At 72.9% G+C, this 55,419-nt stretch carries 54 protein-coding genes and 2 pseudogenes (2 of these 56 running past the window's edge); 31 read left to right on the top strand and 25 right to left on the bottom strand.

Going from position 1 to position 55,419, the window contains the following annotated elements; translation table 11 throughout:
• Positions 1 to 7 carry the final stretch of an ANTAR domain-containing protein gene (locus ACZ7CF_RS29570; RefSeq protein ID WP_470371093.1) on the top strand. It extends 728 nt beyond the left edge of the window, so the window shows 7 of its 735 coding nt (coding positions 729-735); the start codon falls outside the window, past its left edge; it ends in the stop codon at positions 5 to 7.
• A gap of 153 nt (positions 8 to 160) precedes the next feature.
• Positions 161 to 1,447, top strand: coding sequence for a glycosyltransferase (locus ACZ7CF_RS29575; RefSeq protein WP_470371094.1), 1,287 nt, complete (start codon positions 161 to 163; stop codon positions 1,445 to 1,447).
• A gap of 90 nt (positions 1,448 to 1,537) precedes the next feature.
• On the opposite strand, the gene ACZ7CF_RS29580 is transcribed toward ACZ7CF_RS29575, so the two are convergent.
• The 4 genes and pseudogenes from ACZ7CF_RS29580 to tkt all read right to left on the bottom strand — a co-directional run bounded on the left by ACZ7CF_RS29580 (position 1,538) and on the right by tkt (position 6,994).
• Positions 1,538 to 2,434, bottom strand: coding sequence for an SDR family NAD(P)-dependent oxidoreductase (locus ACZ7CF_RS29580; RefSeq protein ID WP_360393138.1), 897 nt, complete (start codon positions 2,432 to 2,434; stop codon positions 1,538 to 1,540).
• Positions 2,431 to 3,627 (bottom strand): zinc-dependent alcohol dehydrogenase, encoded by a 1,197-nt coding sequence (locus ACZ7CF_RS29585; protein WP_470371285.1) that lies wholly within the window; start codon positions 3,625 to 3,627, stop codon positions 2,431 to 2,433. Before ACZ7CF_RS29585 ends, ACZ7CF_RS29580 begins: the two co-directional genes overlap by 4 nt.
• Positions 3,615 to 4,754: a transaldolase gene (tal, locus tag ACZ7CF_RS29590; RefSeq protein ID WP_470371095.1), complete on the bottom strand. Its 1,140-nt coding sequence runs from the start codon at positions 4,752 to 4,754 to the stop codon at positions 3,615 to 3,617. The genes ACZ7CF_RS29585 and tal overlap by 13 nt, the downstream gene beginning before the upstream one ends.
• A gap of 31 nt (positions 4,755 to 4,785) precedes the next feature.
• Positions 4,786 to 6,994: pseudogene (gene tkt / locus ACZ7CF_RS29595) on the bottom strand (transketolase).
• A gap of 618 nt (positions 6,995 to 7,612) precedes the next feature.
• On the opposite strand from tkt, the gene ACZ7CF_RS29600 reads away from it, so the two are divergent.
• From ACZ7CF_RS29600 to ACZ7CF_RS29620, 5 genes are all read left to right on the top strand, one after another.
• Positions 7,613 to 7,798, top strand: coding sequence for a hypothetical protein (locus ACZ7CF_RS29600; protein WP_360393129.1), 186 nt, complete (start codon positions 7,613 to 7,615; stop codon positions 7,796 to 7,798).
• Between the two features lie 132 nt (positions 7,799 to 7,930).
• A complete protein-coding gene (locus ACZ7CF_RS29605; protein ID WP_360393126.1) occupies positions 7,931 to 9,049 on the top strand; it encodes a glycosyltransferase in 1,119 nt (372 codons plus the stop codon).
• Positions 9,046 to 10,056 (top strand): hypothetical protein, encoded by a 1,011-nt coding sequence (locus ACZ7CF_RS29610; RefSeq protein WP_360393123.1) that lies wholly within the window; start codon positions 9,046 to 9,048, stop codon positions 10,054 to 10,056. Before ACZ7CF_RS29605 ends, ACZ7CF_RS29610 begins: the two co-directional genes overlap by 4 nt.
• Positions 10,053 to 11,516 (top strand): glycoside hydrolase family 130 protein, encoded by a 1,464-nt coding sequence (locus ACZ7CF_RS29615; protein ID WP_360393120.1) that lies wholly within the window; start codon positions 10,053 to 10,055, stop codon positions 11,514 to 11,516. Before ACZ7CF_RS29610 ends, ACZ7CF_RS29615 begins: the two co-directional genes overlap by 4 nt.
• A gap of 282 nt (positions 11,517 to 11,798) precedes the next feature.
• Positions 11,799 to 12,755: a hypothetical protein gene (locus ACZ7CF_RS29620; protein WP_470371096.1), complete on the top strand. Its 957-nt coding sequence runs from the start codon at positions 11,799 to 11,801 to the stop codon at positions 12,753 to 12,755.
• A gap of 1 nt (position 12,756) precedes the next feature.
• Here ACZ7CF_RS29620 and ACZ7CF_RS29625 read toward each other — a convergent pair whose 3' ends face one another.
• From ACZ7CF_RS29625 to ACZ7CF_RS29640, 4 genes are all read right to left on the bottom strand, one after another.
• Complete coding sequence (locus ACZ7CF_RS29625) at positions 12,757 to 13,548, bottom strand: transglutaminase-like domain-containing protein (RefSeq protein ID WP_470371097.1); 792 nt, start codon at positions 13,546 to 13,548, stop codon at positions 12,757 to 12,759.
• Positions 13,549 to 13,610: 62 nt separating this feature from the next.
• Complete coding sequence (locus tag ACZ7CF_RS29630) at positions 13,611 to 13,766, bottom strand: DUF6307 family protein (protein ID WP_360393111.1); 156 nt, start codon at positions 13,764 to 13,766, stop codon at positions 13,611 to 13,613.
• Positions 13,763 to 14,305, bottom strand: a complete 543-nt coding sequence (locus ACZ7CF_RS29635; protein ID WP_360393109.1) for a DUF5994 family protein — start codon at positions 14,303 to 14,305, stop codon at positions 13,763 to 13,765. Before ACZ7CF_RS29635 ends, ACZ7CF_RS29630 begins: the two co-directional genes overlap by 4 nt.
• A gap of 414 nt (positions 14,306 to 14,719) precedes the next feature.
• Positions 14,720 to 15,193 carry an STAS domain-containing protein gene (locus ACZ7CF_RS29640; protein WP_470371098.1) on the bottom strand — a complete coding sequence of 158 codons (474 nt, stop codon included), beginning with the start codon at positions 15,191 to 15,193 and terminating at the stop codon, positions 14,720 to 14,722.
• A 260-nt stretch (positions 15,194 to 15,453) separates the two neighbouring features.
• On the opposite strand from ACZ7CF_RS29640, the gene ACZ7CF_RS29645 reads away from it, so the two are divergent.
• The 3 genes from ACZ7CF_RS29645 to ACZ7CF_RS29655 all read left to right on the top strand — a co-directional run bounded on the left by ACZ7CF_RS29645 (position 15,454) and on the right by ACZ7CF_RS29655 (position 18,559).
• Positions 15,454 to 16,074 carry a hypothetical protein gene (locus tag ACZ7CF_RS29645; RefSeq protein WP_470371099.1) on the top strand — a complete coding sequence of 207 codons (621 nt, stop codon included), beginning with the start codon at positions 15,454 to 15,456 and terminating at the stop codon, positions 16,072 to 16,074.
• A 266-nt stretch (positions 16,075 to 16,340) separates the two neighbouring features.
• Positions 16,341 to 17,522: an AI-2E family transporter gene (locus ACZ7CF_RS29650; protein WP_470371100.1), complete on the top strand. Its 1,182-nt coding sequence runs from the start codon at positions 16,341 to 16,343 to the stop codon at positions 17,520 to 17,522.
• Complete coding sequence (locus tag ACZ7CF_RS29655; protein ID WP_360393098.1) at positions 17,519 to 18,559, top strand: fatty acid desaturase family protein; 1,041 nt, start codon at positions 17,519 to 17,521, stop codon at positions 18,557 to 18,559. The genes ACZ7CF_RS29650 and ACZ7CF_RS29655 overlap by 4 nt, the downstream gene beginning before the upstream one ends.
• A 445-nt stretch (positions 18,560 to 19,004) precedes the next feature.
• Here ACZ7CF_RS29655 and ACZ7CF_RS29660 read toward each other — a convergent pair.
• The 5 genes and pseudogenes from ACZ7CF_RS29660 to ACZ7CF_RS29680 form a co-directional block, all read right to left on the bottom strand.
• Positions 19,005 to 19,205 (bottom strand): annotated as a pseudogene (locus ACZ7CF_RS29660) (arsenic resistance protein); the annotation flags it as partial.
• 540 nt (positions 19,206 to 19,745) lie between these two features.
• Positions 19,746 to 20,135 (bottom strand): STAS domain-containing protein, encoded by a 390-nt coding sequence (locus ACZ7CF_RS29665; protein WP_360393095.1) that lies wholly within the window; start codon positions 20,133 to 20,135, stop codon positions 19,746 to 19,748.
• Positions 20,135 to 20,986 (bottom strand): STAS domain-containing protein, encoded by an 852-nt coding sequence (locus ACZ7CF_RS29670; protein WP_470371101.1) that lies wholly within the window; start codon positions 20,984 to 20,986, stop codon positions 20,135 to 20,137. The genes ACZ7CF_RS29665 and ACZ7CF_RS29670 overlap by 1 nt, the downstream gene beginning before the upstream one ends.
• A 101-nt stretch (positions 20,987 to 21,087) precedes the next feature.
• Positions 21,088 to 21,663 carry a GNAT family N-acetyltransferase gene (locus ACZ7CF_RS29675; protein WP_360393089.1) on the bottom strand — a complete coding sequence of 192 codons (576 nt, stop codon included), beginning with the start codon at positions 21,661 to 21,663 and terminating at the stop codon, positions 21,088 to 21,090.
• Positions 21,660 to 21,818, bottom strand: coding sequence for an RGCVC family protein (locus ACZ7CF_RS29680; RefSeq protein WP_470371102.1), 159 nt, complete (start codon positions 21,816 to 21,818; stop codon positions 21,660 to 21,662). The genes ACZ7CF_RS29675 and ACZ7CF_RS29680 overlap by 4 nt, the downstream gene beginning before the upstream one ends.
• 842 nt (positions 21,819 to 22,660) lie before the next feature.
• Between ACZ7CF_RS29680 and ACZ7CF_RS29685 the strand changes: the two genes are divergently transcribed.
• From ACZ7CF_RS29685 to ACZ7CF_RS29695, 3 genes are all read left to right on the top strand, one after another.
• Entirely contained in the window at positions 22,661 to 22,942 is a 282-nt protein-coding gene (locus ACZ7CF_RS29685; RefSeq protein WP_360393084.1) for a hypothetical protein, read from the top strand.
• The gene (locus ACZ7CF_RS29690) at positions 22,939 to 23,142 is read left to right on the top strand and encodes a cold-shock protein (protein WP_360393081.1); all 204 of its coding nucleotides are present in this window, start codon (positions 22,939 to 22,941) and stop codon (positions 23,140 to 23,142) included. The genes ACZ7CF_RS29685 and ACZ7CF_RS29690 overlap by 4 nt, the downstream gene beginning before the upstream one ends.
• Positions 23,143 to 23,261: 119 nt before the next feature.
• Positions 23,262 to 23,492 carry a hypothetical protein gene (locus tag ACZ7CF_RS29695; RefSeq protein WP_360393079.1) on the top strand — a complete coding sequence of 77 codons (231 nt, stop codon included), beginning with the start codon at positions 23,262 to 23,264 and terminating at the stop codon, positions 23,490 to 23,492.
• 80 nt (positions 23,493 to 23,572) lie between these two features.
• On the opposite strand, the gene ACZ7CF_RS29700 is transcribed toward ACZ7CF_RS29695, so the two are convergent.
• Complete coding sequence (locus ACZ7CF_RS29700; RefSeq protein WP_470371103.1) at positions 23,573 to 24,793, bottom strand: multidrug effflux MFS transporter; 1,221 nt, start codon at positions 24,791 to 24,793, stop codon at positions 23,573 to 23,575.
• A 54-nt stretch (positions 24,794 to 24,847) separates the two neighbouring features.
• On the opposite strand from ACZ7CF_RS29700, the gene ACZ7CF_RS29705 reads away from it, so the two are divergent.
• Entirely contained in the window at positions 24,848 to 25,327 is a 480-nt protein-coding gene (locus ACZ7CF_RS29705) for a MarR family winged helix-turn-helix transcriptional regulator (protein ID WP_470371104.1), read from the top strand.
• 139 nt (positions 25,328 to 25,466) lie between these two features.
• Here ACZ7CF_RS29705 and ACZ7CF_RS29710 read toward each other — a convergent pair whose 3' ends face one another.
• The 3 genes from ACZ7CF_RS29710 to ACZ7CF_RS29720 all read right to left on the bottom strand — a co-directional run bounded on the left by ACZ7CF_RS29710 (position 25,467) and on the right by ACZ7CF_RS29720 (position 27,340).
• Positions 25,467 to 25,970: an SRPBCC family protein gene (locus ACZ7CF_RS29710; protein ID WP_458431483.1), complete on the bottom strand. Its 504-nt coding sequence runs from the start codon at positions 25,968 to 25,970 to the stop codon at positions 25,467 to 25,469.
• Positions 25,971 to 26,026: 56 nt separating this feature from the next.
• Complete coding sequence (locus ACZ7CF_RS29715; RefSeq protein WP_360393067.1) at positions 26,027 to 26,377, bottom strand: hypothetical protein; 351 nt, start codon at positions 26,375 to 26,377, stop codon at positions 26,027 to 26,029.
• A gap of 99 nt (positions 26,378 to 26,476) precedes the next feature.
• Positions 26,477 to 27,340, bottom strand: a complete 864-nt coding sequence (locus ACZ7CF_RS29720) for a LysR family transcriptional regulator (protein ID WP_470371105.1) — start codon at positions 27,338 to 27,340, stop codon at positions 26,477 to 26,479.
• An 85-nt stretch (positions 27,341 to 27,425) separates the two neighbouring features.
• Here ACZ7CF_RS29720 and ACZ7CF_RS29725 point away from each other — a divergent pair, with 85 nt between their 5' ends.
• On the top strand, positions 27,426 to 28,148 hold the full coding sequence (locus ACZ7CF_RS29725; protein ID WP_470371106.1) for an SDR family oxidoreductase: 723 nt from the start codon (positions 27,426 to 27,428) through the stop codon (positions 28,146 to 28,148).
• 214 nt (positions 28,149 to 28,362) lie between these two features.
• Here ACZ7CF_RS29725 and ACZ7CF_RS29730 read toward each other — a convergent pair whose 3' ends face one another.
• On the bottom strand, positions 28,363 to 29,826 hold the full coding sequence (locus ACZ7CF_RS29730; RefSeq protein ID WP_470371107.1) for an FAD-dependent monooxygenase: 1,464 nt from the start codon (positions 29,824 to 29,826) through the stop codon (positions 28,363 to 28,365).
• A 105-nt stretch (positions 29,827 to 29,931) separates the two neighbouring features.
• On the opposite strand from ACZ7CF_RS29730, the gene ACZ7CF_RS29735 reads away from it, so the two are divergent.
• The 3 genes from ACZ7CF_RS29735 (at position 29,932) to ACZ7CF_RS29745 (ending at position 32,260) form a co-directional block, all read left to right on the top strand.
• Positions 29,932 to 30,063, top strand: a complete 132-nt coding sequence (locus ACZ7CF_RS29735) for a hypothetical protein (RefSeq protein ID WP_470371108.1) — start codon at positions 29,932 to 29,934, stop codon at positions 30,061 to 30,063.
• A gap of 154 nt (positions 30,064 to 30,217) precedes the next feature.
• The gene (locus tag ACZ7CF_RS29740) at positions 30,218 to 31,672 is read left to right on the top strand and encodes an MFS transporter (protein WP_470371286.1); all 1,455 of its coding nucleotides are present in this window, start codon (positions 30,218 to 30,220) and stop codon (positions 31,670 to 31,672) included.
• Positions 31,673 to 31,675: 3 nt separating this feature from the next.
• A complete protein-coding gene (locus ACZ7CF_RS29745; RefSeq protein ID WP_360393053.1) occupies positions 31,676 to 32,260 on the top strand; it encodes a TetR/AcrR family transcriptional regulator in 585 nt (194 codons plus the stop codon).
• Between the two features lie 8 nt (positions 32,261 to 32,268).
• Here ACZ7CF_RS29745 and ACZ7CF_RS29750 read toward each other — a convergent pair whose 3' ends face one another.
• Positions 32,269 to 32,910, bottom strand: coding sequence for a DedA family protein (locus ACZ7CF_RS29750; protein ID WP_458431478.1), 642 nt, complete (start codon positions 32,908 to 32,910; stop codon positions 32,269 to 32,271).
• 236 nt (positions 32,911 to 33,146) lie between these two features.
• On the opposite strand from ACZ7CF_RS29750, the gene ACZ7CF_RS29755 reads away from it, so the two are divergent.
• Positions 33,147 to 34,208, top strand: coding sequence for a hypothetical protein (locus ACZ7CF_RS29755; protein WP_470371109.1), 1,062 nt, complete (start codon positions 33,147 to 33,149; stop codon positions 34,206 to 34,208).
• Positions 34,209 to 34,212: 4 nt separating this feature from the next.
• Here the strand turns inward: ACZ7CF_RS29755 and ACZ7CF_RS29760 are convergent, their stop codons facing one another.
• A complete protein-coding gene (locus ACZ7CF_RS29760; RefSeq protein WP_470371110.1) occupies positions 34,213 to 35,043 on the bottom strand; it encodes a phosphotransferase family protein in 831 nt (276 codons plus the stop codon).
• Between the two features lie 128 nt (positions 35,044 to 35,171).
• Here ACZ7CF_RS29760 and ACZ7CF_RS29765 point away from each other — a divergent pair, with 128 nt between their 5' ends.
• The 3 genes from ACZ7CF_RS29765 to ACZ7CF_RS29775 all read left to right on the top strand — a co-directional run bounded on the left by ACZ7CF_RS29765 (position 35,172) and on the right by ACZ7CF_RS29775 (position 38,004).
• Positions 35,172 to 35,945, top strand: a complete 774-nt coding sequence (locus tag ACZ7CF_RS29765) for a DUF1990 family protein (RefSeq protein WP_470371111.1) — start codon at positions 35,172 to 35,174, stop codon at positions 35,943 to 35,945.
• A 36-nt stretch (positions 35,946 to 35,981) separates the two neighbouring features.
• Complete coding sequence (locus tag ACZ7CF_RS29770) at positions 35,982 to 37,022, top strand: NAD-dependent epimerase/dehydratase family protein (protein ID WP_470371112.1); 1,041 nt, start codon at positions 35,982 to 35,984, stop codon at positions 37,020 to 37,022.
• A gap of 199 nt (positions 37,023 to 37,221) precedes the next feature.
• The gene (locus ACZ7CF_RS29775; protein ID WP_360393037.1) at positions 37,222 to 38,004 is read left to right on the top strand and encodes an ANTAR domain-containing response regulator; all 783 of its coding nucleotides are present in this window, start codon (positions 37,222 to 37,224) and stop codon (positions 38,002 to 38,004) included.
• 227 nt (positions 38,005 to 38,231) lie between these two features.
• Here ACZ7CF_RS29775 and ACZ7CF_RS29780 read toward each other — a convergent pair whose 3' ends face one another.
• Positions 38,232 to 39,482 (bottom strand): FAD-dependent monooxygenase, encoded by a 1,251-nt coding sequence (locus tag ACZ7CF_RS29780; RefSeq protein WP_470371113.1) that lies wholly within the window; start codon positions 39,480 to 39,482, stop codon positions 38,232 to 38,234.
• Positions 39,483 to 39,620: 138 nt separating this feature from the next.
• Here ACZ7CF_RS29780 and ACZ7CF_RS29785 point away from each other — a divergent pair, with 138 nt between their 5' ends.
• Entirely contained in the window at positions 39,621 to 40,430 is an 810-nt protein-coding gene (locus tag ACZ7CF_RS29785) for a hypothetical protein (RefSeq protein WP_470371114.1), read from the top strand.
• A 225-nt stretch (positions 40,431 to 40,655) separates the two neighbouring features.
• On the opposite strand, the gene ACZ7CF_RS29790 is transcribed toward ACZ7CF_RS29785, so the two are convergent.
• Positions 40,656 to 41,960: a nucleotide disphospho-sugar-binding domain-containing protein gene (locus ACZ7CF_RS29790; protein ID WP_470371115.1), complete on the bottom strand. Its 1,305-nt coding sequence runs from the start codon at positions 41,958 to 41,960 to the stop codon at positions 40,656 to 40,658.
• A gap of 122 nt (positions 41,961 to 42,082) precedes the next feature.
• On the opposite strand from ACZ7CF_RS29790, the gene ACZ7CF_RS29795 reads away from it, so the two are divergent.
• The gene (locus ACZ7CF_RS29795; protein ID WP_470371116.1) at positions 42,083 to 43,825 is read left to right on the top strand and encodes a glycosyltransferase family 4 protein; all 1,743 of its coding nucleotides are present in this window, start codon (positions 42,083 to 42,085) and stop codon (positions 43,823 to 43,825) included.
• Here the strand turns inward: ACZ7CF_RS29795 and ACZ7CF_RS29800 are convergent.
• Together ACZ7CF_RS29800 and ACZ7CF_RS29805 are read right to left on the bottom strand one after the other, a co-directional pair.
• On the bottom strand, positions 43,812 to 44,192 hold the full coding sequence (locus ACZ7CF_RS29800; protein ID WP_470371117.1) for an NAD-binding protein: 381 nt from the start codon (positions 44,190 to 44,192) through the stop codon (positions 43,812 to 43,814). The genes ACZ7CF_RS29795 and ACZ7CF_RS29800 overlap by 14 nt on opposite strands.
• Positions 44,189 to 44,500: a DUF3099 domain-containing protein gene (locus ACZ7CF_RS29805; RefSeq protein ID WP_458431469.1), complete on the bottom strand. Its 312-nt coding sequence runs from the start codon at positions 44,498 to 44,500 to the stop codon at positions 44,189 to 44,191. The genes ACZ7CF_RS29800 and ACZ7CF_RS29805 overlap by 4 nt, the downstream gene beginning before the upstream one ends.
• A 491-nt stretch (positions 44,501 to 44,991) precedes the next feature.
• On the opposite strand from ACZ7CF_RS29805, the gene ACZ7CF_RS29810 reads away from it, so the two are divergent.
• The 3 genes from ACZ7CF_RS29810 (at position 44,992) to ACZ7CF_RS29820 (ending at position 47,805) form a co-directional block, all read left to right on the top strand.
• On the top strand, positions 44,992 to 46,128 hold the full coding sequence (locus tag ACZ7CF_RS29810) for a DICT sensory domain-containing protein (RefSeq protein ID WP_470371118.1): 1,137 nt from the start codon (positions 44,992 to 44,994) through the stop codon (positions 46,126 to 46,128).
• A 111-nt stretch (positions 46,129 to 46,239) separates the two neighbouring features.
• Positions 46,240 to 47,550: a TIGR01777 family oxidoreductase gene (locus ACZ7CF_RS29815; RefSeq protein ID WP_470371119.1), complete on the top strand. Its 1,311-nt coding sequence runs from the start codon at positions 46,240 to 46,242 to the stop codon at positions 47,548 to 47,550.
• A 3-nt stretch (positions 47,551 to 47,553) separates the two neighbouring features.
• Positions 47,554 to 47,805 carry a hypothetical protein gene (locus ACZ7CF_RS29820; protein ID WP_470371120.1) on the top strand — a complete coding sequence of 84 codons (252 nt, stop codon included), beginning with the start codon at positions 47,554 to 47,556 and terminating at the stop codon, positions 47,803 to 47,805.
• Here the strand turns inward: ACZ7CF_RS29820 and ACZ7CF_RS29825 are convergent.
• A complete protein-coding gene (locus ACZ7CF_RS29825) occupies positions 47,788 to 48,822 on the bottom strand; it encodes an AraC family transcriptional regulator (protein ID WP_470371121.1) in 1,035 nt (344 codons plus the stop codon). The genes ACZ7CF_RS29820 and ACZ7CF_RS29825 overlap by 18 nt on opposite strands.
• A 71-nt stretch (positions 48,823 to 48,893) precedes the next feature.
• Between ACZ7CF_RS29825 and ACZ7CF_RS29830 the strand changes: the two genes are divergently transcribed.
• The 4 genes from ACZ7CF_RS29830 to ACZ7CF_RS29845 form a co-directional block, all read left to right on the top strand.
• A complete protein-coding gene (locus tag ACZ7CF_RS29830) occupies positions 48,894 to 50,351 on the top strand; it encodes a flavin-containing monooxygenase (protein WP_470371122.1) in 1,458 nt (485 codons plus the stop codon).
• A 4-nt stretch (positions 50,352 to 50,355) separates the two neighbouring features.
• Positions 50,356 to 52,008, top strand: a complete 1,653-nt coding sequence (locus ACZ7CF_RS29835; RefSeq protein WP_470371123.1) for an FAD-dependent oxidoreductase — start codon at positions 50,356 to 50,358, stop codon at positions 52,006 to 52,008.
• Entirely contained in the window at positions 51,998 to 52,609 is a 612-nt protein-coding gene (locus ACZ7CF_RS29840; RefSeq protein ID WP_470371124.1) for an acetoacetate decarboxylase family protein, read from the top strand. Before ACZ7CF_RS29835 ends, ACZ7CF_RS29840 begins: the two co-directional genes overlap by 11 nt.
• Before the next feature lie 268 nt (positions 52,610 to 52,877).
• A protein-coding gene (locus tag ACZ7CF_RS29845; protein WP_470371125.1) for a SpoIIE family protein phosphatase crosses the window boundary here: on the top strand, positions 52,878 to 55,419 show its 5' portion. 1,667 nt of this gene lie beyond the right edge of the window; only the first 2,542 of its 4,209 coding nucleotides appear in the window; the start codon lies at positions 52,878 to 52,880; its stop codon lies beyond the right edge, outside the window.

Raw genomic sequence — 55,419 nt, forward strand, 5'->3', positions numbered from 1 at the left:
CGTGTGATTCCGACTCACGTCGCCCGCACGTCGACCGCGGGCTGCGCTCACCGCGTCACCGCGTGTGGGACCCACCGGGTCCGGGTAGTCTGATCTCGCTGGTAACAAGGAACAACCGCCCGGACCCGCGGTCTCATCACCTCGTCGTGAGGAGAACGCCGTGGGCGTCAGCACCGAGTCGATCGCGTTCACGCGCAAGAGGATCGCGCTCGTGTCCCAGCAAGCCAGTCCGCTGACCGATCCGGGTGCGACCGGTTCCGGGAGCCAGAGCCGCCACGTGGCGGGGCTCGCCGCCGCCCTGGCCGCGCTCGGCCACAGGGTCGTCGTCTACACGCGGCGCGACCACCCGCACCTTCCGCAGCACGTGCGGACCCCGCAGGGCTACGAGGTCGTGCACGTGCCGGCCGGGCCGGCCGCGGCGCTGGACGCGGAGGAGGTCCTCGGCCACGCGGGCGACTTCGTCGAGTTCCTCGAACGCGCCTGGACCTCGCAGCGCCCCGACGTCGTCCACGCCCACGGCTGGCAGTCCGGCATCGCGGCCGTGCTGAGCGCGCGGAGGAGCCTGGTGCCCGTCGTGCAGACGTACCACTCGCTGGGCCCGGCGCAACCGCAGGACCGCTGTGCGACGGACCGCGACTCCACCAAACGCCGCACCGTGGAGCGGCTCGTCGGTCACGAGGCCACCCGCGTCGTCGCGACCTCGTCCGCGGAGGCCCGGGCCGTGCTGGGGATGGGCGTGGACCGGTCGAAGCTCGTCGTGGTGCCCACCGGCGTCGATCTCGACCTGTTCGCGGCAGGACAGGGGACCACCGACCGGAATCCTCCGCGCAGGATCGTCTCGGTGGGCAGGCTCTTGCCGCACAAGGGGTTCGACGACCTGATCCGCATCCTGTCCACTGTGGACAACACAGAGCTGGTGATCGCCGGCGGGGGCGCGCAGGGCGACGTCCGCGGTGACGCGGAGAGCAGGAGGCTGCTCGCGCTGGCCCGTTCGACGGGTGTCGGCGACCGCGTCGTGTTCGCGGGCCACGTGCCCTACGCGCAGCTGCCCGTGCTGCTGCGGTCCGCTGACGTCGTGGTGTGCACGCCGAGGCACCAGTCGTCCAGTGGCGTGGCGCTGGAGGCGATGGCCTGTGGCACTCCTGTTCTCGCCACCCCGGTCGGCGGTCTGGTCGACCTCGTGGTGGACGGGCTGACCGGGGTGCTGGTCCCGCGCGACCGACCGGAGGCGACCGCCAAGGCGTTGAGGGCCCTGCTCGCCGACGGCACGTACCGCGATCTGCTCAGCGTCGCAGGACACGACAGGGCACAGGCGCGGTACTCGTGGCAGCGGGTCGCCTCCGACCTGGTGCGCACCTACTCCACGGCGGTGAACGCCCGCAGTGCCGGTACCTCGGTGGTCGGGTCGCGGTCCTCCCGCGCGCGGACGGGGTCGACACCGAGGTGAGCGCGGCGGCTCCCCCGCCGCCGCCCCGGACACCGATACGCCGGACGCCACCGCCCCCGACCACCACCGCACGTCACGGGGGCACCGCCGTCACCACCGGCGCCGCCTGGCCGGCCAACGCCCGTACGCCCTCTCCCGTGCCGCGACCGGCTCGAACACGTTGCCGGAGGTGGGTGAGACCGTCTCCCTCGTCAGTGCCGCGAGGCGGAACAGCGGCCCGACGAGCCGGTCGTAGAGCTCCGGCAGGCAGCGGAACGCCGAGACGATCAACGGGTTCGCCGGGCCGACCGGCACGGAGACGTGCCGGCGCGGCCGGTCGGCCAGGCGCACGATCGCGGCGGCGACGCGATCCGGGCTCAGCACCGGGACCGGTGGGCGTGCCGCACGTCCGCCGTAGTTGGCGGCCTGGTCGTACACCGGGGTGTTGACGCTGCCGGGGCTGACGATGCACACGTGCACGCCTCGTTCGTCGCGGGTTTCCTGTTGGAGGGTGCGCAGCAGCGCGCGCTGGCCCCACTTGGCCGCGGTGTAGGCGCCCATCCGCGGAACGGTGATCGAGCCGAGCAGTGAGTTCACCCCGATGAACACCCCCGTGCGCTGACGCCGCAGGACCGGCAGGACCGCTTGGGCGAGGTGGAGCGTGCCGTGGACCGCGGTGTCGACGACCGAGGTGAACACGGCCGCGGGCATCGACTCGACGGGTCCGTAGGCCATCACCGTGGCGGTGTGCACGACGACGTCGATGCGGCCGTGCAGCTCCAGCGCCTTCGTGACGATCCGGTCGGCGGCGGCGGGATCTCCGACGTCGTCGACGACGACGTCCACCGCGGCCACGCCCACCGCGCGGCAGGCCTTCTCCGCGGCGTCGAGCGCCTCTCCGCTGCGGGAGACCAGCACGACGTCGTCCCCGCGGAAGGCGAACGCCGTCGCCGCGGCGAGCCCGATCCCGCTGCTGGCCCCGACCACGAGCACGACGCGCCCCGTCACGGGTTCAGCACCACCTTCACGCAGCCGTCGCTCTTGGCGCGGAACACCTCGTACCCGTGCGCGGCGTCGGCGAGCGGGAGGCGGTGCGTGGTCAGGTCCAGGGTGCCGAGCGGATCGGCCGGGTCGAGCACGAACGGCAGGATGTCGTCGGTCCAGCGGCGCACGGGGGCCTGTCCCATGCGCAGCTGGATACCGCGGTCGAACATCTCCATCATCGGCATCGCGTCGAGCTCTCCACCGTACACACCGGACACCGACACCGTGCCGCCGCGCCGCACGCCCTTCAGAGCGGTGTGCAGGGCGTCGAGCCGGTCGACGGCCAGCTTGTCGACCACCTTCTGCGCCAGCGCGTCGGGGAGCAGTCCCGCGACCTTCTGCGCCAGGGCGACGGCACCCCCGCCGTGCGCCTCCATGCCGACGGCGTCGATGGTGGCGTCCGGACCGCGGCCGTCCACCATCTCGACCAGCGCGGCGGCGAGCTCGTCGGAGCCGCCGAACTCGTCGAAGTCGACGGGTTCCGCGCCGTGCCGTTCGGCCAGCGCGAGACGTTCGGGCACCCGGTCCACGCCGATCACACGGCCGGCGCCGAGCAGCCGCGCGATCCGGACGGCGAACTGCCCGACCGGGCCGAGGCCGAGCACGGCGACGGTGCCGCCCGGTGGCACGTCGGCGTACCGCACCGCCTGCCACGCCGTCGGCAGGATGTCGGACAGGAACAGGAACTGGTCGTCGGGTGTGCCGTCCGGGACGACGATCGGCCCGAACTGGGCCTGCGGCACCCGCAGGTACTCGGCCTGGCCGCCGGGCACCGAACCGTAGAGCGAGGTGTAGCCGAACAGGCTCGCGCCCTTGCCCTCGCCGCGCACCTGCGTCGTCTCGCACTGCGCGAACAGGTCGCGCCGGCACATCCAGCAGTGCCCGCACGAGATGTTGAACGGCACCACGACGCGGTCGCCCACCTTGAGGTGGCCGGCCGCCTCGGCGCCCACCTCCTCGACGACGCCCATCGCCTCGTGGCCGAGCACGTCACCCGGTTTCAGGTAGGGCCCCAGCACCCCGTGCAGGTGCAGGTCCGATCCGCAGATGGCGGTCGAGGTGACCCGGACGACCGCGTCGGTCGGTTCCTCGATGCGCGGGTCCGGCACGTCGACGACCTCGACGTTCTCATTGCCTTGCCATGTCAGCGCTTTGATGACATCTCCTCGGTCAGGTCACGGCCGAGCTGACCGCGGACGGTGTCCGCGAGCTCGTCCCAGCTGTCGGTGAACTTGCGGACCCCCTGGCGTTCCAGCTCGTCGGTGACCTCGCGGTAGTCGATCCCGAGCCGGCCGATCTCGCTGAGCACGTCGCGGGCGGGGCCGTAGAGCTCCCCCGGCACGAGAGGTGGTACCGAGCCGTGGTCGGCGAAGGCTTCCAGGGTGGGCCCGGGCATGGTGTTGACGGTGCCCGGGATGGCCAGTTCGGACACGTACATCGTGTCCGGGTAGGCGGGGTCCTTCACCCCCGTGGAGGCCCACAGGGGCCGTTGTGGCCGGGCTCCCGCCTCGGCCAGGTGGCGCCAGCGCTGCGTGGTCAGGCTCGACACGTGGATCTCGTGGGCGAGGCGGGCGTTGGCGATCGCCGCCTTTCCCTTGGCCGCGAGCGCGCGGTCGGTGCCGATGGCGTCGAGGCGCGCGTCGATCTCGGTGTCCACGCGGGAGACGAAGAACGAGGCCACCGAGTGGATGCCGGCCAGGTCGTGCCCGTTGAGCCGGGCCGCCTCCAGACCGGTGACGTGGGCGTCGACCACCTCGCGGTAGCGGTCCAGGGAGAAGATGAGCGTGACGTTGACGCTGATGCCCTCACTGATGACCGCGGTGATCGCGTCCAGTCCGGCGGTGGTGGCCGGGATCTTGATGAGCAGGTTCGGCTCGTCCACCACCGACCAGAGCAGACGGGCGCGGTCGACGGTGGCCTGCGGGTCGTGGGCGAGGCCGGGGTCGACCTCCAGCGACACCCTGCCGTCGACACCGCCCGTGCGGTCGTACACCGGGCGCAGGACCTGACAGGCCGCCCGGACGTCGTCGGTCGTGATGGCGAAGACCGTGTCCTCGACGCTCGCCTCTGCCTCCGCGAGGCGCCTGAGCTGCGGTGTGTAGCGCTCGCCGCGTGCCAGCGCGGAGGCGAAGATCGTCGGGTTGGTGGTGATGCCGACGACCCCGCGGTCCGCGACCAGCGCCTTCAGGCGGCCGTCGGAGAGGAGCTCGCGGGACAGGTCGTCGAGCCAGATGGACACGCCTGCGGCGGCGAGTTCGGTGAGCGGGTCGTGGCCCGTGGCCATGATGCCTCCGTGGTCGGGAAATCCTGGTGGTTCAGGCGGGGCGGTCGCCGGTGCCGCCGGTGGTGGGCGCGGTGCTGCGCTGCACACCTCCCGGGCGGACCGACGTGACCGCGTCGTGCAGGCAGTCGTGCGCGGCCTCCGCGACCGCAGTGGCGGTGACGCCGAACTCCTCGTAGAGGCGGCGGTGGTCGGCGGAGGCGCCGAAGTGTTCGAGCGACACCATCCGGCCGGCGTCGCCGACGACGTCGCGCCAGCCCTGGGCGACCGCGGCCTCGACGCTCACGCGGGCCCGCACGCCCGGCGGGAGCACTTCGTCCCGGTAGGACGGTTCCTGCGCGGCGAACCACTCGAGGCAGGGCATCGAGACCACGCGGGCCTCGACGCCGTCCTCTGCGAGCAACGCGCGGGCGTCGAGGGCGATCTGCACCTCGGACCCGGTCGCGACCAGGACCACGTCCGGCTCTCCTGGTCCGGCGAGGACGTATCCGCCCCGCGCGGCGCCCTCCGCCGGGGCCAGGCCGCCGGGACCGCGGTCGAGCACGGCGACGTCCTGCCGCGTCAGGACCAGACCGGCGGGACGGTCCCGGTTCTCCAGAATCCGCCGCCAGCACACCGCTGTCTCGTTGGCGTCGGCCGGGCGCACGACGTCCAGACCGGGGATCGCGCGCAACGCGGCGAGGTGCTCGACCGGCTGGTGCGTGGGTCCGTCCTCCCCCAGCCCGATCGAGTCGTGGGTCCACACGTGGGTGACGGGCAGCTGCATGAGGGCGGCCAGCCGGATCGCGGGCCGCTGGTAGTCGCTGAAGACCAGGAACGTACCGCCGTACGGGCGGGTCAGGCTCTGCAACGCGATGCCGTTGAGCGCGGCGGCCATGGCGTGTTCGCGGATGCCGAAGTGCAGGGTGCGCCCGTAGGGACCGCCTTGCCACTTCGTGGTCTGCTTGCCCATCGGGACGAACGACGGTTCGCCGTCCATCGTGGTGTTGTTGCTCCCGGCCAGATCGGCCGATCCACCCCACAGCTCCGGCAGCACGGGAGCCAGTGCCGAGAGGACCTTGCCCGACGCCGTGCGGGTCGCCATCCCCTTCGGGTCGGCGGGGAAGACCGGCAGGGCGTCGGTCCAGCCGTCCGGAAGCCGCTGATCGCGCAACCGGTCCAGCAGCGCCGCGCGGTCCGGGTTCGCGGTGCGCCAGCGCGCGTAGCCGGCTTCCCAGCGCTCGTGGGCGGCCGCACCGCGGTCCAGCACCGCACGGGCGTGCGCGAGCACCTCGTCCTCCACCGCGAAGCTGCGCTCCGGGTCGAAGCCGAGCAGGGTCTTGACGGCGGCGACCTCCTCGGCGCCGAGCGCGGACCCGTGCGCCTTGCCGGTGTTCTGCAGGGTGGGCGCGGGCCAGCCGATGACGGTGCGCAGCACGATCAGGGACGGACGGCCGGTGTCCGCCTTCGCCGCCTCGACCGCGGCGAGCACCGCGTCCACGTCCTCGACGTAGCGGCCGGTGCTGGTCCAGTCGACGGACTGGACGTGCCAGCCGCAGGCGGCGAAGCGGGCGGCCACGTCCTCGCTGAAGGAGACGTCGGTGTCGTCCTCGATGGAGATGTGGTTCGCGTCGTAGAACGCGACGAGGTTGCCGAGCTCCTGATGCCCCGCGAGCGAGGAGGCCTCGGCGGTGACCCCCTCCATCAGGTCGCCGTCGGAGGCCAGGACGTACACGTGGTGGTCGAACGGGCTCTGCCCCGGCGCGGCGTCCGGGTCGAGCAGTCCGCGTTCGCGGCGAGCAGCGAGCGCCATGCCCACCGCGCAGGCGAACCCCTGGCCCAGTGGTCCGGTGGTGATCTCCACACCGCGGGTGTGGCGGTACTCCGGGTGGCCGGGCGTGGCGGAGTTCCAGGTGCGCAACGAGGCCAGGTCGGTCAGTTCCAGCCCGTAGCCGCTCAGGTAGAGCTGCGCGTACAGCGTCAGGCTCGTGTGGCCGCAGGACAGGACGAACCGGTCGCGGCCGAGCCACTGGTCGTCGGCGGGATCGTGGCCGCATCACCTGCTGGAACAGCAGGTAGGCCAACGGTGCGAGGCTCATCGCGGTGCCGGGGTGGCCGTTCCCCGCCTGTTGGACGGCATCGGCGGCCAGCACGCGGACGGTGTCCACGGCACGGACGTCCGCGTCGGTCCAGCCCGCGGCCTGCGCGACCGGCAGCGGCAGGGACGGGTCGCGGTGAAGTGGTGCGGTGGCCGTGCGTGTCATCTGTCGAGGCCTTCCCGGAGCTCGGTGCGTCCACGTGCTGGATCAACGAAGTCGCGGGTCCGGGCGGCTGTTGAAGCTTCCCCACGCGAATAGCCGCAATCGGGCCGCCGAAACTCGCCGTGCACCTCGGTGTCGCCGATGTGGTGGAACCGGCGGACCGGGTGACTGCGGGACCTGAGCCGGTCGCTCGTCCACGGGGACGCGCGCAGCACTGTCGCGACCGCCTCGGGCACACCGGTGGCTCCGCGCAGGTTCCGCTTGACCGCCTCGGCACACCTCGGCGGTTCGGGGACGGCGCCGGACCGCGAAGCCGCCTGCCCCGCCCGGTGCGCCGGGCGGGTGTTGCGGGTGACGTGCCAGGGCGGCAGAGCACCGGAGCTGGTCCTGGTGCTGCCGGGTCTCGGCGGCAGGTGGCGGTGCACGGGGCACCGGGCGAGGGCCACGTCCCGGTGCCCTGTGCCGCCGCCGACGTCGTTCCGGCGCGACCGGCACGTCCCGGTCAGGGGCGTAGAGTGAGTGGTCCGAGGGGACCTCGCGCATCGGCGTCCGAGCCAGGTGCCCCCTCCGGAGTGTCAGCGACCCCGCCCGGCTGGTCCGGACGGAGGCGGGAGCACCGGGATGATCTCGGGCCCGACCAGCACCAGTCCCAGCACCGAACTGACCGCGCCACGCGGGCTGCGGGTGACGAGGAAGCCGGACGCCCTGTCCGGCGGCCGGTTCCCCGGCGGCTGGCGACCTCTCGCCACCGACCCCGCCACCACCGTTCCGGCGCTGAACCCGCCGACCTGGTGCACGCGGCCGTGACCCGGCTCGTCTGACCTCCGCACCGCCTCACTCCTGAACAGACACCGCCCCGCCCCGGCCTCACGCCGGGGCGCGAAGCCGTCTGCCCCGATCCGAAAGGCCCACCGCTCCATGGTTCGCACCTATGGCTTCTTGAGCACCTATCCACCAACACAATGCGGGCTCGCGACGTTCACCGCCTCCCTCCAGCGCCACCTCGCCGCCGTCACCCCCGGCAGCGGGAGCCGCGTCGTCCGCGTCCTCAGCGACGTCGAACCGCACACAGCGGAACCGTCGGCGGGGCACCCCATGCGTCCCGGTGGGGTGGAGGCCGCGGCCGCGGTCCTCAACCGGTGCGACGTCGCGCTGGTCCAGCACGAGTACGGGATCTACGCCGGCAGTGACGGCGAGGAGGCGCTGGACGTGCTCGCCCGGCTGCGGGTCCCGGTGGCCGTCGTGCTGCACACGGTGCTCACCACGCCCACGCCGGGACAGCGCCGGGTGCTGGAGGCGGTCGTCGACCGCGCCGACGCCGTCATCACCATGTCGGAGGCGGCCAAGAGCCGCCTCCTGGCGGGTTACGCGGTCGAACGGCCGGGCGAGGTCGTGGTGATCCCGCACGGCGCCGTGCCCGCCGACAGGCCGGCCTCCGCAGCACCGGGCCGTGGCCCGCTGGTCCTCACCTGGGGCCTGCTCGGACGCGGCAAGGGCGTCGAGTGGGGCATCGCGGCGCTCGCCGCGCTGCGCGACCTGCGGCCGCGGTACCTCGTGGCGGGTCAGACCCATCCCAAGGTGCTGGCACACGAGGGCGAGGCGTACCGGACGCACCTGCGTGAGCAGGCCGCCGCCGCCGGGGTGACCGACCTGGTCGAGTTCGACCCGGCCTACCTCAGCGCCGAGGCGCTGGCGGACCTGGTGGGCAGGGCCGATGTCGTGCTGCTGCCGTACGACTCGTCCGAACAGGTCACCTCCGGAGTGCTCGTCGAAGCCCTCGCCGCGCGCAAACCGGTGGTCGCGACGGTGTTCCCGCACGCGGTCGAACTGCTCGCGGACGGCGCCGGACTGCTGGTACCGCACCGCGATCCCGCCGCCATCGCCGCGGCGCTGAGGCGCGTGCTGACCGAACCGGGTGTCGCCGCGGGCATGCGCGACCGGTCCGCGGAACTGGGTGCCGTGCTGAGCTGGCCCGCCGTGGCGAACCGCTACCGCAGCCTCTGCGACACCCTCGTGGCGGACAGGCTGTTCGCCGACCGCGTCGCCGTGACGCGATGAGCGGCCTCGATTTCGCCCACCTGATCCGGCTGAGCGACGACACCGGTCTGCACGAGCACGCCGACGGCCCGCTGCCGCGCCGCGAGCACGGCTACTGCCTCGACGACGTCGCGCGGGGCTTGGTCGTGCTGAGCCGCGAACCAGCCCTGTCGGCTGAGCTGGCCGCTCTGGCCGAACACTTCCTGGCCTTCACCGCCTACGCGCAGGCCGAGGACGGGCGCTTCCACAACCGGCTCAGCCCCGATCGCCGGTGGATCGACGAACCGGGACTGGGCGACTGGTGGGGACGCGCGCTGTGGGGGCTCGGCACCGCCGCAGCGCGCAGCACGGTGCCCGCGATCCGGCGGACCGCGCTGGAGTGCTTCGACCGCAGCGCCCACCACAGGCCACCGTCGGTGCGCACGATGGCGTTCGCCGCACTCGGTGCCGCCGAGGTGCTGAGCTCCGAACCCCTCCACGCGCCCGCCGCCGCCCTGCTCGGCGACATCACCTCCTACATCGGTGGTCCCCGTCCGGACCCGAACTGGCCGTGGCCGGAGAACCGGCTGTTCTACGCCAACGCCGTGCTGCCGGAGGCGTTGATCGCCGCGGGTGACCTCCTGGGCAGCGACGAGGTCCGCGACGACGGGCTGCGGCTGCTGGACTGGTTGCTGGCCGTGGAGTCCAAGGACCGCCACCTCTCGCCGGTCCCGACCGGCGGGTGGTTCCTCGGCGAGCCGCGACCGGCGTTCGACCAGCAGCCCATCGAGGCGGCCGCCCTGGCCGACGCCTGCGCCCGCGCCTACCGGGTCACCGGGGACTCCGCGTGGCTCACCGGTGTCCGCCGCGCGATCGCGTGGTTCAGCGGGGACAACGACCTGGGCTCGCTGATGCAGGACGAGCACACCGGGGGCGGCTACGACGGCCTGACACCGCACGGCCCGAACACCAACCAGGGCGCCGAGTCGACCCTGGCGCTGATCTCCACCCGGCAACACCTCCGCACGCTCCAGCGGAGCGCCGGGTGAACGCCCGCGTCACGCGCAGCCCGGTGCGGCTGCGCCCGGACCCCCGCCGGGTGATCACCAAGCTGTTCGTGCCGGGAGAAGAGGTTCCCGAACACGAGTCCCGGTCGGCGGCCGTCATCCGGCGGGTGATGGCGCTGGACGAGACGACCGCGTGCGCCGCGCTCGAACGCACGGTCCGGCTGTTCGCCGGACGGCACCGCGACGTCCGCGCGACCTTCGCGGACAACTTCGCGAGCGTCAGCCACCGGCTGGCCCCGGACGTCGAGCTGTCCGAGTCCCGCCGTCTGCTGATCGGCGCGTACTTCACCCACGAGTACGCCGTCGAGGGTGCCGCGCTGTGCAACCCGTCCATGGTCCCCCACCCCGACCAGAGCGGGATGGCGCAGGGACAGCTGAGGTTCGTGCTGAGCGTGCGCGGGATCGGTGAGGGGCACCTGTCCTCGATCGGTTTCCGGACCGGCACGGCCGGTCCGGATGGCGTTCTCACCGTGGACCCGCAGCCGGGCACCACCAGCACCGGTCTGCGCAGGGACTCGGTCTACGACAAGGGCCTCTTCCAGGGCAAGCTCGCCGAACGCGGTCATGACGACGAGGTCTCCGCCGTGCTGAACCGCTGGCTGCCGGTGCGGTTCACCGGAGCGGAGCTCGACGAGCTGCTGACCGGTCTGCACCCGAAGCTGGTCGAGCGGCAGGCCGCTCACCGCACCGTCGAGCTGGTCAGGTGGATAGCCGCGTGCAACTACACCACCGAGTTCCCGCAGGAGTCGTCGGTGGGTGGACGGGTGCTCTGGCCGGCCGGCCCGTCGGAACGCCACGGCATGGAGGACGCCAGGTTCGTGCGCTTCACCGACGACGACGGCTCGCAGACCTACTACGCGACGTACACCGCTTACGACGGTGTCGACGTGGCGCCGCAACTGTTGCAGACCGACGACTTCCGCACGTTCCAGGTCACGCAGCTGACCGGTCCCGCCGCGCGCAACAAGGGGATGGCGCTGTTCCCCCGCCGCATCGGCGGCAGGTTCGCCGCGTTGTCCCGCGGAGATGGCGAGAGCACGGCCGTGACCACCTCCGCGGACCTCAGGACGTGGCAGCGACCCCAGGCCGTGGCGGCACCGGCCAGGGACTGGGAGCTCGTCCAGGTCGGCAACTGCGGCTCGCCGATCGAGACGCCCGAGGGCTGGTTGGTCCTCACCCACGGAGTGGGTCCGATGCGGCTCTACTCCATGGGCGCGATGCTGCTCGACCTCGACGACCCCTCGAAGGTGCTCGGCGCACTGCCGGAACCGTTGCTGACGCCGAGTCCCTCCGAGCGCGACGGCTACGTGCCGAACGTCGTCTACTCGTGCGGCGGCCTGCTGCACGGAGACACCCTCGTGATCCCGTACGGCGCGAGCGACGCGACCATCGCTCTGGCCACGACGTCGGTGACCGAGGTGATCGCCGCGATGGTCCCGTGACACCGTCCTGCGCGCGTGCCGCGACGGCACCCGAGCGACCGGCCTGACCGGCCCGAGCGCTCGCCGGAGAGCTGTTCCGCACGACCGGGATCGCCGCTCCGGTGCCGGTCGCGCGGAGCCGGGAGAGCCTGCCACTGCTCGTCGCGCCGGCACCGCAACAGGTGCGGCGCCGCCTGCAAGTCGCCTTCGCCGACCTGCGGAACCTGGCAGGCTGGGTGTGCTTCGACGCCGGCCTGGTCACCGCTGCGCAACCACTTCTCGCACGCGCCGGCGCCGGCCGAGGTGGCCCGCGACGACGGGCTGATCGCCAACGCGTGCCACCGGCTCGGGCGGGTGTCCCTGCGCCACGGGCAGCTCGACGAAGCGTTGCGGTACTTCGACCTCGGCCGTCTCGCGGCCGCGCGCTCCGGCGACCGGCTCTCGACCGGCGTCCTGGCCGTCAACTCGGCGTGGGCGTGTGCGCAGAAGGGCGTCGAGCACAACGCCCTCACGTTGCTCGACCGCGGCCGGGAGGAGTTCGGCGCCGCGGACCGCGCCGAGGTGGTCGGCTGGGCGCGGTTCCTCACCGAGCCCGACCTGTCGGCCATGGGCGGAGCGGTGCACACCGTGCTGGCCGGCACCACGCACACCGCCGTTCCGCTGCTCCTCACGGCGGTCGACGGCTACGGCGAGGACATGCTCCGCAGCCGGGTGCTCAGCCTGGTGCTGCCGGCCACCGGTCAGCTCGTCGGGGGAGACCTGGATGTCGGTGTCGCCACCGGCCTGCGGGCCGTCGAGTCGGCGACCGCGGTCGGCTCGGCCAGGGTGCGCGACCGCTTCCGCCCCCTCGCCGCGCAGGCGCGCAGCCACCCGTCCCACGCCGGGGCGCTCGACCTCGCCCACCGCATCGACTCGGGAACGCCACGGCGGCGTCGTGAGCGACGAGCGGCCGGTCGCGGCACCGAGGTCCGCGTACCGGCCCGGTCGTTCCGGTCGACCCGCCCGCCTCCGCGAGGACGACCGCAGGTGGCGGCGGGTTTCGGCGCGGTGCGGCGGACGTCGCGCCAGTCCACCGGCTCCGGGCGAAGGGGGTGGACGATCCGGCCGGGTGCGGCACGCGCTGCGCAGCAGGGTGCTCGCCGACCGGGCGGAAGTGGTGCTCGCCGGGCACCCGCGGATCGCGCTGGGCGAGGCGGTCGTCCTTCCGCGGCGGCGGGGTCGACGTGGCGGCTCCACGGCCGGCGGGTCGTGGCCACCTGACTCACCGCCACGCGGGCGCCAGGTCCTCCTCCACGTGGACGACCATCGACTCCAGCACAGGACTTCCGAACGTGGTGACCATCGCGACGTCGGCGGCGTCCCTGCCGCGGCCGACCACGACCCTGCCCTTGCGGGGCCCGCCGTTGCGCGGGTCGAAGGTCCACCAGCGGTCTCCCAGCCAGACCTCCATCCACGCCGCGAAGTCCATCGACGCCCCGTCCGGCCGCGCGTCGAGGTCGGGCAGGTAGCCGAGGACGTAGCGGGCGGGGATGTCGAGGGCGCGGCAGAACGAGATCGCCAGGTGCGTGAAGTCGCGGCAGAGCCCGATCTCTGCGGCGTTGACGCCGGCGGACAACGCCGTGGAGGTGCCGCAGCCGCTCTCCAGCGACTCGTGGACGTGCCGGCAGATCGCTCGCACCCTGCGGTATCCCGGCGGATGGGCGCCGAACCTCGACCAGGCCTCGTCGCCCAGCGCGTCGGACGCGCAGTAGCGGCTGGGCAACGTGTAGAGCAGCGCGTCATCGGGGAGGTCGTCGGGCCACAGCTCCGGCGCGTCCTCGTCCACGTCCTCGACGCGGTCGGGCACGTCCACCCACGCGACGTAGTTCACCGTGGACAGTCGGGGTGGCAGCACCAGGCGCGCGAGCCGGTTGCCGTACACGTCGAAGTGCTCCCGCACCGGCAGGTCGGGTTCGGTGAACAGGTCCTCACCGCTCACCCGCACGTGGTCCCGCCGGTCCGGTCCGACCAGGAACACCGCCGGGGTCGGCACCTCGGCGCGGTAGGTGAACACGCAGCCGACGCGGAGCAGGCGAGTGCTCCGCGTCGGTCGTGCCTCGCCGCTGTGGCGGAAGGTCACCGCACTCGCTCGGGGATGTGGTCGAGCGCGTGCAACACGTGCACGGCCAGAGCCCGCGCGGCCTTGCCGCCGAGCTCGGTGCGGCCGGTCAGCACGTCCTCCACCATCTTGAGCCGGCGGTCGTAGGCGGACGTGAAGGTCGATTCAGTCATTCTGCATCTCTCGTCTTCTGCTGGGGTACCCGGCCGCCCTCGGCTTCCCAGAAGTCCACAGTGGACTCCTCGGCTTCCAGGGCACCGATGCGGAACAGGTCTTCGACGGTGTCGGTGTTGTCGCGCCGGACAGCGCGCATCATCGTGTGGTGGGCGGCGGACGGGTCGGTGCCGGGCGGTACGACCAGCAGCGCGAGGCGGCTCCGGTCACCCGCGACGAGGTCGAGGGTGTGCGCCGGTCTGGACCAGAACCCGTTGAGGCGGACGCGGACGCCGTCCACCGCGATCTGGCGCGGCGCCGTGTCCCAGCCGGTCAGGTCGTAGCTCACCCGCGGGATGTCGCCCAGCCGAACTGCCAGCACCGAGAGCAGTGCCGGCAGTTCGGCGGCGAGGTCCCGGGAACGCGGCCACCACGCACCGTCGACATGCCCCGTGACGAGCGCCTTCGGCCGCAACCGCAGTCGCAGCTGGTGATGCCGAGGCTGCTCCGTGGCCGTGACGGCCGGCGGGGCGATGGACCGGTGCGGAGCCGACGTCATGCCGGGACTCCCGTCTCCGGCCGAAACGGCCGGTTCTGGTTTCGCCGAGTACGACGTGAGCTTGACCGCTCAGGTACGAGATGTTCTCGGCACAATTGACACTACACCCTTTTTTCGCACTCAACCGATTGCACGTCCACTGATTTCTGACCGCCACCACCTGCCGACAGCGCTGCCGGCAGGTGGCACGCAGGGGCAAATCCGTTGCGCGGCCGTCCGCCCGCAGAATTCCGCCGCGCCCACCGGAACGTTCTCGCCACGGTGCGCGAAATGATCCGAGGAGGTTTCGGCCGGCGATTTCCTGGCCGAGCCGGAAAATCGCCGGACGCCGGTGGCCGTTCCGTTCTCGCGAGAAATCGCCGACGAGCCGAACGTTCATCGGGCTCGCCGACGGGGGAACAGCCGCCCGGCGGATCAACGGAGGTCGCCGGGTCGGCGGGGGGCGGCCAGCCGCGACCTCGCCGGTGGCGACGCCGGGGCCGCGTGCTCGCACACCACCGCCCCGGCGACGTCGAGGTGGAGGTCGAGGACGGCTGACAGGCCGGTGATCGTCAGGGGCATGCACACCTGGCGGTTGGGCGCGACGACGCACAGCACCGCGCCGGCCTGCCGTGCCGTCTTCTCCAGGGCGACGAGGACGGTGAGTCCGGCCGCGCAGAGGAAGTCCACCCCTCCGAGGTCGAGAACGAGGTGGTGGGTGAGCCGCAACTGCCCGAAGACCTGATCGTGCAGCACCGCGCAGGTGATCCCATCCACCTCACCGCGCACGGCGACCACGACCGCTCCGGTGGGGGTCGTCCGCGCGGTGGTGGTGAGCAGTTCGGCGGGGCACCGGCTCGGCCGGGCCGCCCGCAGGCCGCCGGCACCGGTGAGATCGATGTGCACCACAGGAACTTCCTTCGTCGGCTGGCGCGACGCCGGGTCCAGGGCACGTGCCGCTGACGTTACACCGCAGTACCACCGAGGCGGAAGCTCCGCGTGCCGCGACGTCTCCCCCGCCGCACCGGAAGATCCACAGTGGATGATCGAGGACACCGGTCCCGCGGAGGTGGAGTAGCGTCGGAGGCATCAACGACTCCGAGCACGAAGAACGACCGGCCGCGGGCCCGACTCAGGTCAGGGGGAGGATCCGCGCGGGCGTCGCCGTGGTGGCGGTCCTCCTCGCGCTCCTCGCGGCGGTGCTGGCGGTGCTGCTCGGCCTCGACCAGACCGGTGTGGTGCTGCTGGGGGTCCTGAGCTGGCTGGTCGCCCTCGCGGCTCGGCTCCCGGTGCTGGGCTCAGCCGGGCGGCTGCACGCCCTCCGGCGGCGCGAGACCATCATCGCGGTGGTGTCCGGTGCCACCGACGAGGTGGTCCGGCTCGCGCTCGTCGTGATCGTCGTCAGCGGTGTCGAGTCCGCGCTCTGGGCCGGGTTCGGCTGGGCGCTGGCTCAGCTCGTCTTCCTCGCCGCCACCGAGCTGACCAGGTTCAGCGGGCCCGTCGGACGGCTGGCCGCCGAACAGCTGAAGGCACAAGGCGGGTTCGTCAGCACGCACCCCGCGCACAGCGCAGCTCGTGGCATTACGACCATGTCGTTCCACCTCGGTGCGACGCTGCTGCTGAGCACCGGTCCGTGGTGGGTGGTGGTGACGGCGTTCGCACACCTGCTGGTGAACACGGGACTCGTGCGGTGGGCCGGAAGGCGGCTCGTGCCGGTCGAGCTGTTCGGCGCCTTCGCGAGCGCAGCGCTGCTGCTGGCAGGACTGGTCGGCACCGGGGTGCTCGGCTGACCGCGGGTGGAGCGTGCGCCGATCTTCTCCACCGGCTCCTCAAGCCGCCGGACTCGGCGTTGGAGCCGGTCCTTCCTCCCACCTGACCCCCGGCGGGACGTCGATCCCCGGATGCCCGGCGCCGCCGAGGCCCGACAACGCCACAGCTCATCCGGGTTTGTGGTCCGGGCGGCGGGGAATCCCGTGCAGAGGTGCGCGGGCAGACCGCTGCCCCACCGATGACCCCGGACCCGGCGTCGGCGACCGACACCGGAGGTACAGCCGTCGTGATCACCGACCGCGGGGATTCGTCGCCCACGCGGACCGCAGTCCCCTTCACACTGCGCGTCAGCGCGGCTCTCGGCTGGCGCTTCCTCGTCGTCGTGGCCTCGCTGTACGTGATCGGTGTCATCTTCGGCCGGCTGGCATCGCTGGTGGTGCCGCTCGCGATCGCGTTGCTGCTGGCCGCGTTGCTCACACCGGCGGTCGGTTTCCTCATGTCGAAGCGGTTTCCGCGAGGTGTCGCGACGCTGGTGGTGCTCGTGGGCGGGCTCGTCGTCCTCGGCGGACTGCTCACGTTCGTCGTGACGACCTTCGTCAACGGCATACCGGCCCTGGCCGCGCAGCTCGTCCGCAGCATCGACGCCGTGTCCGGCTGGCTCGTCGACGGCCCCCTGCACCTCAGCGAGACCCAGCTGCGCGAGTTCGCCGACCGGGTCGTCAAAACCTTGCAGGACAACCAGTCCGGCATCACGTCGAGCGCCATCACCACGGCCGCCACGGTCGGGGAGACCCTCGTGGAGATGCTGCTCGTGTTGTTCGCACTCGCGTTCTTCCTCTACGACGGCCCGAGGATCTGGCAGTTCCTCATCCGCGTCGTCCCCGACGGCCCTCGCCGCAGGGTGGACGTCGCGGGCAGGCGCAGTCTCGCCGCGCTGGTCAGTTACGTCCGCGCGACCGGGGCGGTCGCCGTGGTGGACGCGCTCGGCATCGGCATCGGACTGGCCGTGCTGGGGGTACCGCTCGCGGTTCCGCTGGCGGCGCTGGTGTTCATCGGCGCGTTCGTCCCGATCTTCGGCGCGGTGGTGGCGGGTGGTGTGGCCGTCCTCGTCGCGCTCGTCGCGAACGGCCCGGTGACCGCGGCGATCGTGCTGGTCATCGTGATCGCGGTGAACCAGTTGGAAAGCCATGTCCTGCAACCGTTCCTGCTGGGACGGGCGGTGAAGCTGCACCCCCTCGCGGTGGTGCTGGCCATCGCGAGCGGGCTCCTCGTCGCGGGCATCGCCGGCGCGTTGCTCGCGGTACCGCTGCTGGCGGTGCTCAACTCCGCGATCCGTTCCCTGCTGAGCGAGGCCGACGAGCACGTGGCACCCGCCGACGTGCACACCAGCGAACCCGAAGAGTCCGGACCGGACGAACCCGGACTGGACACCGAAGCCGACACACCGAAACCCGGAGCAGGCAGATGACCTCGACGCACGACGTGCTGACGAAGACGGCCGACCGTCCTCGCGGCAGCGACTTCGCCCTTCTGACCAAAGAGATCAAAGCCGCCGGACTGCTGGAGCGCCGTCACGGCTACTACGTGCTGCGGATGGCGGTCAACGGCGTCCTGCTCGGCGCCATCGCCGCCGCCTTCGTGCTGCTGGGCGACTCCTGGTGGCAGGTGCTGCTCGCCGTGGCCCTGGCCGTGGCCTCGACCCAGCTGGCGTTCATCGGGCACGACGCCGGGCACCGGCAGATCTTCCGCAGCCACCGTTCCAACGACGTGGTCGGGCATCTGCACGGCAGCCTGACCGGCATCAGCTACCAGTGGTGGGTCGCGAAGCACAACCGCCACCACGCCAACCCCAACCACGAGGACCACGACCCCGACATCGAGATCCACGCCCTCGCCTTCAGCCGCGCCCAGGCCAAGGACAAACGCGGCCTGAACGCCTGGATCACCAAACGGCAGGCCTTCCTGTTCTTCCCGCTGCTGCTCGCCGAAGCGGTCGTGCTGCGGATCTCCGGCATCGTCGCCCTGTGCCGCAACGAGCTGCGCAACCCGTGGCGCGAGGCCGCGCTCCAGATCGTGCCGCTGGCGGCGTACCTGCTGGCGGTCTTCGCCGTCCTCTCACCGTTGAAGGGGGTCGTGTTCATCGCCGTGCACCAGGGCCTGATGGGCGTGTACCTCGGGTGCTCGTTCGCACCCAACCACAAGGGGATGCCGATCATCACCGGTGAACAACGCCTCGACCACCTGCACAAGCAGGTGCTCACCTCCCGCAACGTCACCGGTGGCCGGTGGGTCGACGCGCTGCTCGGCGGGCTCAACCACCAGGTCGAGCACCACCTCTACCCGCACATGCCCCGCCCCAACCTGCGCCACGCGCAACCCGTCGTCGAGGACTTCTGCGGACGCCACGGAATCCCGTACAGCAAGACGACCATGGTCCGGTCGTACGCCGAGGTCCTGCGGCACCTGCACGACGCGGGTGCGCCGCTGCGCGGCACAGCACGATGACCGGTCCTGGGGAGACGCCGGCGAACGCCGTGTCCGCGGACGGGACGCGTCCGCGGTCGACCAGCGCCTGCACCTGGCCATCGGCTTCCCGGCGTCCGAACGCGACTGGGTCGTCGAGCGCCTGGCGGCTCTCGGTGCCCGCCTGCGCTCCTACCGCGACGACCGGGCGGAGCCGGGGAGAGCGGTGAAGTGCCGGGAAGCGCCGACCGGCGGGTGGGCTGGTCGGCGAGCGCGGCGTCGAGTTCGGGCCGATCACGTCGGCGCGATCCCGTGTGGTGCGTCCCAGAGGTGGCGGCCAGGCTGTCGAGCGAGGAGCCACCACGCCGTCAGGCCTGCTCCCGCTTCCTCCACCGACGGCGCAGCCACAGGCTCACGCACACGAGCGGGTCGTGGTCCGCTCGTACGACAGTCCGGACGCCTTGCCCAGCGCGTACGAACCGGCCTACATGATCGCGAAGGAGACCAGCAGCGGCACCGCGATCCGGACGACGTCGAGCGGGCGGCTCGTGACGGCCCCGCCCCGCAGCGCGAACAGGACGACGATCGTGAACAGCAGCCCGTACAGGGCGATCGAGCCGACGCGCGGCAGGTACTCCGACTCGTACCACTCCCGGCCCTTCGACCGCTCCCCCAGCCTGCGGCTGATGGCGGTGTTCTCGACGCGGTACCGGCTCAAGTCCCGCGCCTCTCCCCGCTCAGCACGCCGTTCCGGACTCGTCATGGCCACGACCCCGGCCACTTGGATTGACGAAAGTCGATACAACGGGTGTGATCTGCGACGGAGGGCCTCACCGGGACCGAGGAGGACCGCCGTGGCCGACACCCCCGAGGTGCTGGTCGTCCGCGGCCACAACGCGGGCCGTTCCCAGCCGGCCGCGGCACTGCCGCAACACCTCGGCATGGGCCGGGTGTGAGGCCGAGCGCCACGTCGGCCGTTCCGGGCGCTTCGCAGCACCCTCCGCCGTCGGCCTGCTCATCGGGCGCGTCGAACACACCGGCACCGCCGCACACACCGGCCTCGGGCAGCGCCAGCTCGACCCGCCGGGTGGCCGCGAGGTCACCGGAGACCGCGCCAGCGGCAGACCGGGCCCGCCCGGAGCCGGTCAGCGACAGGAACGTCGGCGCACGGCCGTAGCTCTTCATGCCGACCGGGCAGGCCCCGGCGGGCGCTTCCGGCAAGGCGACCTCAGGCGTCCTGCGCGGCGTGACCGGAGCGCGCACCCCGGCCCGGTCGCCCGAGGAGCCGCACACCCTGTTCGAGGTCCAGGGCCGTGCGCACACCATCGAGCGCGAGGCCCAGCTCCACGAGCGTGATCGCCACGGCCGGGCGCATGCCGACCACGACGGTGTCGGCGTCGAACAGCCGGGAGATGGACGCGATCGTGGCGAACATCCGCCCGATGAACGAGTCGACGATCTCGACCGCGGAGATGTCGATGACGACACCGTGGGCGCCGGTCGAGCTGATCTTCTCGGCCAGGTCCTCCTGCAGCGCGAGCACTCCCTGGTCCCGCAGGTCGATCTGGACGGAGACCAGCAGCACGCCACCGATCTCGAGAATCGGGACGCGTTCCATCACACGGCCTCGTGGTCCGGGACGCCGACGCCCTCGTGGCGCAGGGCGTGCCGCAGGGCGTCGGCGAGCGAGGCCTTGGTGACGATGTCGCCGAACTCGATGCCCAGTGCGACGATCGTCTGCGCGATCTGGGGGCGGATGCCGGACACGATGCACTCCGCGCCCATCAGCCGGGCCGCGACCACGGTCTTGAGCAGGTGCTGCGCGACCTGCGTGTCGACGGCGAACACCCCGGTGATGTCGATGATCGCGTGCTCGGAGCCGGTCTCGACCAGCATCTCCAGCAGCTTCTCCATCACGACCTGGGTGCGCGCGGAGTCCAGCGTGCCCACCAGCGGCACGGCGAGGACGCCCTCCCAGATCTTGACAACCGGCGTGGTCAGCTCCAGCAACTGCTCCGACTGCTCGCGGATGATCTCCTCACGCGCCCGCGCGTACGACTCGAACGTCCACAACCCCAATGCGTCCAGCAGCGCGGAGAACGCGAGCGCCTGCCGGAACAAAGCCGGATCTTCGCCGTTCTCCACCAGCGCGAAGACCCCGCGCTTGAGCGAGAAGACGCTCGACGCGGTCTCCGTGGGCGTGAAGCCGCCCCGCACGCCGGAGCGGGAGTACTCCTGGAGGAACGACCGGACCTCGTCGAACGCCGGTCCGGAGACGTCCCGGCCGTCCGATCCCGCCAGCGGCAGCACGAGCTGCAACAGCTCACGGAAGTCGATGGTGAGCTCCGCCCTGGTCGAACGCCCGCGCAGCGGGGCCGCCACGGCGTCCACCCACTCCTCGACCACCCTTTCGGCGTTGGTCCGCAACAGCTCCGCCAAGTGGTTGGCTTGCCCTGCGCCTGCAGTCATACGAGCCTCCTGGGCTTCCACCTCCGCGGCCGGGGCTGACCACCCGCACGCCTGGTGGGGGCCAGGTCCGCCGGCACGAGGTGCGTTCGGTGCCGATGCGGTCAGTCGCGGTCTGGCGGGTGGGGCGAGGTCGGCGCGGCCGCGTCGAGGTCCGCCGCGCGGAGGCGGAACACCTGGAGTTCAGTGCCGAAGTACTTCGTGGTCTCGCCGACCCAGTGCATGCCGTTGTTGCGCACGGTGGCCGCCGCGCGGGTGTTGCCCGGCCGGACGACGGCGAACACCTCGTTCACGTCCTGGCTGAACGCCCAAGAGGCCAGGGCGTGGGTCGTCTCGGTGGCGTAGCCGTTGCCCCAGGTGTCGGGACGCAGCTGCCAGCCGATCTCCAGGTCCTCCTCGCCCGGCGGCAGCGGCAGCAGGACTGCCCCGCCGATCACCAGGCCGTCGCTGTCGCGCTGGATCGCCCAGCGGCCCGACGGCGCGGGCAGCCGCACGCTCTCCGCGGCCCACTGCTGCAACAGCAGCCGCATGGCCGCCCGGTCCGGGACCTGGTCCATCTCGGGACTGAGCCAGCGCGTCACCTCGGTGCGCCCGTACACGGCGAGTGCCGCGGCGGTGTCCTCGAGCTTCCACGGGCGCAGGGTCAGCCGCCCGGTGGTGAGCACGGTGGTGGTCGTCATGAGCAGATGCACCCCCGGGGCAACGCGGAGACCGCGGTGGCGGTGCAGTACCGCACCCCGAGGGGGTCGTGCTCGCGCCACAGGTGCGGGCAGACGCCGCACACGCGACCGGCTTCGGCTTCGGTGTCGATGGTCAGTGGCTCGGACGTGGTCATGCGGGAACTCCGATGAACGGTGCTGCGAGGAAGAGGACGCCGGTGGAAGAGGCGCGAGGACACCAGGGCCGCGAAACGGGTCCGAGGTCGCCCCGGCGCTCCCAACCTCCAGCCGGACGGCCGGGTCTCGTGATGCGCCCAAGGCGGCACCAGCTCGACCGCTGCTGCACGACATGCCCTCGGTGTTCCCCAGTCTACGCCAGTCCCGGAGCCCGGCTCGCCGGTGCCGCCGCACAGCGCGACGCGCCCGCGAGTCCGCGGCGAAGTTCGGTCCTGTTAGGACAGTTTGCGCCGCGACCGGGACCCCGGCGCACCCCGCGCCAGGGCCCGGCGGGTTCCTCCGAGCGCGGCGCACCGCGTTCGCGCTGAACGTGGGCGCCGGTCCGGCCGCCACCGCACGTCCCCGCGAGGTCGAGCCGGAGGAGCACCCAGCCCTCATCGTCCGAAGTGGACGGACATCGCGGGTCACCCGTCTCCTGTGCCGTGATCGGGGTCTTCCTGCCCGCCACCGGTCGTGTTCGCGGAGCAGCGCGACCCGGCCCTCGCCGTTCGCGGGGGTGAGCCGGGCAGCCGGTCTCCGCGCACTCCCCCGCCCCACGCCCGTGACATCGCGGCGACGAGAGCCGGTGCGGGGAAACCGGTCAGGAGCAGACCGGTGCGCGATGGAGTACTGTCGGCGGGGTTGGGGTTCCAGTTGCCGCATCCAGCCGCCGCGGGCCCCGATCCAATCCGGCGCTGTCGCCTTCGGCCGGAGATCGGAGCACCGGCTTGCCGCCGGACCGCCAGCTCTTCACCTCGTCCTCCCGAAGCCACCGCACCGCACCGGACGAGCAGGTGCGCTCATGACACGGACCGGTCAGATCGGCAGGCAGACCGGTGCCGCCGCGGATTTCACCGAGGCCAGGCTCGCCGCCGACGAGACGGGGGTCGTCCGGCAACGCCAAGCGGCCCGCCTCGTCGCGCAGCACTGCCACGACGCGCAGGACTGCCGCGACCTGCTCGCGATGCTGGGCCTGTCCGAACTCGCACCGCGTACCGCAGGTCCGACGCGGGACGAGCAGAAGACCACGACTTCCCCGGAGGCGCTCGGCGTGCACCGGACGACCGAAGGAGCACGTCGATGACCCAGGGAACCGTGAAGTGGTTCAACGGCAGCAAGGGGTTCGGTTTCATCGCCCCCGAGGGCGGCGGACCGGACGTGTTCGTGCACCACTCCGAGGTCCACGAGTACGCCTACCAGGGCATACCGGAACACCAGCCGGTGCAGTTCGAGATCAGGCAGGGCGACAGGGGGCCGCAGGCCACGTCGGTCCGCCTTCTCTGACAGGACAAGGCATCCGAAAGCGGGCCACCACCGGGTGGTCCGCTTTCTCCGCCGGTTCGCCGGTGGCGGACGGCCCCTCCTCGCGCGCCCGCTGAAGGCGCCGGCAGTACTGTCGCCCCATGACTGATGCACAGGGCGGTCCCACGCTCGGTCCCACGTTGTCCGAGTGGCTCAGCGCTCGCGGGGAGACCGAACGGCACCTGGCGGCGGCAGTCGGCGCCCCGGTCGACGCGAAGTGGGTGCAACGACTCGCGGACCTGCTCGCCACCGAGAGGTCCTGGCAGGAGCAGTACACCGACCTCCTCGCGCTCGGCAGTGCCGGTGGTCAGTTCCCGTCCTCGAACCGCTGAGCCGCCGACTGCCGGGAGCCACGTCCTCCATGACGCCGCCGGCGCGCGCTGCGGTCAGGCTTCGCGCGCGTCCGGCCCCGTCACGTCCGCACGGGCAGGCGGTCGACCTCGGGCGCGTCCACCTGCCGGGGCGCACGGCGCAGCAGCGCGCAGAAGCCCGCCGCGATCGTGGCCAGCACCGCGATCGTGACCGCCATGGGCCACGTCGAGTGGCCCTCCCCCGCGCTCACCAACGGTGACACGACCGCGGCAAGCCCGAACTGCGACGCCCCCAGCACCGCCGACCCCGTGCCCGCCGCCTGCGGAACGGCGTCGAGGGCCAGTGCCGTGGCCGGCCCGAGCACGAACCCGAGGGACGCGACCGCGAAGAAGATCGGCACCACCAGCCAGCCCGCGCCGATGGGCAGCAGCGCCAGCACGAGCAGCACCACCGCGGCCGAGAAGAGCCACGTGACACCGATCGTGAGGATGCGGCGGGGGTTGCCGCGACGCAGCAGGCGGGAGGCGACCGCGCTGCTCGTGATCAGACCGAGCGCGTTGAGCCCGAACAGCAGGCCGTAGCTGACCGGCCCCATGCCGATGACGACCTGGTACAGGAACGGCGAGGCCGAGATGTAGGCCATCAGGACGGCGAACGAGAAGACGAACGTGGCCGTGGCGGTGAGGTAAGCCTTGCGCCCCAACGCGTGGAAACCGCCGGACCGCGCCGAACCCCGACGTGAGCGCGGGTGGGTCTCGCGCACCACGACCGCGGAACCGGCGAGCATCGCGACGGCGAGACCGGCCAGGACGAACAGCACACCGCGCCAGCCGATGCCGTCGATGAGCAGGCTGCCCAGCAGCGGGGCGACAACGGGTGCCACGCCGCTGACGATCATCATGAGGCTGAACGCGCGCGCGGCGGTGCGGCCGGTGGCGAGGTCGGCGATGACCGCGCGGCCGATGACCATGCCCGCGGCGGCGCTCAGGCCCTGGAAGAGGCGGCCGGCCAGCAGGACCTCGATCGTCGGTGCGGTGGCGACGAGGAGGCTCGCGGCCACGAACACCGCCGAGCCTGCCAGCAACGGGCCGCGGCGGCCCCAGCGGTCCGACAGGGGGCCGAAGACGAGCTGGCCGGCGGCGAGGCCGAGCAGGAACGTCGTGAGGGTCAGCTGGACGGCGGTGTCGGTGGTGGTGAGGTCGGTGGCCATGCGCGGGAACGCGGGCAGGTAGAGGTCGATGCCGAATGGGGCCACGCTCGCCAGCAGGGCCAGCACGAGCAGGAGCGGCGTGGGGACGGCGCCGCGCGCAGGGGTGTCCACGCACTCTCCTATCGGTTGATAGCTATCAGGTGACAGCGAAGTTATCATGTGGCCGTGGACGAGGACCAGAAGGCGCGGTTGTTCGAGCTCGCCGACCTGATCGCGGCGGTCGGACGGCAGATCCACGCCGCCAAGGAGGTGCTGCACCGGGAACCGCTGACACCGGTGGAGATCGCCGCGATGCGGTTCATCGACCGCAACCCCGGCACGTCGGCGGGGGTGGCGGCGGAGGCCACCCACCAGATCTCCAGCAACTTCAGCCGGGCGTTGCGCAGCCTGGAGAAGAAGGGGCTCGTGCACCGCGAGGCGGATGCGGAGGACGCGCGGCGCGTGCGCCTCTACCCCACCGCCCGCGCGCAGGAGAACCTGCGGCGGTTGAGCGTGCTGTGGAGCGATCTGCTCGACGACGCGGTGTCCGATGAGGACGACGTGGAAGCGATGATCTCGACGCTGCGGCGGATCGAGGCGAAGCTCGGCGAGAAGGCCCGTGCCCGTGCCGGTCAGGGCGGTGGGGGCGAGCCGGGGTCAGGCTGACGGGCCGCCGAGGTGGCGGGCCGGGAAGCGGCCGGCAAGACACCGGCCGGGGACACGAGGGTGCCGCGGTGTTCCCAGGGCCACGGAAAGGCCCCACCTGGCCGTGGCCGGAACACCGCGGCGGACTCGTGCGGCCCGGTCAGAGCTGGCCGGTACCGGGCGCGGTCTGGCCGGGCGCGGTCTGGCCGGGGCGGTCGACGTCACCGCGCCACGCACCGGTCTCGGCTCCCCCGCGCTCCTCGATGAAGGTCTTGAACCGGTCGAGGTCGCCCTGCACGCGGCGGTCGAGGACGCCGAGCTTGTCGGCGACGTTCTCGACGAAGCCCTCCGGGTCGATGTCCATCTGCACCGTCACGCGCGTGTGGCGGTCGTCGAGGCGGTGCACGGTCACCACACCGGCGTGGTCGGGGCCGCTGTCGGAGCGCCACGCGACCCGCTGGTCGGGGTGCTGCTCGGTGATCGTGGCGTCGAACTCGCGCTTCACGCCGGCGATGCTGACCGTCCAGTGCGTGTGGGTGTCGTCGAGCTGGTCGATCCGGTCGACGCCCTCCATGAACCGCGGGAACTCCGCGAACTGGGTCCACTGGTTGTAGACGCTGGTCACGTCCGCCTCGACGTCGACGGACTTGGTGATCGTGCTCATGCTCGGAACTCCCTGCGGTTGAGGTGAACGCGTTGGCGGACGCGGACGACCGGCGGTCAGCGGCGCAGGCCGAAGACCCCGCACAGCACCGCCCAGGTCACGGCGAACACCGCGACCTTGCGCCGTGCTGCGGGGTCGGGCAGCGTCAGGCCGAACACCGCCGCGTCCGAGAGGTCCGCGGCGACGCGCGTGGCCACGGCCGTGCGCAGCGGTCGCCCCGTAGGTGCGAGGACCATCGCCAGGCCGATCGCGGTGTCACGGGCCCCGATGGCGGCGACGAGCGTCCGCACCGGTCCCGGCACGTCATCTCCCCGCGTGGTCAGGCCCGTGGGCTTGGCCAAGATCCGCGGGGACACGATCAACGCGGCGCTGTACGCGGCGGTCACCGCACCCAGCACACGTGTCATGACCACACCGGCACCATCACGGGACATTCCCGTCTCCTCTCGACACGACCGGGTCATCCGCCGCTATAGCGATACCCGAGAAATCGACTCAGAAACGGTTCACCCTGGGATTCGCACCGATTCGGTGACGGTGCGGACGAACGACGCGAGCGCCGGCGACCGGTTGCCGGGCTGCCAGGCGAGCACCGTCGTGACGTCCGGCGCGTCCACGACGGGCACCGCCACGTGCTCCGGCCACTGCCACGCCCGGCTGGACGCGGGGATCACGAGCAGCGTCCTGCCGAGCGCCACGAGCTGCGCGAGCTTCGACTGGGTGCGCACCTCCGGCCCCGGACCGTCCGGATAGGACCCGTCCAGCCGCGGCCAGCGCGCGATCGGCAGGTCCGGCACGTGCTGGACCTCCGCGAGCGTGAGCTCCGCGCGGGCCGCGAGCGGGTGGGCGGCGGGCAGGATCGCCACCTGCCCCTCCACCACCAGGTCCTCGGTGTCGAACCCGGCCAGGTCGTCGTAGGGGCGGTGCATGACCGCCACGTCCGCGGTGCCGTCGCGCAGCAGCCCGGCCTGCTCGCCGACCTCGCACAGCAGCACCTCGACCGGCACCGGGTCGGGCGCGCTGCCGACGGCGTCGAGCAGGCGCTGCAACAGCTCGTGGGACGCGCCGGCCTTCGTCACGAGCACCAGCGGGCGGCGTTCGGCCGCGGCCTGGCGGGTGCGGCGCACGGCGGCCGAGACCGCGGCGAGGACCAGGCGGGCCTCGTGCAGCAGCACGCGGCCGGGTTCGGTGAGGGAAACGCCGCGGCGGTCGCGGTCGAGGAGCTGGACGCCCAGGCGGTGTTCGAGCTGCCGGATCGCGCGCGAGAGCGGCGGCTGGGCGATGCCGAGGCGGTCGGCGGCGCGACCGAAGTGCAGCTCCTCCGCGATTGCGACGAAGTAGCGCAGCTCGCGGGTCTCGACGTCGTGCACCCCGTCCAGCGTACGCGCGCTGATACCCGTGGAGTATCACGAGGTACTGGATCGATCTTGGACACCGTCCGCGGCGGCGCTGAGCATGGGTGGTGTGAACAAGAAGACCGCGCTGGTCACCGGCGCGAACAAGGGAATCGGTTTCGCCATCGCACGCGGGCTCGGGACGATCGGGTTCCGGGTGGCGGTGGGTGCACGTGACAGCGCACGGCGCGAGGAAGCCGTTGCGCGCCTGCAAGATGAGGGCATCGACGCGTTCGGGGTGGCGCTGGACGTCACGTCCGGCGACAGCGTCACCGTTGCGGCGAAGGCGATCGAGCAGACCGCGGGCGGGCTCGACGTGCTCGTCAACAACGCGGGCATCGCCGGCCGCTTCGACGGTGGCGCGCAGAACCCGTCCACACTGGACCTCGATGTCATGCGGACCGTGTTGGACACCAACGTGTTCGGCGTCGTGCGCGTGACGAACGCGGTGCTGCCGCTGCTGCGCCGGGCCGAGTCGCCGCGAATCGTCAACATCTCCAGCAACATGGGCTCGCTGACGTTGCAGACCGGGCCGGTGCTGGCCGCCTACGCGCCGTCGAAGTCGATGCTCAACAGCATCACCGCGCAGTACGCGCGCGAGCTCGCCGGCACGAACGTCATCGTCAACGCCGTCTGCCCCGGTTACGTCGCGACGGACTTCACCGGGTTCAACGCACCGCGGACGCCCGAGCAGGGTGCGGCGGTCGCGATCAGGCTCGCCACGCTGCCCGACGACGGACCGCGCGGCGGGTTCTTCGACGACGGAGGCCCCGTTCCCTGGTAACGCGCTGGGGCGGGTCGAGCGCCGCGCCCACCCCCTGCCTCTACCGGCATCTGCAAGTACCACCAACTCAACATCAACAGGCTCGTAGCTACTACCAACAGCACCTCGGGCTCTCCGCGCACGCCGATCGGGTTCGGCGGATGACAACGGTGAGGACGGCGGTCAAGGCCTTGCGATCAAGTCGGAGGCGCCCAGGGGAAGGCACTGCCGGCGTTCAGGGAGAGGCTGGTGCGGTGACCGGGCCGAACCAGCGGGCCAGGTGCGCGTCGAGGTCGTGCTGGTCCTCCCCCGCCCACGCCACGTGCCCGTCGGGACGCAGCAGCACGCACGGCGCGTCCACGTCCACGGAGGGATCGGCGAGGAGGTCGACCCGGTCCGCCCAGCCACCGACGCCGAGGCGCCCGGTGCGGTCGAGCAGCAGGCCGCGGCCGCGGTGCAGCCGGTCGTAGAGCCGGCCCTGCGCCACGTCGAGGTCGCGCAGCCGCCGGCCGACCAGGTCGTGGCCTCCTCCGAGGTCGTAGCGCAGGCCGATCGCGGTGGTCTTCTCGGTCAGGTGGCGGTTGACCACGTCGAAGTCCATCAGCTCGGTGAGCAGCCGGCGCAACGCCCGCGCGCCCGGTTCGGGGGACGCCAGCAGCACCTGGGCGCGGGTGCTGTCCAGGACGTCCGCGGCGACCGGGTGCCGTTCGCAGTGGTAGGTGTCCAGCAACCCCTCCGGTGCCCGACCGCGGACCTGCGCGGCGAGCTTCCAGCCGAGGTTGACCGCGTCCTGCACGCCCAGGTTGAGGCCCTGGCCACCGGCGGGCGGGTGGACGTGCGCCGCGTCGCCGGCCAGCAGCACCCGCCCGACCCGGTAGTGCTCGGCGAGCCGGGTGGCGTCACCGAAGCGGGACAGCCAGCGCGGTGAGTGCACGCCGAAGTCGGTGCCGGCGATGGCCAGCAGCGCCTGCCGGAAGTCGTCGAGCACCGGCGGTTCGCTGCGGTCGCTGACGTGCGGGGCGGGGACGACGACGCGGTGGACGCCGTCGCCGAACGGGTTGACGTCGAAGAACCGGCAGGTCCGCCTGACCTCGGCCACCTTGGCGTCGATCTCGTCCTGCGGGGCGCTCACCGCCAGCGCGCCCATCAGCGTGTCGTTGCGCGAGGGCTCGCCGGGGAAGCCGACACCGAGCAGCTTGCGGACCGTGCTGCGCGCGCCGTCGCAGCCGACGAGGTAGCGGGCGCGCAGCCGTTCGCCGCCGGCCAGCTCGACGGTGACGCCGTCGTCGTCCTGGTCGAGTCCGGTGACCGCGCAGCCGCGCCGGACCAGGGCGCCCAGGTCGGCCGCGTGCCGTTCGAGGACGTCGACGACGACCGGTTGCGGCATGCCCAGCAGGTAGGGGTGCGCGGTGTCGAGGCCGGTGGGCGCCGGCTTGTCGATGGCGGCGAAGAACGCGGAGGCCGGTCGGCGGCGACCGCGGTCGAGCAGGCGGTCGAGCAGGCCTCGCATGGCCATCAGTTCGAGGGTGCGGGCGTGCAGGCCGACGATGCGGACGACCGAGGCGGGTTCGGTGTCGCGTTCCAGGACGAGCACGCGCACGTCGTGGAGGCGGAGCTCGGCGGCCAGCACGGCGCCGGTCGGGCCGCAGCCGGCGATGATCACGTCGGGGTGTTCGGCAGAGTGGTCGGCGGGGTGCATCAGTGGTGCCCTTCGGGAGTGGCTCGGTGGTCGAGGCGCTCCCGGCGACACCTGCGTCAGTCGCCCGGCCGTGACGGGAGGGAGAGCGCCCACGGCGTTGCGGTCATGGGTCTCACCTCCTCGGTCAGCGTCACGTTCGCCGGGAAGCTACAAGCCCGGCGCGTTCTTCGTCCACCGCTTTTGCCGCGGGTGGCGTTCGGCAAGGCCCGCCTGAAGTTCCTCGTCCTGATCCGCTGACACTCGTCAGGGCGAACGGACCGGCGACACCCACGGTATTAAACCGTCCAGCCGGTACAATAAGTCCGTGACTCCTGAGAACACCCCTGCGGCGGCGACGGTGCCGACTCTCTATCGCCGCAGGTGGGCGGCGTTGGTGGTGCTGGTCGGCTCGATGTTGCTGCTGGCCATCGACGGCACGGTGCTGTACCTGGCGGTGCCGTCGCTGACCGCCGACCTGGCCCCGAGCTCGACGCAGGTCCTGTGGATCGGCGACGTCTACGCGCTGGCGCTGGCAGGTCTGCTGGTGACGACGGGCACCCTGGCCGATCGGCTCGGGCGCAAGCGGGTGCTGCTGGCGGGCACTGCGGCGTTCGGTGCGGCGTCGGCGCTGGCGGCGTTCGCGCCGGACGCGGAGATGCTGATCGCGGCACGGCTGCTGCTGGGCGTGGCGGGCGCGACGATCATGCCGTCGACGCTGTCGATCATCCGGAACATGTTCCCCGACCAGGCCGAACGCACCAGGGCGATCGCGATCTGGTCGGCGGCCTCCGCCGGCGGGATGGCGCTGGGGCCGCTGGTCGGCGGGCTGCTGCTGGAGCACTTCTGGTGGGGCTCGGTGTTCCTGATCAACGTGCCGGTGGTGCTGGTGTTCCTGGTGGCGGGCGCGGTGCTGCTGCCGGAGTCGCGCGACCCGCGGCCCGGCCGGTTCGACCTGCTGTCCGCTGCGCTGTCGATGGCCGCGGTCGTGCCGCTGGTGTACGCGGTCAAGCACGCCATCGGCTCCGGGGTGGACCTCGCGGCGGTGCTGACCGCGGCGGCCGGGGTGACCGCGGGTGTGCTGTTCGTCCGCCGCCAGCGGCGGCTGGAGACGCCGCTGATCGACGTGGGGCTGTTCGGGAACAGGGCGTTCAGCGGAGCGGTGCTGGCCAACTTCGTCGCGATCTTCGCGCTCATGGGCGTGCTGTTCTTCTTCTCCCAGTACCTGCAGCTCGTGCGCGGCCTGCGCCCGCTCGCCGCCGGGCTGGTCGAGCTGCCCACGACGGTCGCGTCCATCCTGGCCGTGGCGGTGGTCGGGGTGCTGGTGGCACGGCTGGGCACCGGCCGTGCCGTCGCGGCGGGCCTGCTGTTCGCCGCGCTCGGCCTGGCGCTCGTCGCCGTCGCCGAGAGCTCCGACCACGTCCTGTGGCTGGCGGCGGCGCTGGTCCCGCTGGGGCTGGGCATCGGCGTGGCGATGACGCTCACCACCGACGCCGTGGTCTCCGCGGTGCCGTCCGAACGCGCCGGTGCGGCCTCGGCCATCTCCGAGACGGCCTTCGAGCTGGGCGGCGCGCTCGGCATCGCGTTGCTCGGCTCGACGGTGAGCCTGGTCTACCGGGCGGCGCTGGAGCTGCCCGCGGGCCTGACCGGCACGGCACGGGCGGCCGTGGAGGACTCGCTGGCGGCGGCCGTCAACACCGTCCGCGACAACGCGGGCGTGCTGGAGGCGGCACGGGCGGCGTTCACCACCGCCATGCAGGTCACGTCCGTGGTCGCCGCGGCGACCACGGTGATCGCCGCCCTCATCGCCTGGCGCACGATCCCCTCCGGTAGGAAGAGCGGCACCACCACGGCCCCGATCGAGGAGTAGTCCATGCCGCGTGTAGCCGGGCGCACCCCCGAGGACACCCGCCGCGCGCTGCTGGACGCCGCGGGCGTGTGCATCCGCGCCCGCGGCACCTCCGCCACCCTCGACCACATCGCGCGGGAGGCGGGCGTGTCCAAGGGCGGTCTCCTGCACCACTTCGCCACCAAGGACGACCTGGTGCGGGCCCTGGCCCAGGACCTGTTCGACCGGTTCCGCGCCGACGTCCTCGCCGCCGTGGACCCCGCCGACACCGGGCCGGGCCGCCTCACCCGCGCCTACGTCCGGGTCAGCGCCGCCTTCTCGCAGGACCCCGGCAACTTCCGCGACCTGGTGCCGCTGCTCAGCCACCTGGTCGCGATCCCGGAGATCATCGACCTCGCTCGCGACGACACCCTGCGCTGGCACGGCGACCTCGCGGCCGACGGCCTCCCGCCGCACGTCACCGCACTGGTCATGGCCGCGGCCGACGGGATCAGCGCCATCCCGACCTGGCACCACCACCCCGACCGGCAGCCGCTGGTCGACCTCGAGGCCCTCCTGCTGAGCCTCACCACGCCCGGCCCAGCCTGGGAGCACCTCGCCCCGGCGTGAGCGACGGCTCAGGCGACCTCTTCCAGCTCCCGAGGTTCCGCCGCTGCCTTGCCGCGGCGGCGCAGCACGACGACCGCGCCGACCACCACCGCGATGCCCAGCAGCACCCACATCGCGCCGTTGAAGACGGACTCGACGTACTTCGCGGAGGCACCCGCCGCCGAGCCGATGCCGATGTGCAGCGCCGACCAGCACGCCGCACCGGCGACCGAGGCAGGCAGGAACCTGCGGTACTCCAGCTTCGACGCACCCGCCGACGCCGGCACGAGCGTCCGCACGACGGGCATGAACCGGGCGACGAACACCGCCCACGCCCCGCGCCGCCGCAGCAGGTCGCTCGCCTTGTCCCAGTGCTGCCGCCCGATCCTGCGGACCAGCCGGCTGTCGCGCAGCCGGTCGCCGTAGCGGCGCCCGAGGTAGTAGCCGATGCTGTCGCCCGCCACCGCGCACACCGTGACCACCAGCCACATCACCGCGAACCGGGGCACGCTCGTCACCGTCGTCGAGGCGAGCAGCAACGCGGTCTCCCCCGGCGCGAGGAACCCCACGCCGAGCGTGCACTCGGCCAGCGTGAGCGCACCGGTCACCGCCAGCACGGCGGGCTGCGGCAGACCGGCCAGGCCTTCGAGGGCGTCGGTCAAGAAGGCCATGAACTCTCCCGCGGCAGGCGTCGGCGCGGTGGCTCGACGGTGGACTTGCGGACAGTTCACCGGAGCGGCCGCTGCGCGCACATCGGTCCGCGGTCTGAAGAGCGGTACACCTCAGGGGGTAAGGGGACCCCCCGAGTGGTGGGGGACGTCCCCGTCAGGTGGATGCCCCGGAACGATCGTTCGCCTCCGAACCGGAGCGCCGGTCAGTAGGCTGGGCGTGCTGTGAGAGGAGCGCGATGAGCTACTCCACCCCGTTCCGGCGCGACGACGGTTTCCACCGCGAGAAGCGGCAGGAGGACACGTCGGTGGTCGCCCAGGCGCGGCAGGCGGCGGAGCAGCTCCCCGCACCTCCCGCGGACGACAGGGTCGCCGCACGACCGCTGCGGCAGAAGGAGGAGCCGGCTGCCGCTGCGCCGCCCGTGCTCGAACTGCTGCTGCACCACGAGGAAGAGCGCGCGGCGGCGCGGGCCTCCGGTGACCTGCGGCTCGCGGCCACCGCGCTCGTCGGGGTCGTCCAAGACCTGGACGTGTTGCTGGACAGCGCGGAGGACCACCTGCGCCAGACCTCCCGCCGCAGGTCGCGGCAACGGGTGCGGGAGGCCATGCCGCACCTCGTGGCGATCTCCGCGATCTCCGCGCTGCCCTGGGCGGAGGTGGGCGAGTTCCTCGACCTGCCACCCGACCGGGTCGCGGCCGTGCTGGACTCGCTGGCCCGGCACGGCGGCATCAGTCCCGCCCAGCGGCAGCGGGCGCTGGAGCAGATCAGGTGGCTGCGCGGTCAGTTGCGGCAGGTGGTGGCCACCCGGGACCACTCGTTGCTCGACCGGCTGCTGGCGTTCGTGTCGAAGTTCGTCCTGCTCGGGTTCGTCGTCCTCGCCTCGGCGGCCTCGGGCGCGTTCGCCGTGGGCGAGTCGGTACTCAAGGAGGTCGTCAAGACGGGGGTCGTCGCGCTGGTCGCCGCCGCCTTGCAGATGAGCGTGGACCACGTGCTGGGAAAACGCACCAGGCAGGGCCGGCACAGCGCTGCCCGGGACGAGCACGCCGCGCTGGTCTCGGAACTGTCCGCGGCGGAGAGCCTGTGGGAGGCACCCGCGTACGACGGGGAGCACTCGGTCGTGCGCACGCGGGTGGCGGTGCGCATGTGCGCTGTGCGGGTTGCGTCGATTCCGTTGGAGTGGCGGGAGAAGTGGCGCTACTGGGACCTGCTCGACGAGCTCACCGCGGCGCTGGCCGAGGACACGCCGGACCGCCTTCGGGTCGGGCTGAGGAGGATCACCGCGCTGAGCCCACCGGCGTGACGCCCTACTGCGTCGCGGGCTGACCGTCGGCCTCCAGCCACGGCACGACCGCTTGGACGAAACCGTCGGGATTGGTCATGGGCCGTCCGTTCATGCACGCCACGAGGTGGCCGACGCCGAGCAGCGCGTCCCAGGTGCGGGCCCGGTGGTAGGTCTGCGCGGACACGGCCCTGCGCACGGTGTCCCAGCCGTGCCAGGCCATCAGCGCCGCGTCGATCGCGGGGTCGGCGGGCATGGCGGTGTCCCAGTCGAGGACGCCGAGGAGCTTGCCGTCGGCCGACCAGTGGACGTTGCCGCCGCCGAGGTCGCCGTGCACCAGGGCGTCGGGGACGGGGTCGAGGGCCAGTGCGGCGTCGAGGCGGCGCAGGACCTCGGCCTGCCAGCGGCGCGGCAGGCGGGGCACGACGTCGGTGCCGATGACGTCCGACCAGTGCCTGCCTTCGGCGCGGCCGTCGACCGCGGCCAGCAGGCCGGCGTCGAGCGGTACGGAGCGGACGGCCTCCAGCACCTCGGCGACCTGGGCGGGCGAGCCCTCGCCCTTCGGCAGCGGGGTGCCGTCGAGCCACGACACGGCGACCGCGGCCTGATCGCCGAACGGGGTGACCGGCGTCAGCGGCACCGGGACCTGGAACGGCAGGTCGGCGGCGGCCAGCGCGTGCAGCACGGCGACGCGCCGGGGCATGGTGGCCGCGGCCAGCGGACGCTTGCTGACGCGGACGGCGGCGGTGCCGGGGACCAGCAGCACGCGGTGGACGTTGCCCTCGGTCGCGAGGACGGCCCGGTCGAGGTTGACGCCGGGCAGCAGGGCGGCGGCGATCTCCAGCAGGTCGTCCACGACGGGTGTCCTCCGGGCTCGGGTGTGGATCTTCGACGGTAGCCGGTGCACCCGGTGGCGCGAAGCCGAGTCGTTCGGCGGGCAGCGGGTACCCGCAGTCGTCCGGCCGACCAGGACGAGCCGAGGAGATGCCCACGATGCGCGTGATGCGGGCGGGGAACGTGCCGGTGCGCGAGGTCGTGCTCGGGTTGCGGGAGAAGAGCCTCAACTACGACCCGGCCGAGATCCGGGCGTCCACCTGGCACTTCGACCACCACCGGTTCGTGCTCGGGCAGGACCCGGCGGGACGGCCGGAGGAGGGGTCGCTGTGGTGGCACGCCTGCCGCGAGCTGGGTGCGTACACGTTCACGCCGAAGAAGCTCCTGCGCGCGCACTACGTGCCCGAGGAACCGCTGCTCGGGCGCAACCTGCTGCTCGTGGGCCGGTTCGCGTTCGCCCGGTTCCTGATGGGCGTGCGGATCACCGAGACGGCGTTCGACGAGGACGGTGTGCGGTACAGCTGGGGCTGGAGCTACGAGACGCTGCAGGGGCACCTCGAACGGGGACGGGTCGACTACCGCGTGGTCAAGCACCTGGAGTCCGGTGTGGTCGCCCTGGAGGTGAACAGCTACAACCAGGTGAACCCGCGGGCGCACCCGCTGGTGCGGCTGGGGTGGGCGGTGTTCGGCCGGGGCGCGCAGCACCGGTTCTACACGGCGGTCGGCGCGAACCTGCGGGAGCTGGCCGAACGGGCCCGTGAGACCGGGGTGAGCCCGGCCGTGAGCGGGGAGGGCCTGGTGGAGGTGCCGGTCGAGAGCGGGCCGGAGTCGTCCTGGGCGGTCGCCGTGCTGGACGGCGCGCGGGACTCGCACCCGGACGAGGTGGTGGCGCATACCGGGAGGTCGCACGGGTACACGCCGTAGGACGGAAGTGGACGCCGAGGCGGATCGAGGTCGATCGTGAAGGTCGTGATCACCGGTGCGTCGGGGAACGTGGGCACCGGGCTGGTGCGCGCGTTGGCCGCCGACAGCACCCACCACGAGGTGATCGGCGTCTGCCGCAGGCCACCGGATGCCGTCGCACCCTACGCCGCGGTCCGCTGGGTGGCGTGCGACCTGGCCGACGACTCGGCGCCGGACGTGCTGGAGGAGGCGATGCGCGGGGCCGACGCCGTCGTGCACCTCGCGTGGATGTTCCAGCCGGTGCGCGACGGCGAACGCTTGCAGCGCACCAACTTCAAGGGCACCACCGCGGTGCTCAGGGCGGCGCGGCGGGCCGGTGTGCGGCAGGTCGTGCACGGGTCCTCGATCGCGGCCTACGCGCCCGCGTCGGCACCGGTGGACGAAAGTGCCGCCACGACGGGCATTCCCGGCTCCAGCTACGGCGCGGGGAAGTCCGAAGTGGAGAGCGAGGTCGCGCGGTTCGCGCAGGAGAACCCGGACATCGCGGTGGCGCTCGTGCGGCCGGCGCTGGTGGCGCAGGCCGGTGCGTCGGCGAGCTTCCTGGCGCTGTTCCTCGACCCGGTCGTGCCGCGGCAGCTGTTCGGGTTGCTGCGCAGGGGGAAGCTGCCGCTGCTGCCGCTGCCGTCCTCGCTGCGGGTGCAGCTGGTGGACGCCGACGACGTGGGTGACGCGATCGTGCGGATTCTGAAGACCCGTGCCCGCGGGCCGTTCAACATCGCCGCCGACACCCTCGACGTCACCGACCTGGCTTCCACCGCCGGTGCGCGCGCTGTGCCGGTGCGGCCGGGCATCGCGCGTGCACTGGTGAGCCTGCTGTGGCGGCTGCGGGTGCTGCGGATGTCGCCGGGCTGGTTCGACGTCGGCACGCGTTCGCCGCTCGTCGACACCGCACGGGCGCGCACCGAGCTCGGGTGGGTGCCGCGCAAGTCCAGTGCGGCGTGTGCGCGGGAGCAGCTCGCGGGGCTCGCGGAGGCGACGGCGCTGCCGAGTCCGGCGTTGCGCCGCGACCGGTTCAAGACGGAGTCCCCGGTTTCCTGACCTGGCACAGGGGGATGTGGTGACACGCAGGCCGGCGTGGTTCCTGGTGGCCGCCGTCGTCGCCGGCACGCTGTCGGGGGTCGTCACCCGCAGGCGGTAGCGCACGGCTCCGCGGGGTCCCACCTGGTACGAACGGCGCTACTATCCGGTTCGGTGGATCACAGCCACCTCCGGTGGCGCCGACAGGGAGTGGCCGAACATGGGAAGACCCGAGGAGCCCGGCGCAGGCGGCGAGCAGGAGTCGCTGCTCGTCGGCCGGCCCGGCACACTGGAACGGCTGGACGAGGCCACCGTCGCGCTGGAGGCGCTGCGCGACGTCTTCGCGCTCGCCGAGCCGCTCGGCGCCGTCCTCGACCGCGTGGCGCACAGCGCCGTCCAGGCCTTCCACGACGCCGACGGCGTCACGATCACCGTGGTGACCGACAGCGGCAGCCACACCGAGGCCGCGACCGACGAGCACCTCGCCGAGATCGACCAGGCCCAGTACGCCGCCGGACGCGGTCCGTGCCTGCAGGCCGCGCACGCCCGTGAGACCGTCCGCGCGGTGGTGGGTGAGCACGAGCAGGTGTGGCCGGAGTTCGAGGAGGCGGCGCACCGCCTGGGCATCAGCGCCCACCTGGCCGTGCCGATGCTGGTGACGAGCACGAACGGCGACGAGCTGCTCGGCTCGCTGAACATCTACAGCGCCACGGCGAGCGCGTTCGACCCGTTCGACGAAGGGGTGGTGCGGCTGTTCACCACCGCAGCGTGCGCGGCGATCACCAACGCCCGGCTGTGGCACGACACCCGTTCCAGGGTCACGCAGCTGGAGACGGCGCTGTTCTCCCGTGCCGAGATCGACCAGGCCAAGGGCATGCTGATGGCGTTGCACGGGTGCAGTGCGGACGAGGCGTTCGCGTTGCTGGTGAAGCGTTCCCAGGAGCAGAACACCAAGCTGCGCGAGGTCGTGCACGAGCTGCTCAGCTCCGTCCGCAAGGCCTGACCGGGTTTCCCGGTGCTGCCCGCGTTCACCGAGGCCGGGTACCGCACGCTCACGCAGAACCTGCCCGGTCACGGCGCACGGTCCACACAGGACCTCTCGGTCACCGGTGCTGCGCGTCGCGGGTGCTGCTGTGGCTGGTGCCGGCGTGGTTGCTGCGCAAGCGCATGGCCGCTCACAGCACGCGCACCACCACCGCCCACGACCACGCGCGCCGCTCGGCGACACCGTCAGTCGCGCACCGGCACCTCGCGGCGCAGGACGACGTCGGACGGCGCCATGACGTGCCTGGCGTTGAGCGACCCGAACAGGGTGGCGAGCGGCTTGACCGCGGCGACCAGCCGCAGCACCGGCGCCGGCCCGTCGAGCCCGCGCCGCAACCGCTTGGCGCTGCTCTGCTCGATGCGCACCTGCCGTTCCTGCTCGGCCTGCACCGGCGGCCGCCGCCGCACCTCCACCTCGGCGCAGGCCGCGTCGAGCTCGGCATCGGTCCCGCCGTCGAGCAGCACCGGCACGACCTGGTTCGCGGTCTCGGCGGCGTCGCAGATGGCGAAGTTGATGCCGTTGCCCCCGACCGGTGAGATGACGTGCGCCGCGTCGCCGATGAGCAGCACCCCCGGCCGGTACCAGCGGTCGACCGCCGTGATCCGGACCGGCAGCAGCGTGAACTCCCCCGGATCGGCGACGGCGTCGACCCGGTCGCCCAGCCACGGCAGGCTCTCCCGCAACGCCGCCACGACCGGCCCGGCCCCCTCCTCCCGGAACCGGGGGAACGAGCCGGCCTCGATGGTGAACCCGACCTGCCACCGGTCGAGCTGGTTGAGCACGGCGATGGTGCCCAGCCGGTGCCCGAACAGCTGCAACCCCGACAACGCCGGATCGCCGCCGCGGCGCGGGAACTCCCGCCACAGCAGGTCGAGGCTCGCCCCCAGCTCGGTGGTCCGCGCCTCGGCGAGCACCCGCACCCTGGAGTTGCGCCCGTCTGCGGCCACCACGAGCCGGGCCCGCAGCTCGTGCCGTCCGTCGGCGTCGGCGTACTGCACACCGCACACGCGTCCGGTGTCGTCGCGCAGCAGCTGGCTCACCTTGGCCTGCATGCGCACCTCGAAGCCGTCGTAGGCGCTCGCGAGCCCGACCATGTGCGGCAGGAACAACGCCTGCGGGATCAGCGCGTAGTACGGGTACTTGGCGCTGGTCTTGTCGTAGCGGGCAATCGTGTACGTCTTCTTCGCCGTGTGCCAGTCGAACGTGCGGGCCGTGGTGTGCGGGATGGTCCGCAGCAGCTCGTCGGCCAGCCCGAGCTCGTCGAGGTAGTCGAGCACCGCCGGGGCGAGCGTGTCGCCGCGGAACCGGCGGTTGAAGTCCTTCTTCGCCTCCAGCAGCACGACCCTCAGCCCGGCGCGGGCCAGCAGGTGGGCGAGCACCACACCGGCCGGCCCACCGCCGGCGACGACGCAGTCGGTTGCGCGTTGTTCGACCATCGAAAGCTCCCGTGGCTGACTACCTGCGGAATCTGGTGAGGTGGGCTCAGGCCTGCATGACGGGCGGAGGTAACGACGCATGCCGTGCCTCCGATCCAGATCGAGCCAGGCGAATCCGAGCGAGAGCGGAGTGGCCCGTTGAGCGCTACCGAACCCGAGGAACCGAACCGCACCGGGACATCTCCCCAGCAGCACGCGCGACAAGTCACCGGGAACAACTTCTCGGGCACGAACTACGGGACCGCGCTGCAGGCCGGCGTCGTCCACGGCGGCATCAACGTTCAACCCGAGTCGTGCCAGTGCGGCATCAGAGCGATCGGGGCGTGCGTTCGGTGCCGAAGACCCCTGTGCAGCCGCCATGCTCCGATCTACGCGGACCCGTTGCTGTGCACCTCGTGCGCCGTCGCGGACAGCGAAGAGCGAAAAGCGGCCGCGCCCGCGCTGGAAGCGGCTCGCAAGCTGCAGGAACAGGAACGACAGCGGCAGTACCTGGCACTTCCGCTGATGGACCCGCTGGCCCTCGCCACCTGGCTCACGACTCGTCCGGGCCTGGACGGCGAGACACTCGTGATGCGGCCTGGGCCGGTCGACGGTGCGCGCTTGCTCAGAGCGCTCCAGATCACGCGCATACCGCCGCGAACGCGCCCCAACAACGACGGCTCCTGGTGGGACCGGCGCCGGAACCCGGTGATCACCCTCGGATGGCCGGTGCGCGACGAGCACAAGAGCTTCACCGAGACCTCGGGCTGGAGCGAGAAGAGGTACCTCCAGCCCGACGGTCGCACGCTCGTCGAGCGGTGGGGGATGCGGACCTCGCTTCCGACCGACGACGAGCTCCTGCCGTCCTCCCACCTGTACGAGCACGACGACCTGTTCCAGGCGCGGATGATCCTCCACAGGTGGAAGGACCACTACCCCGGCGGCGCAACCCTGTTGCCGGAGGTCTGACCGCCGCAGGTACGCCATCGCCACCACGTCGCCCCTCACCGACACGCCCCCGAGCGCCGCCCTCGGCGCGGATCTGGTGCGTGGAGGGACCGCCTGGCTGGTGGAGCGGGACAACGCGACTCCTCGGACACGCGGAACCCGCAACCTGGGATCACACGACGCTCATCATGCAGGCCTGGCAGGGCCGGGCAACCATGGATCGCATGGACGCCGAGGCGTGTCTTGTCACCGGTGCGAGCCGTGGTCCGGCCGTGGGGCCGCCGCGCGGCTCGCGGACGAGCGATGACGCGCCAGGACCTCCAGCAGCTGTGCGGCGCCGCGGTCCGGGCCGGCCGCGCGGACCGCGTCGCGCAGGGAGGCGAACGGCTCGGGCTGGTCCAGCACCGACAGCAGCGCCTTCGTCACGTCCTCGGGGGTGGCGGCGTTGGGGTCGAGGCACACGCCCGCGCCCGCCCGTTCCGCGTCGTGGGCGATGCAGAACTGGTCGCTGGAGAACGGCAGCACCACCGCGGGAACCCCCGCCTGCAGGCATTCGGTGAACGAGTTGTTGCCGCCGTGGTGGACCATCGCGGCGACGTGCGGCAGCAACGCGCGCTGCGGGACCACGGACTCGACGACCACGCGTGGATCCGTTGCCAGGTCAGCGAGTTCGGCGACGCGGCCACCGGCGGCGACCACCACGGTCAGGTCCGGGACCTGCAGGGCGCCGCGGACCACCGTGCGCAGCACGTCGTGGCGTGCGGACAGGAACGTGCCCAGCGCGACGAGCAGGACGCGGCGGCCGCGGACGCGGGCGAGCCAGGTGTCGTCGAGCGGTTCGGGGGTGGTGCAGTGGCCGAGGAACACCTGCTGTTGCGGTGACGGCAGCGGCGGAAGCCAAGGCAGGTGCGGGTAGTTCACGACGGCGGCGTGGGAGGAGGTCGAGGCGAACGCGCGGGGCGGCACCGGCCGGGACGGTGCGTGCTCGGCCAGGAAATCGGCGAACGCGGCGGTGAGGGCGCGGTCGGTGAGCCGCACTTCTGTTGCCAGCTCGGCGAGTTCGGTCGGTGACGGGCGCACCGCGGACGGCCACAGCTGCGGCAGGCCGAAGAACTGGTCGTCGCGCGTGACGAGGTAGGTCGGGTGCCCGGTGACGTAGGACACGAACGGCAGGTCGAGCGCGTGCAACGCGAGCGTGGTCGCGTAGTCGATCTGGTCGACGACGTAGAAGTCCGGTCGCACATCCTGGTGCAGTGCGCGGATGTCCTGCAGCACTTGGGCGGGCGCGGTCAGCGGCTCCGTCCTGCGCCGCCGGGTCTGCGCGAGCAGGGCCGCGACCGCACCTCCTTTCGTGGCTTCGAGGAAGTCGGTCACACCACGGGCCGTGCGGGCGTCCTGCGCGGTCCTCTCGGCGATCCCGCTGTTCGACTCGCGGGTCGTCCTCATTGCCGCGAAACGAACATCGCGTGCCAGTTCGGCGAACTCCGCGCCACAGGCGAACGTCACCTCACGGGCACCAGCCGCGGCCAGCGCGGTGGCGAACACCGACATGGGCTGGGCGTGCGAGCGGAAAGGGGGACTCACAACGACAAAACGCGGCACCTGGCTCCTCCTCCTTGGCAGAACTCGGAAGTTGTTCGATCCGAACGCGCCTCCCGGTTCGAACACCGGGTGTGCGGACACATCCAGAGGTTCAGCGAGCGCTGGAAGCCCGGCAGAACACCGCTGCGGCGCCGGCCCCCGAGTCCCTGGTCGCGGCACTGACGAGCGACCCGGCCTCCTTCTCCCTGCTGTGCGAACAACTCCCCGCGACCGTGCGGGCACACGGCGCAGCGGCCGTGACCGTGCGGCTGCAGCACGCGTTGCGGTCCACTCAGGACAGCGAGTTCGGCACGTGGCTGCTCGACGCCGCCACGCTGCACCGCCTCACCCCACTGACCCCTGGCGAGGCACGCGCACTCCTCCGCGGCCCGGCGCTGTGGCGGTACCTGGACGCGCTGGGCGAGCCGGTCGACGCCTCTCCGCGGTCCCCCTACGAGAAGCTGATGCTCGACCTGCTGCACGACGACCTCGCGCTGCCGGTGGCACCGCCGGCGGACGGGCCGGTCATCGCCCAGTCGATGCTCATCGGCGGCACGGCCCGGCCGGGTGAGGGCGCGAGCGGTGGGCTCACCGTGTTCCTGTCGTCACTGGCGGACGCGCTGGTGCGGCGGCCGGACGTCGGCCGGGTCGTCACCGTCGTGCTGGCGCCGGAACCGACGGCGGTGACGGTGACGCGGCACGCCGGGCTCGACCACTGGACGGTGCACGTCCCGGTCGACTCGCCGGTCGCGCTCGCCCAGCCGGACATGGCCCGCCACCGGGCCGGGATCACGTGGTGGCTCAGCCGGTTGCTGCCGCGGTGCGGTCTGGCGCCGGACGTCGTGCACGTCCGCTACTCCGACGACGGGTCCCTCGCCGTGGCCGACGCCGCGCGGCTGCTCGGGGCGCGGCTCGTGTTCACCGTGACCCCGGACCCGCACCGCCACCTCGCCGAACGCCACCTCGACGGCACCGCGGACGTGGCGGCGATGCGGTTCGACCTGCACCGGGTGCGGGCCGCCGACCACCTCGTCGCACGCGCGGACCAGGTGATCACCATCGGTGGCCGGCAGGACGAGGTCCTGGCGCACTTCCCGCAGCTGGACGCGACGGCGTTGTGCGCGTTGGAGGAGGGCATCGCGCCACCACCGGCACCGGTGGGCCGCTCGCTGGTCGCCGAGCTGTTCGGGCCGTCCGCGCTCCCCCGGCTCGACGACTCGGCCGCCGGGTTGCCGGTGCTGCTCAACGTGGGGCGGCTGCACCCGATGAAGCAGCAGCCGCTGCTGGTGCGGGCGTGGCTGGAGGCGGGTCTGCACGAGCGGACCGCGCTGGTGGTCATCGGTGGTTCCCGCACCGACCGGACGCCGGACGAACAGGCCGTGCTCGACGAAGTGCTGGCGCTGGCTGAGTCCACGCCGTCGGCACGCGGCCGGATCGCGGTCCTGCCCGCGTGGTCCAACGACGACGTCCGGCGGTTGCAGCACGAGCTGGCGGCCACCGGTGGACCGCACGTCTACGCGTGTTCCAGCGTGAAGGAGGAGTTCGGCATCGCCGTGCTGGAGGCGATGGAGGCCGGGCTGCTCGCGGTGGGCCCACAGCGCGGTGGCATGCACTGCTACCTCGACCACGGGCGCAACGGGTTCCTCGTCGACACCTCGACCGCGCGCACGCTCGGTGCGGGGCTGGCCCACGTCGTCGGACTCGGCGCGGCGGCGGCACCGGTGGCGGTGGCCGGGCGGGCGACCGTGCGCGAACGGTTCGCCATCGACGCGGTCGCGGAACCGTTCGCGGACCTCTACCGCCGGCTGGCGGGCCGACCGGTCACGCCGAGCTGACCCGCACGAACACCTCGTCGGCCCCCAACCTGCTGAAGAGGTCCTGGTTGGCCGGGTCGCGGACCGCGGCGACGATGATCGCGGTCCGGTTGAGGCTGCGGACGGCCAGGGTGATCTGCAACCCGTCGAGGTCGTCGGGCACGGCGACGACCACCCGTCCCGCGAACGGCACCCCGGCGTGCCGCAACGCGCAGATGTCGCGCCCGTCGCCGCGGGTGGCCCTGGCGCCGTTGGCGAGCGCGCCGGTGAGCGCGACCGCGTCCGGGTCGACCACCACGACCTCGGTGTGCCCGTGGCGCAACGGCAAGTGGCGTAAGACGTCCAGCGCGGCGTCCCCGTAGCCGACGACGACGGTCAGCCCGATCACAGCGCACCCCGCCTCTCGTCACCCGCGCCGAGCGCCTTGCGGGACGGTGTGAGCTTCTCCGGGGTCTCCGACTTGCGCGGTGGCCGGTCGTTGGCGATCAGCACCGCCATCCAGGGCAGCGGCACGGACAGCAGGATCAGGGCGAGCGCGAGCCACCAGACCTTCGCGAACAGCACGGCCAGCACGAAACACGGGATGCGCAGGCTCATCATCACCGCGTACCGGCGCCGCCGGGCCGCGAGCTGGTCGGAGTAGGACGGCGCCGCCGAGGTGATCAGCACGGGGTGTTCGCTTCGATGCGAGTTCACAACCGATACCTCCGTTCTCCTAGTGGTTCGGCACGGGGACCGATCGGGTTCGTGTCTTGTGCGTCACTGCGGCGATCCCCGGAGGAGCTCGCGTCGGTGCGCCTGCGGCGGCCTTGTCAGTCGTACCCACCGCGCCCGGTTCCACACGACGCCGGACGGAGTGCTTTCGATGCGCGGCCGCGTGGAACACACCCCCTGGGCGGCGGGCGGGCCGACTGAGGACCACCTGCGCACCTGTGCGGCGTGCCGGTCCGGGCTCGCCGCGCGAGATGGCCGGACTGGGCCGGGAGACGCGCCGGAAGGGCTCTACCGGGTGTGGCTCCACGACGGTGCGGCCACGCTCGGCGAACCGCTGCACCTCCATCGTCGGGGTCCGGTGCCCGGCCCGCACAACGGCCGGACGTCACCCGTTCGTGCAGTTCTGCCGGGAGGGGCGCCCGAACTAGGTTCGAAGTGCCGCCGAGGTGGGCCACGACGACAGGAGCAGGTGGGTGAACGCGTCAGCACGGGACGCCAGGGCGGGACTGCTGACCAAGCGCACGCTGGTGATCGCCTCGCACGCCGTGGAACGGGCCGCGCTCGCGGGCGACGGCTCCGAACCGCTGCTGGTGATCGCGATGTTCCAGCGGCTGCCCTACTTCGAACGCGAGAGCGAGGTCTACCGCCGCATCGCCGGGCTGGCGGAGGTCACGGTCGTGGGCATGGTCGCCAACCGCAGGCCGGACCTGCCGGCGGGGGTCACGCCGGTGCTGCTGCGCAAGGACGAGGAGCTGGCCGCCGAGTGGTCGGTGGTGGTGCTGTCGGCGCGGTTCGGTGCGAGCGTCGTGGCGACCGACCTCGGCGAGGTGGCCCTCGACGGCACCTCGCTGGAGCCGGCGCGGCTCTTCCACGGCCGCTGGGGGTTCCGGCGCGAGGAGGCCTACGCCGAGGCGGTCCGGCTGCGCGACGTGCTGGGCGACCGGGTGCCGCCCGACGTGCGCCGGCGGCTGGACGACGTGCTGGCGAGCACGGTCGAGCCGCCCGCGACCGAGGTGGAGCGGCGGGCGGAGGCGGCGGTGGTGCACCTGGTCACCGGCATGGCCCGTGCGCGTGACCGCGTCGAGCGGCTGACCGCGCGGCGGGCCGACGAGGTGCGCGACGCGCGCGACCCGTGGACCGGGCTGCACACGCCGGAGTCGCTGGACTCGTGGCTCGGCACGGACTTCGCCGACACCGTCGAGCTGGGGCTGATTCGCGTCCGGGTGCCGGACCTGGAGGACGTGGAGGGCCTGCACGGGCCGAGCGCCGCGGTGCACACCGAGAACAACGTCGCCGACCTGCTGCGCCGCGAGCTGCGGCCGGTGGACCGGGCGGTGCGGATGAGCCGCACGGAGTTCCTGCTCGTGCTGCCCGCGGTCCCGGCGCCGCGGGTGTGGTCGATCGCCGACAACGCCGCGGAGGCACTGGGGCGACTGGAGGAGACGTACCCGCACGTCCCCGTCCGGGTGGAGGTGCAGACGGCGGCGACGACCCGGCGGCCGCTGCGGCTCGACGAGGTCTTCGGCACCCGCGGGCCCGCGGAGAACCGGGAGATGGTGCTGTCGGGCAGTTTCGACGACGACGAGTGGGACCACCTCCGCCCGGCCTGAGACGCCTGCCGCCCGTTGTGCGGCGTCGAACGAGGTGCGGTCCGGGCGGCGCCCCGCGGGACTGGTTCCGCTCATCGTGCAGATCCCGCAGGGCCTGCTTAGCGTTGGTGCATGTCCCTGATCTACTCCAGCGTCGTCGACGCACCGCTCGACGAGGTGTTCGCCTGGCACGAGCGCCCCGGTGCCATCCACCGGCTGACGCCGCCGTGGCACCCGATGAGCGTCGTGCGCGAGGCGAGCACGCTGGACGGCGGTCGCGCGGTCCTCGGCTTCCCGCTGGGGTTGCGCTGGGGCGCGAAGCACTCGGGGTACGCGCCGCCGCACCGGTTCGTCGACGAGCTCGACTCGGCGCCGCTGCGCTGGGCGTTGAAGTGGCGGCACAGCCACGAGTTCCGGGCCGAGGGCGACGGCACCCGGATGACCGACCGGGTGGACACGCAGGTGCCCGGCGCGCTGCTGCGGTCGACGTTCGCCTACCGGCACCGCCAGGTGGCGGCCGACCTCGCCGCCCAGCGGGCCGCCCGGCTCGCGGGCGACCGGCCGAGGACGATCGCGCTGACCGGTGCCGGCGGTCTGGTCGGCCGCGCGCTCGGGCCGTTCCTGACCACCGCCGGGCACCGGGTGGTCAGGCTGGTGCGCGGCCAGGTGAACGGTCCCGGCGAACGGCGCTGGGACCCGGACCGGCCCGCGCCCGACCTGCTGGCCGGGGTCGACGCCGTGGTGCACCTGGCCGGCGCGTCGATCGCCGGGCGGTTCACCGACTCCCACCGCGCGGCGATCCGCTCGTCCCGGATCGGGCCCACCCGCGCGCTCGCGGACCTGGCCTCGGCGGCCGGGGTTGAGGTGTTCGTCAGTGCGTCGGCGATCGGGTTCTACGGTCCCGACCGCAGTGACGAGGAGCTGACCGAGGAGAGCGAGCGCGGCGACGGGTTCCTGGCCGACGTGGTCGCCGACTGGGAGGCGGCGAGCAAGGCGGACGGGGTGCGCGTGGTGACCGTGCGCACCGGGCTGGTGCAGTCACCGGCCGGGGGCACGCTGCGGATCTTCCACCCGCTGTTCGCGGCCGGGCTGGGCGGCAAGCTCGGTGACGGGCACATGTGGCAGTCGTGGATCGGCATCGACGACCTCGTGGACGTCTACCACCGCGCGCTCTACGACACCTCGCTGTCGGGGCCGGTCAACGCGGTGGCACCGGAGGCGGTGCGCAACAGCGAGTACACGGAGGTGCTGGCGCACGTGCTGCACCGGCCGGCGCTGCTGCCGGTGCCGTCGTTCGCGCCCAAGGTGCTGCTCGGCGACCAGGGTGCCCGCGAGCTGGCGCAGGCCAGCCAGCTGGTGCGCCCGGCGGTGCTCACCGAGGCGGGGCACGTGTTCCGCTACCCGCGGCTCGACCCGGCGCTGCGCCACCTGCTGGGGCGGTGAGCGGTGGACGGCACCTGCGAGCTGTGCGAGGGCAGCGGCTCGATGACGTGGATGCAACCCGTTCCGGGCGCGGACGGCGGCATGGCGCTGACGGAGATGAGCCACCCGTGCGTCAACGGGTGCTCCGGCTGGTACCGGGCGCCTGCCGCTGAAGCGGGTCTGGTGGTCGACGGCGGCCGGGACGCCCCCGCGGTCGGCAACGTCGCCAAGACCAACCTGCACCACCGCAGCGACTGGTCACGGCCGGAGCGCTGAGCGGGCGTAGGTGCTCGGCGTCGTGCCGTACCAACGGCGGAAGGCGTGGATGAAGCTCGCCGCCTCGGCGAACCCGAGCTGACCGGCCGCCTGCTCCACCGACAGCCCGCCGCGGGTGAGCAGGACCGCGGCGCGCTCGGCGCGGACCTCGTCGAACAGGACCTGGTAGCTGGTGCCGGACTCGGTCAGCCTGCGCCGCAGGGTGCGGGGGCTGACGCCGAGGGCGCGGGCCACGACCGGCATGGTCTCCTCGAACCGGGCGGAGCCCTCCAGCAGCCGGCGGACGTCCCGCGCGATGCCCGGCGTCCTGCGGCGGCGGGCGGCGAGGTCCTCGCACTGCCGTGCGCACAGCGCCGTGGCCTCCGGGCTGGCCAGCGGCAACGCCCGCACGAGCACCGAGGCGTCCACCACGGACCGGTTGTGCGGTGCGCGGAACCGCGGCCGGGTGCCGAAGACCTGCTCGTGGTCGCGGGTGTCGGCCGGTGCGGGGTGGGCGAGGTCGACCGAGAGCACCGGCACGGCACCGGCGAGGAGTTCGCCGATCACCGTGTGGATGGCGGCGAGGTCGCGTTCGACGAGGAACGGCACCACGTCGGCGGGCAGTGCGCCGGGGTCGAGCGTGATCACCAGCCGGTCGCCGTCCAGCACGGCGGCGGGCGCGGTGAAGGTGAAGCTGAGGTCGAGGAAGCGCAACGCGACGTCGACCGCGTCCTGCACGGTGGCCGCGCTGAGGAACGCGTGACCGAGCACGCCGAACGTGGTGGCGTGGTAGTGCCGGCCCGCGGCGATCCCCGCGTGCGGCAACCGCGCGGCGAGGTTGCGCACGACCGCCAGCTCCTGCCGGGCACCGATCTCCGCCACCGGGTCGGCGAGCTGTTCGGCGGTGAGGTCGCTGCCGTCGAGCAGCTCCGCGCGGGACAGGCCCTGCCCGGCGCCGAAGCGCAGCAGCAGGGCCGCGCTCGCGATGCCGCGGGGGAAGTCCCAGTGCCGGGTCGCGGGTGGGGCCAACGTCCTCATGGCCGCGATTGTCAATCGCGCGGCCGGTGTTGTCCTGGTGCGAACGGGTGGTTGTTCCTAGCTTCGGTGACGTGCGAGAAAACCCCGAGGTGGTGGTCATCGGTGCCGGTTTCGGCGGCCTGGGCGTGGCGTTGTCGCTGCACAGAGCCGGTTTCGACCGGGTCACGGTGCTGGAGCGGGCCGACGAGGTCGGCGGCGTCTGGCGGGACAACACCTATCCGGGTGCCGCGTGCGACGTGCCGTCCTCGCTGTACTCGTACTCCTTCTTCCCCGACTCGTCGTGGCCGCGCCGCTACGCCGCCCAGCCCGATGTCCTGGACTACCTGCGGCGGGCGGCGGCGGTCGTGCGCGACCGGATCCGGTTCGGTGCGCGGGTCGTGGCCGCGACGTTCGACGAGGCACGGCACCGGTGGCGGGTGGAGCTCGCCGACGGCGAGGTGCTGGAGGCCGACGTGCTGGTGTCGGCGGTCGGCCAGCTGAACCGGCCGGCGGTGCCGGTGCTGCCCGGTCTCGACTTGTTCGGCGGCCCGGTGTTCCACAGCGCCCGGTGGCGGCACGACGTGGACCTGCGCGGCACGCGGGTCGCGGTGGTGGGCACCGGGGCGAGCGCGGCGCAGTTCGTGCCGCGGGTCCAGCCGCGGGCAGACCACCTGACCGTCTTCCAGCGCACCGCCCCGCACGTGCTGCCCAAGCCCGACGGGCGGCTGCGCGGCCGGGCCTGTCCGCTGGCGGCACGGGCCGCGCGCGGCGGGGTGTGGCTCGCGGGCGAGGCGTTGACCGGGTTGCTGCACTCCGGCCGGTTCTCCCGCGGCCTGGTCGCCGGTCTCGCGGCCGCCCACCTGCGGGTGCGGGTGCGGGACCGGGCGTTGCGCGAACGGCTGCGGCCGACCACGCCGGTGGGCTGCAAGCGAGTGCTGTTCAGCAACGACTGGTACCCCGCGCTCACCGCCGCGAACGTCGACGTGGTGACCGAGCCGATCGCCGAGGTCACGGCGCGGGGCGTGCGCACCGCTGACGGCCGCGAGCACGCCGCGGACGTGCTGATCTGGGGCACCGGGTTCACCGTCGCCGACTTCGCCCTGCCGATGCGCGTCACCGGCAGGCGGGGCCGGGAGCTCGCCGGGGTGTGGGGCGGGCGGCCGCGGGCGCACCTGGGCCTGTCGGTGCCCGGTTTCCCGAGCTTCTTCCTGGTGTACGGGCCGAACACGAACCTCGGCGGCAGCTCGGTGATCACGATGATCGAGGCGCAGTGCCGTTACGTCGTGGCCGCGGTGCGCCACCTCGCGCACACCGGTACGGCGGCGCTGGAGGTGCGGCCCGGGGTCGCCGACGCGTTCGACGCGGAGATGCGGGCGCGGCTGGCCGGTGGGCTGTGGAGCGGCTGCGGGTCGTGGTACCGCGCCGGCGACGGGTCCGTCACGACGAACTGGCCCGGCAGCACGCGGGAGTACCTGCGGCGCACCGCGGAGCTGCGGCTGGGCGACCACGTGCTGACGCACACCGGTGGCCTGGCAGCGGAAGGGGTGTGACGCCGTGGACCACGACGTGCTGGTGATCGGGTCGGGGTTCGGTGGCGCGGTGACCGCCCTGCGGCTGACCGAGAAGGGCTACCGGGTCGGCGTGCTGGAGGCGGGGCGGCGGTTCGCCGACGACGAGTTCCCGCGCACGTCCTGGCAGCTGCGCGACTACCTGTTCGCGCCGCGGCTGGGGTGCACGGGCATCCAGCGGATCACGCCGTTGCGCGACGTGCTGGTGCTCAGCGGCGCCGGGGTCGGCGGCGGGTCGCTGGTGTACGCGAACACCCTGTACGAGCCGGGCGAGGCGTTCTTCCGCGACCCGCGCTGGGCGCACGTCACCGACTGGCAGGCGGAGCTCGCGCCGCACTACGACCAGGCGAGCCGGGTGCTGGGGGTGGTGGAGAACCCGTGCCGCACCGCCGCCGACCGGTTGCTGCGCGAGGTCGCCGTCGAGCTCGGGGTGCCGTCGACCCACCGCCCGTCCCCGGTGGGCGTCCACTTCGGACCCGACGGCGAGGACCCGTTCTTCGGCGGTGCCGGGCCGCGTCGCACCGGGTGCACCGCCTGCGGCGCGTGCATGACCGGCTGCCGGCACGGCGCGAAGAACACGCTGCCGAAGAACTACCTGCACCTGGCCGAGCAGGCCGGTGCGCGGGTGTGGCCGTTGACGACGGTCACGGACGTGCGGCCCCGTCCCGGCGGCGGGTACGCGGTGCGCACGCGGCGGACCGGCGGGCGGGCGGAGCGGATCTTCACCGCCGGCCAGGTGGTGTTCTCGGCGGCGTCGCTGGGCACGCAGCAGCTGCTGCACCGCATCCGCGCCGGCGGTGGTCTGCCCGGGCTGTCGCCGCGGCTGGGAGCGTTGTGCCGCACGAACTCCGAGGCGGTCGTGGCGGTGCGGGTGCCGGGTGGGCGGATCGACAACTCGCTCGGCATCTCGATCACGTCGTCGATCCACCCGGACGCCGACACGCACGTCGAGGTGGTCCGCTACGGGCGCGGCAGCAACCTGATGGGCCTGCTGATGACCACGCTCGTGGACGGCGGACCCGGCCGGTTGCGCCGCGGTCTGGCCCAGCTGCGGGCCGAGTACCGCACGGCCCTGCGGATGCACTCGCCGCGCAGGTGGTCGGAGGAGACGATAGCGTTGCTGGTGATGCAGAGCCTGGACAACTCGCTCACCACGTCGTTGCGGCGGGGTCGCCTGACGACCCGGCAGGGCGAGGGCGCGCCGAACCCGTCGTGGATCCCGGCCGGGCACGAGGTGGCCCGCCGGCTCGCGGCCCGCGCCGGCGGCGTCGCGCGGGGCGCGTGGAACGACCTGGCGGACGTCCCGCTGACCGGCCACCTGATCGGCGGCTGCGTGATCGGCGACTCCCCCGCCACCGGCGTCGTCGACCCGTACCACCGCGTCCACGGCCACCCCGGGCTGCACGTGGTGGACGGCTCCGCGATCCCGGCGAACCTCGGCGTGAACCCGGCGCTGACGATCACCGCGCTCGCCGAGCGCGCGATGTCGTTGTGGCCCAACAAGGGTGAACCGGACCCGCGGCCCCCTCTCGGAGCGACCTACGCCCGGCTCAGCGCCGTGGCACCGCACCGCCCGGCGGTTCCGGCGGGGGCGCCGGCGGCGCTGCGGCCCGCGGGCGAGGTGACCGATGTCCGCTGACTTCCCCCCGGCGCCGTGGAACCTGTGCGGCCAGGGCTGGCTCACGGTGTGGACGGCACCACGTTCGGCGACGACCCTGCGGCTGCCGGGCGGCGTCGTGCCGCTGTCCCTGTTCGGCCGCGTGCTCGTGGTGTCGGCGTTCGTCGACTACCGCCCGCCCGGACTGCTCTCCTACCACGAGCTGATGACGGCCGTGGTGGTGCGGCGCGGGTTCCGGCCGGGACTGTCCATCACGGACATCTGGGTCGACGACACCCGGTCGCAGCAGGGCGCGCGAGCGATGTGGGGCATCCCCAAGGAGTTGGCGGACTTCACGCTCTCCGCCGGCCCGCTCGACGCCGTGGCGCTGGTGGACGACACGACCATCGCCGCCGCCGACGAGCAGCCCCTCCGGGCACCGGGCCTGCCGGTGTGGGCGGGGACGTCGGTGTGGCAGTCGCTGCACGGGAAGGCGCACCGCACCGCGCTGCGCACCTCGGCGCGGGTCCGGCCGACGCGGGTGCGCTGGCGGCTCACGCCCGGCGGGCGGCTCGGCTGGCTCCGCGCGGGCAAGCCGTTGCTGCACCTCGCGGTGACGAACCTGCGCATGCGCTTCGGCTGACGCCCCGCCGCCGCCGGACCGACCGCGCGCACCGACTCCGCGGTCGTGTTCGAGGGCACCGGGCAGACCCTCCCGGCACCCGGTGGGTCGCCACCGGAGCGCGGGCGCTACCGGCGGCGGAGGCCGCCCGCCTTCGCCGCGGCGGGGCGGTCCGGTCCCCCTCCACGCCGTGGCGCGGGGCACACCCGTCGGATCTGGTTGTGCAGCCGTCGCCGGGTTTGGGCACCCTGGACAGGTCAACTGTCGAGGTGTGGCGAAGGGACGGTCGGTGACCCGCTCTGACGACACCGGTGAAAGAGACGACCGGCCCGCGCTCACCGGTGTCTTCGCCGAGGACCCGCTGGTCGGTCGTGACCTCGCCGCGGTCGACTGGACCGCCACCCCGCTCGGCCCGCCCTCCGGGTGGCCGCAGAGCCTGCAGACCGCCGTCAGCGTGCTGCTGTCGTCGCGGTTCTCGATGTGGCTCGCGTGGGGCCCGGAGCTGACCTTCTTCTGCAACGACGCCTACCGGCGCAACACGCTCGCCCGCAAGTACCCGTGGGCGCTGGGGCGACCGGCGGCCGAGGTGTGGGCGGAGATCTGGGAGGACATCGGTCCCCGCGTGGACAGCGTGCTCACCACCGGGCACGCGACGTGGGACGAGGCGCTGCTGCTGTTCGTGGAACGGTCCGGCTACTCCGAGGAGAGCTACCACACCTTCTCCTACAGCCCGCTGCGCGACGAGAGCGGCGCGGTGGCGGGGATGCTGTGCGTGGTCAGCGAGGAGACCGACCGCGTCATCGCCGAGCGGCGGATGGCCACGCTGCGCGACCTCGGCTCGGACCCGAGCGTCGCGCGCGAGGAGCAGGAGGTGCTGGCGTTCGCGTGCACGCAGCTCGGGCGCAACCAGCGCGACCTGCCGTTCACCCTGACCTACCTGTTCGACGACGGCCACGCGCGGCTGGCCTGCGCCACCGGCATCGGGCAGGACCACCAGGCCGCGCCGCAGAACCTGCCGCCGCCGCCGGGTGCCGTGGACTGGCCGCTGGCGGCCGCCAAGCGCGGCGAGTCCGCCGTGGTCGGGCTCGACGACCACGACGGCCTGCCCACCGGGGCGTGGAGCCGGCCGCCCACGAGCGCGCTGGTCGTGCCGCTGCAACGGCCCGGTGGCGCGCCGTACGGGTTCCTGGTCGCCGGCCTGAACCGGCACCGGCCGCTCGACGACGGCTACCTCGGGTTCGTGGAGCTGGTCGCAGGCCACCTGGCGGCGGGCATCGCCGGTGCCCGCAACTTCCAGGCCCAGCAGCGGCGGGCCGAGGAGCTGGCCGAGCTCGACCGCGCCAAGACCGCGTTCTTCTCCAACATCAGCCACGAGTTCCGCACGCCGCTGACGTTGATCATGGGACCGGTGCAGGACCTGCGCGACCGGCTCTCCCCCGCCGACCCGCAGGCCGGTCAGGAGCTGGAGGTCATCCACCGCAACGGCCTGCGGCTGGGCAAGCTCGTCAACACCCTGCTGGACTTCTCCCGCCTCGAAGCGGGCCGCATGCAGGCGCACTTCCAGCCGGTCGACCTCGCCGCGGTGACCGCGGAGCTCGCCAGCGTCTTCCGCTCGGCGGTGGAGAAGGCCGGGCTGCGCTTCGAGATCGACTGCGCGCCGCTGCCGGAACCGGTGCACGTCGACCTCGGCCTGTGGGAGAAGGTCGTGCTGAACCTGCTGAGCAACGCGCTCAAGTTCACCGTCGAGGGATCGGTCGGCGTGTCCGTGCGGGCCGGGTCGAACCGGGCGGTCGTGACGGTCAGCGACACCGGTGTGGGGGTGCCGGAGCACGAGATCCCGCGCCTGTTCGAGCGCTTCCACCGCATCGAGAACACGTGGTCGCGGTCCAAGGAGGGCAGCGGCATCGGGCTCGCGCTGGTGCAGGAGCTCGTCGGCCTGCACGGCGGCACGATCCGCGCCGAGAGCACCCAGGGCGCCGGCACCACCTTCACCGTCGAGCTGCCGTTCGGCACGCACCACCTGCCCGCCGACGCGCTCGCGCAGGACTCCGCCGCGCCCGCCACGTCCGACATCGCCGCCCCCTACGTGCAGGAGGCGCTGCGCTGGCTGCCGGAGCCCGGCCTGACGGTGGAGGAGCTGCTGCCCAGCACGGCCGCCGGTGCCGCGCCGGAGCTGCCCGCGACGGTGCTGGTCGCCGACGACAACGCGGACATGCGCGAGTACCTGACCCGGCTGCTGCACCGCGCGGGCTACGAGGTGCGCGCGGTCGACGACGGCCTGGCGGCGCTGGAGTCCGCCCGCGCCCGGCCGCCGGACCTGGTGGTCAGCGACGTGATGATGCCGCGGATGGACGGGTTGTCGCTGGTGGCGGCCCTGCGCGCGGACCAGCGCACGCTGGCGGTGCCGGTGCTGCTGCTGTCCGCGCGGGCCGGTCAGGAGGCCTCCGGCGAGGGCCTGCGCGCCGGGGCGGACGACTACCTGGTCAAGCCGTTCGCCGCTGCGGACCTGCTGGCGCGGGTGCGGGCGAACGTGGACCTCGCCCGGTTGCGCGGCCGGCACGCCCGCTGGCGGGACGCGTTGATCGACTCGTTGCAGGAGGCGTTCTTCGTCTGCGACGGCGCCGGCACGGTCGTGGAGATCAACGCCGCGTTCACCGACATCCTCGGCTACGGGCCGGAGGGGCTGCCCTACCCGGTGCCGCACCCGTGGTGGCCCACGGACCCGGAGGCGCGCAAGCAGTTCGCCGCCGCGTTCGAGCAGCGGTCCGGCCGCGACCAGCGCAGCCACACCGTGCCGGTGACCCACCGCGACGGCCGGCGGTTGTGGCTCA

The sequence above is a fragment of the Lentzea sp. NPDC036955 genome (assembly GCF_055608005.1).

Excerpts from the sequence above, each read along its gene's own strand:
- tal (WP_470371095.1), bottom strand. The coding sequence starts at position 4,754 with ATGGCCACGGGCCACGACCCGCTCACCGAACTCGCCGCCGCAGGCGTG.
- ACZ7CF_RS29600 (WP_360393129.1), top strand. The coding sequence starts at position 7,613 with ATGATCTCGGGCCCGACCAGCACCAGTCCCAGCACCGAACTGACCGCG.
- ACZ7CF_RS29610 (WP_360393123.1), top strand. The coding sequence starts at position 9,046 with ATGAGCGGCCTCGATTTCGCCCACCTGATCCGGCTGAGCGACGACACC.
- ACZ7CF_RS29630 (WP_360393111.1), bottom strand. The coding sequence starts at position 13,766 with ATGACTGAATCGACCTTCACGTCCGCCTACGACCGCCGGCTCAAGATG.
- ACZ7CF_RS29635 (WP_360393109.1), bottom strand. The coding sequence starts at position 14,305 with ATGACGTCGGCTCCGCACCGGTCCATCGCCCCGCCGGCCGTCACGGCC.
- ACZ7CF_RS29655 (WP_360393098.1), top strand. The coding sequence starts at position 17,519 with ATGACCTCGACGCACGACGTGCTGACGAAGACGGCCGACCGTCCTCGC.
- ACZ7CF_RS29665 (WP_360393095.1), bottom strand. The coding sequence starts at position 20,135 with ATGGAACGCGTCCCGATTCTCGAGATCGGTGGCGTGCTGCTGGTCTCC.
- ACZ7CF_RS29670 (WP_470371101.1), bottom strand. The coding sequence starts at position 20,986 with ATGACTGCAGGCGCAGGGCAAGCCAACCACTTGGCGGAGCTGTTGCGG.
- ACZ7CF_RS29675 (WP_360393089.1), bottom strand. The coding sequence starts at position 21,663 with ATGACGACCACCACCGTGCTCACCACCGGGCGGCTGACCCTGCGCCCG.
- ACZ7CF_RS29680 (WP_470371102.1), bottom strand. The coding sequence starts at position 21,818 with ATGACCACGTCCGAGCCACTGACCATCGACACCGAAGCCGAAGCCGGT.
- ACZ7CF_RS29685 (WP_360393084.1), top strand. The coding sequence starts at position 22,661 with ATGACACGGACCGGTCAGATCGGCAGGCAGACCGGTGCCGCCGCGGAT.
- ACZ7CF_RS29690 (WP_360393081.1), top strand. The coding sequence starts at position 22,939 with ATGACCCAGGGAACCGTGAAGTGGTTCAACGGCAGCAAGGGGTTCGGT.
- ACZ7CF_RS29695 (WP_360393079.1), top strand. The coding sequence starts at position 23,262 with ATGACTGATGCACAGGGCGGTCCCACGCTCGGTCCCACGTTGTCCGAG.
- ACZ7CF_RS29710 (WP_458431483.1), bottom strand. The coding sequence starts at position 25,970 with ATGAGCACGATCACCAAGTCCGTCGACGTCGAGGCGGACGTGACCAGC.
- ACZ7CF_RS29715 (WP_360393067.1), bottom strand. The coding sequence starts at position 26,377 with ATGACACGTGTGCTGGGTGCGGTGACCGCCGCGTACAGCGCCGCGTTG.
- ACZ7CF_RS29725 (WP_470371106.1), top strand. The coding sequence starts at position 27,426 with ATGGGTGGTGTGAACAAGAAGACCGCGCTGGTCACCGGCGCGAACAAG.
- ACZ7CF_RS29730 (WP_470371107.1), bottom strand. The coding sequence starts at position 29,826 with ATGCACCCCGCCGACCACTCTGCCGAACACCCCGACGTGATCATCGCC.
- ACZ7CF_RS29735 (WP_470371108.1), top strand. The coding sequence starts at position 29,932 with ATGGGTCTCACCTCCTCGGTCAGCGTCACGTTCGCCGGGAAGCTACAA.
- ACZ7CF_RS29740 (WP_470371286.1), top strand. The coding sequence starts at position 30,218 with ATGTTGCTGCTGGCCATCGACGGCACGGTGCTGTACCTGGCGGTGCCG.
- ACZ7CF_RS29745 (WP_360393053.1), top strand. The coding sequence starts at position 31,676 with ATGCCGCGTGTAGCCGGGCGCACCCCCGAGGACACCCGCCGCGCGCTG.
- ACZ7CF_RS29750 (WP_458431478.1), bottom strand. The coding sequence starts at position 32,910 with ATGGCCTTCTTGACCGACGCCCTCGAAGGCCTGGCCGGTCTGCCGCAG.
- ACZ7CF_RS29755 (WP_470371109.1), top strand. The coding sequence starts at position 33,147 with ATGAGCTACTCCACCCCGTTCCGGCGCGACGACGGTTTCCACCGCGAG.
- ACZ7CF_RS29765 (WP_470371111.1), top strand. The coding sequence starts at position 35,172 with ATGCCCACGATGCGCGTGATGCGGGCGGGGAACGTGCCGGTGCGCGAG.
- ACZ7CF_RS29775 (WP_360393037.1), top strand. The coding sequence starts at position 37,222 with ATGGGAAGACCCGAGGAGCCCGGCGCAGGCGGCGAGCAGGAGTCGCTG.
- ACZ7CF_RS29780 (WP_470371113.1), bottom strand. The coding sequence starts at position 39,482 with ATGGTCGAACAACGCGCAACCGACTGCGTCGTCGCCGGCGGTGGGCCG.
- ACZ7CF_RS29790 (WP_470371115.1), bottom strand. The coding sequence starts at position 41,960 with ATGTCGGTGTTCGCCACCGCGCTGGCCGCGGCTGGTGCCCGTGAGGTG.
- ACZ7CF_RS29815 (WP_470371119.1), top strand. The coding sequence starts at position 46,240 with ATGTCCCTGATCTACTCCAGCGTCGTCGACGCACCGCTCGACGAGGTG.
- ACZ7CF_RS29825 (WP_470371121.1), bottom strand. The coding sequence starts at position 48,822 with ATGAGGACGTTGGCCCCACCCGCGACCCGGCACTGGGACTTCCCCCGC.
- ACZ7CF_RS29840 (WP_470371124.1), top strand. The coding sequence starts at position 51,998 with ATGTCCGCTGACTTCCCCCCGGCGCCGTGGAACCTGTGCGGCCAGGGC.